The 55911-nt window shown below is 70.1% G+C and carries 54 protein-coding genes and 4 pseudogenes (1 of these 58 only partly in view); 35 read left to right on the top strand and 23 right to left on the bottom strand.

The features are described from left to right. Window positions 1-299 (bottom strand): annotated as a pseudogene (locus ACWCPW_RS34260) (hypothetical protein); the annotation flags it as partial. A gap of 10 nt (window positions 300-309) precedes the next feature. Next, window positions 310-903: a hypothetical protein gene (locus tag ACWCPW_RS34265; protein ID WP_449765467.1), complete on the bottom strand. Its 594-nt coding sequence runs from the start codon at window positions 901-903 to the stop codon at window positions 310-312. Between the two features lie 294 nt (window positions 904-1197). Between ACWCPW_RS34265 and ACWCPW_RS34270 the strand changes: the two genes are divergently transcribed. The 4 genes from ACWCPW_RS34270 to ACWCPW_RS34285 all read left to right on the top strand — a co-directional run bounded on the left by ACWCPW_RS34270 (window position 1198) and on the right by ACWCPW_RS34285 (window position 6212). Continuing rightward, a complete protein-coding gene (locus ACWCPW_RS34270) occupies window positions 1198-1353 on the top strand; it encodes a hypothetical protein (RefSeq protein ID WP_449765468.1) in 156 nt (51 codons plus the stop codon). Next, a complete protein-coding gene (locus ACWCPW_RS34275; RefSeq protein WP_449765469.1) occupies window positions 1350-2696 on the top strand; it encodes a HAMP domain-containing sensor histidine kinase in 1347 nt (448 codons plus the stop codon). Before ACWCPW_RS34270 ends, ACWCPW_RS34275 begins: the two co-directional genes overlap by 4 nt. Before the next feature lie 202 nt (window positions 2697-2898). After that, window positions 2899-4953, top strand: coding sequence for an alpha-galactosidase (locus tag ACWCPW_RS34280; RefSeq protein ID WP_449765470.1), 2055 nt, complete (start codon window positions 2899-2901; stop codon window positions 4951-4953). Next, the gene (locus ACWCPW_RS34285) at window positions 4950-6212 is read left to right on the top strand and encodes an MFS transporter (protein WP_449765471.1); all 1263 of its coding nucleotides are present in this window, start codon (window positions 4950-4952) and stop codon (window positions 6210-6212) included. The genes ACWCPW_RS34280 and ACWCPW_RS34285 overlap by 4 nt, the downstream gene beginning before the upstream one ends. 182 nt (window positions 6213-6394) lie before the next feature. Here ACWCPW_RS34285 and ACWCPW_RS34290 read toward each other — a convergent pair whose 3' ends face one another. Continuing rightward, window positions 6395-7033 (bottom strand): TetR family transcriptional regulator, encoded by a 639-nt coding sequence (locus ACWCPW_RS34290; RefSeq protein WP_449765472.1) that lies wholly within the window; start codon window positions 7031-7033, stop codon window positions 6395-6397. Between the two features lie 59 nt (window positions 7034-7092). On the opposite strand from ACWCPW_RS34290, the gene ACWCPW_RS34295 reads away from it, so the two are divergent. Further along, complete coding sequence (locus tag ACWCPW_RS34295) at window positions 7093-8427, top strand: GH1 family beta-glucosidase (protein WP_449765473.1); 1335 nt, start codon at window positions 7093-7095, stop codon at window positions 8425-8427. A gap of 880 nt (window positions 8428-9307) precedes the next feature. On the opposite strand, the gene ACWCPW_RS34300 is transcribed toward ACWCPW_RS34295, so the two are convergent. Beyond that, window positions 9308-9853, bottom strand: coding sequence for a ferredoxin (locus ACWCPW_RS34300; RefSeq protein WP_449765474.1), 546 nt, complete (start codon window positions 9851-9853; stop codon window positions 9308-9310). A 66-nt stretch (window positions 9854-9919) separates the two neighbouring features. On the opposite strand from ACWCPW_RS34300, the gene ACWCPW_RS34305 reads away from it, so the two are divergent. Together ACWCPW_RS34305 and ACWCPW_RS34310 are read left to right on the top strand one after the other, a co-directional pair. Then, the gene (locus ACWCPW_RS34305) at window positions 9920-10087 is read left to right on the top strand and encodes a hypothetical protein (protein ID WP_449765475.1); all 168 of its coding nucleotides are present in this window, start codon (window positions 9920-9922) and stop codon (window positions 10085-10087) included. Between the two features lie 10 nt (window positions 10088-10097). Then, entirely contained in the window at window positions 10098-10745 is a 648-nt protein-coding gene (locus ACWCPW_RS34310) for a TMEM175 family protein (RefSeq protein ID WP_449765476.1), read from the top strand. 256 nt (window positions 10746-11001) lie between these two features. Here ACWCPW_RS34310 and ACWCPW_RS34315 read toward each other — a convergent pair whose 3' ends face one another. Beyond that, window positions 11002-12060, bottom strand: a complete 1059-nt coding sequence (locus tag ACWCPW_RS34315) for an ArsR/SmtB family transcription factor (protein ID WP_449765477.1) — start codon at window positions 12058-12060, stop codon at window positions 11002-11004. Window positions 12061-12479: 419 nt separating this feature from the next. Here ACWCPW_RS34315 and ACWCPW_RS34320 point away from each other — a divergent pair, with 419 nt between their 5' ends. From ACWCPW_RS34320 to ACWCPW_RS34360, 9 genes are all read left to right on the top strand, one after another. Further along, on the top strand, window positions 12480-13427 hold the full coding sequence (locus ACWCPW_RS34320; protein WP_449765478.1) for an alpha/beta hydrolase: 948 nt from the start codon (window positions 12480-12482) through the stop codon (window positions 13425-13427). Further along, a complete protein-coding gene (locus ACWCPW_RS34325; protein ID WP_449765479.1) occupies window positions 13424-13990 on the top strand; it encodes a hypothetical protein in 567 nt (188 codons plus the stop codon). Before ACWCPW_RS34320 ends, ACWCPW_RS34325 begins: the two co-directional genes overlap by 4 nt. A 155-nt stretch (window positions 13991-14145) precedes the next feature. After that, window positions 14146-14343 carry a linaridin-like RiPP gene (locus tag ACWCPW_RS34330; RefSeq protein ID WP_449765480.1) on the top strand — a complete coding sequence of 66 codons (198 nt, stop codon included), beginning with the start codon at window positions 14146-14148 and terminating at the stop codon, window positions 14341-14343. 248 nt (window positions 14344-14591) lie between these two features. Then, window positions 14592-15473, top strand: coding sequence for a hypothetical protein (locus ACWCPW_RS34335; protein WP_449765481.1), 882 nt, complete (start codon window positions 14592-14594; stop codon window positions 15471-15473). 82 nt (window positions 15474-15555) lie between these two features. Next, entirely contained in the window at window positions 15556-16311 is a 756-nt protein-coding gene (locus ACWCPW_RS34340; RefSeq protein ID WP_449765482.1) for a class I SAM-dependent methyltransferase, read from the top strand. After that, complete coding sequence (locus ACWCPW_RS34345; protein WP_449765483.1) at window positions 16308-18041, top strand: ABC transporter ATP-binding protein; 1734 nt, start codon at window positions 16308-16310, stop codon at window positions 18039-18041. Before ACWCPW_RS34340 ends, ACWCPW_RS34345 begins: the two co-directional genes overlap by 4 nt. Continuing rightward, window positions 18038-19495: a phytoene desaturase family protein gene (locus ACWCPW_RS34350; protein WP_449765484.1), complete on the top strand. Its 1458-nt coding sequence runs from the start codon at window positions 18038-18040 to the stop codon at window positions 19493-19495. The genes ACWCPW_RS34345 and ACWCPW_RS34350 overlap by 4 nt, the downstream gene beginning before the upstream one ends. Before the next feature lie 645 nt (window positions 19496-20140). After that, entirely contained in the window at window positions 20141-20491 is a 351-nt protein-coding gene (locus tag ACWCPW_RS34355; protein WP_449765485.1) for a hypothetical protein, read from the top strand. Between the two features lie 466 nt (window positions 20492-20957). Then, on the top strand, window positions 20958-21824 hold the full coding sequence (locus ACWCPW_RS34360; RefSeq protein WP_449765486.1) for an RICIN domain-containing protein: 867 nt from the start codon (window positions 20958-20960) through the stop codon (window positions 21822-21824). A gap of 132 nt (window positions 21825-21956) precedes the next feature. On the opposite strand, the gene ACWCPW_RS34365 is transcribed toward ACWCPW_RS34360, so the two are convergent. After that, window positions 21957-22187 carry a hypothetical protein gene (locus ACWCPW_RS34365; RefSeq protein ID WP_449765487.1) on the bottom strand — a complete coding sequence of 77 codons (231 nt, stop codon included), beginning with the start codon at window positions 22185-22187 and terminating at the stop codon, window positions 21957-21959. A gap of 694 nt (window positions 22188-22881) precedes the next feature. Here ACWCPW_RS34365 and ACWCPW_RS34370 point away from each other — a divergent pair. The 5 genes from ACWCPW_RS34370 to ACWCPW_RS34390 all read left to right on the top strand — a co-directional run bounded on the left by ACWCPW_RS34370 (window position 22882) and on the right by ACWCPW_RS34390 (window position 25451). Continuing rightward, entirely contained in the window at window positions 22882-23328 is a 447-nt protein-coding gene (locus ACWCPW_RS34370) for a DUF6210 family protein (protein ID WP_449765488.1), read from the top strand. A 216-nt stretch (window positions 23329-23544) separates the two neighbouring features. After that, complete coding sequence (locus tag ACWCPW_RS34375; RefSeq protein ID WP_449765489.1) at window positions 23545-23844, top strand: hypothetical protein; 300 nt, start codon at window positions 23545-23547, stop codon at window positions 23842-23844. Then, entirely contained in the window at window positions 23835-24359 is a 525-nt protein-coding gene (locus ACWCPW_RS34380; RefSeq protein ID WP_449765490.1) for a hypothetical protein, read from the top strand. Before ACWCPW_RS34375 ends, ACWCPW_RS34380 begins: the two co-directional genes overlap by 10 nt. A 108-nt stretch (window positions 24360-24467) precedes the next feature. Then, entirely contained in the window at window positions 24468-24779 is a 312-nt protein-coding gene (locus ACWCPW_RS34385; protein WP_449765583.1) for a DUF4259 domain-containing protein, read from the top strand. A 90-nt stretch (window positions 24780-24869) separates the two neighbouring features. Next, window positions 24870-25451, top strand: coding sequence for a DUF4240 domain-containing protein (locus ACWCPW_RS34390; protein ID WP_449765491.1), 582 nt, complete (start codon window positions 24870-24872; stop codon window positions 25449-25451). A 628-nt stretch (window positions 25452-26079) separates the two neighbouring features. Here the strand turns inward: ACWCPW_RS34390 and ACWCPW_RS34395 are convergent. Beyond that, window positions 26080-26371, bottom strand: a pseudogene (locus ACWCPW_RS34395) (hypothetical protein); the annotation flags it as partial. A 270-nt stretch (window positions 26372-26641) separates the two neighbouring features. Here ACWCPW_RS34395 and ACWCPW_RS34400 point away from each other — a divergent pair. Further along, window positions 26642-27187, top strand: coding sequence for an AAA family ATPase (locus ACWCPW_RS34400; RefSeq protein WP_449765492.1), 546 nt, complete (start codon window positions 26642-26644; stop codon window positions 27185-27187). Between the two features lie 607 nt (window positions 27188-27794). On the opposite strand, the gene ACWCPW_RS34405 is transcribed toward ACWCPW_RS34400, so the two are convergent. Continuing rightward, on the bottom strand, window positions 27795-28055 hold the full coding sequence (locus tag ACWCPW_RS34405) for a hypothetical protein (protein WP_449765493.1): 261 nt from the start codon (window positions 28053-28055) through the stop codon (window positions 27795-27797). Between the two features lie 277 nt (window positions 28056-28332). Beyond that, complete coding sequence (locus tag ACWCPW_RS34410; protein ID WP_449765494.1) at window positions 28333-28515, bottom strand: hypothetical protein; 183 nt, start codon at window positions 28513-28515, stop codon at window positions 28333-28335. Between the two features lie 313 nt (window positions 28516-28828). Between ACWCPW_RS34410 and ACWCPW_RS34415 the strand changes: the two genes are divergently transcribed. Beyond that, entirely contained in the window at window positions 28829-30976 is a 2148-nt protein-coding gene (locus ACWCPW_RS34415; protein ID WP_449765495.1) for a hypothetical protein, read from the top strand. Window positions 30977-31404: 428 nt separating this feature from the next. Here ACWCPW_RS34415 and ACWCPW_RS34420 read toward each other — a convergent pair whose 3' ends face one another. Then, a complete protein-coding gene (locus ACWCPW_RS34420; protein ID WP_449765496.1) occupies window positions 31405-32511 on the bottom strand; it encodes a pyridoxal phosphate-dependent aminotransferase in 1107 nt (368 codons plus the stop codon). Between the two features lie 376 nt (window positions 32512-32887). On the opposite strand from ACWCPW_RS34420, the gene ACWCPW_RS34425 reads away from it, so the two are divergent. From ACWCPW_RS34425 to ACWCPW_RS34455, 7 genes are all read left to right on the top strand, one after another. Next, window positions 32888-33529 (top strand): helix-turn-helix domain-containing protein, encoded by a 642-nt coding sequence (locus ACWCPW_RS34425; RefSeq protein WP_449765497.1) that lies wholly within the window; start codon window positions 32888-32890, stop codon window positions 33527-33529. Between the two features lie 349 nt (window positions 33530-33878). After that, window positions 33879-35294, top strand: coding sequence for a trans-sulfuration enzyme family protein (locus ACWCPW_RS34430; protein WP_449765498.1), 1416 nt, complete (start codon window positions 33879-33881; stop codon window positions 35292-35294). 565 nt (window positions 35295-35859) lie between these two features. Beyond that, window positions 35860-36222 (top strand): hypothetical protein, encoded by a 363-nt coding sequence (locus tag ACWCPW_RS34435; RefSeq protein WP_402235663.1) that lies wholly within the window; start codon window positions 35860-35862, stop codon window positions 36220-36222. After that, the gene (locus ACWCPW_RS34440) at window positions 36219-37838 is read left to right on the top strand and encodes a multicopper oxidase family protein (protein WP_449765499.1); all 1620 of its coding nucleotides are present in this window, start codon (window positions 36219-36221) and stop codon (window positions 37836-37838) included. The genes ACWCPW_RS34435 and ACWCPW_RS34440 overlap by 4 nt, the downstream gene beginning before the upstream one ends. 47 nt (window positions 37839-37885) lie before the next feature. Further along, window positions 37886-38662, top strand: coding sequence for a glycosyltransferase family 2 protein (locus ACWCPW_RS34445; protein WP_449765500.1), 777 nt, complete (start codon window positions 37886-37888; stop codon window positions 38660-38662). A gap of 419 nt (window positions 38663-39081) precedes the next feature. Further along, window positions 39082-39534: a TetR/AcrR family transcriptional regulator gene (locus ACWCPW_RS34450; RefSeq protein WP_449765501.1), complete on the top strand. Its 453-nt coding sequence runs from the start codon at window positions 39082-39084 to the stop codon at window positions 39532-39534. Window positions 39535-39545: 11 nt separating this feature from the next. Then, the gene (locus ACWCPW_RS34455; RefSeq protein WP_449765502.1) at window positions 39546-39761 is read left to right on the top strand and encodes a hypothetical protein; all 216 of its coding nucleotides are present in this window, start codon (window positions 39546-39548) and stop codon (window positions 39759-39761) included. A 264-nt stretch (window positions 39762-40025) separates the two neighbouring features. Here ACWCPW_RS34455 and ACWCPW_RS34460 read toward each other — a convergent pair whose 3' ends face one another. The 3 genes from ACWCPW_RS34460 to ACWCPW_RS34470 are packed head-to-tail and all read right to left on the bottom strand — an operon-like array spanning window position 40026 to window position 41040. Beyond that, the gene (locus ACWCPW_RS34460) at window positions 40026-40367 is read right to left on the bottom strand and encodes a hypothetical protein (protein WP_449765503.1); all 342 of its coding nucleotides are present in this window, start codon (window positions 40365-40367) and stop codon (window positions 40026-40028) included. Between the two features lie 2 nt (window positions 40368-40369). Further along, on the bottom strand, window positions 40370-40903 hold the full coding sequence (locus ACWCPW_RS34465) for a DUF6232 family protein (RefSeq protein ID WP_449765504.1): 534 nt from the start codon (window positions 40901-40903) through the stop codon (window positions 40370-40372). Then, window positions 40900-41040 carry a hypothetical protein gene (locus ACWCPW_RS34470; protein WP_449765505.1) on the bottom strand — a complete coding sequence of 47 codons (141 nt, stop codon included), beginning with the start codon at window positions 41038-41040 and terminating at the stop codon, window positions 40900-40902. Before ACWCPW_RS34470 ends, ACWCPW_RS34465 begins: the two co-directional genes overlap by 4 nt. 135 nt (window positions 41041-41175) lie before the next feature. On the opposite strand from ACWCPW_RS34470, the gene ACWCPW_RS34475 reads away from it, so the two are divergent. Both ACWCPW_RS34475 and ACWCPW_RS34480 read left to right on the top strand, forming a co-directional pair. After that, window positions 41176-43557, top strand: a complete 2382-nt coding sequence (locus ACWCPW_RS34475; protein ID WP_449765506.1) for an ATP-binding protein — start codon at window positions 41176-41178, stop codon at window positions 43555-43557. Window positions 43558-44529: 972 nt separating this feature from the next. Continuing rightward, window positions 44530-45486, top strand: a complete 957-nt coding sequence (locus ACWCPW_RS34480; protein ID WP_449765507.1) for a CAP domain-containing protein — start codon at window positions 44530-44532, stop codon at window positions 45484-45486. A 504-nt stretch (window positions 45487-45990) separates the two neighbouring features. Here the strand turns inward: ACWCPW_RS34480 and ACWCPW_RS34485 are convergent. From ACWCPW_RS34485 to ACWCPW_RS34495, 3 genes and pseudogenes are all read right to left on the bottom strand, one after another. Next, a pseudogene (locus ACWCPW_RS34485) lies at window positions 45991-46389 on the bottom strand (alpha/beta hydrolase); the annotation flags it as partial. 94 nt (window positions 46390-46483) lie between these two features. After that, on the bottom strand, window positions 46484-47179 hold the full coding sequence (locus ACWCPW_RS34490; RefSeq protein WP_449765508.1) for a DUF899 family protein: 696 nt from the start codon (window positions 47177-47179) through the stop codon (window positions 46484-46486). A gap of 378 nt (window positions 47180-47557) precedes the next feature. Next, window positions 47558-47710, bottom strand: a pseudogene (locus tag ACWCPW_RS34495) (GP88 family protein); the annotation flags it as partial. A gap of 262 nt (window positions 47711-47972) precedes the next feature. Between ACWCPW_RS34495 and ACWCPW_RS34500 the strand changes: the two are divergent. Beyond that, window positions 47973-48125: a hypothetical protein gene (locus ACWCPW_RS34500; protein WP_449765509.1), complete on the top strand. Its 153-nt coding sequence runs from the start codon at window positions 47973-47975 to the stop codon at window positions 48123-48125. A 249-nt stretch (window positions 48126-48374) separates the two neighbouring features. Here the strand turns inward: ACWCPW_RS34500 and ACWCPW_RS34505 are convergent, their stop codons facing one another. Further along, a complete protein-coding gene (locus tag ACWCPW_RS34505; RefSeq protein ID WP_449765510.1) occupies window positions 48375-48626 on the bottom strand; it encodes a hypothetical protein in 252 nt (83 codons plus the stop codon). A gap of 67 nt (window positions 48627-48693) precedes the next feature. Further along, the gene (locus ACWCPW_RS34510) at window positions 48694-49599 is read right to left on the bottom strand and encodes an NADP-dependent oxidoreductase (RefSeq protein WP_449765584.1); all 906 of its coding nucleotides are present in this window, start codon (window positions 49597-49599) and stop codon (window positions 48694-48696) included. Window positions 49600-50026: 427 nt separating this feature from the next. Here ACWCPW_RS34510 and ACWCPW_RS34515 point away from each other — a divergent pair, with 427 nt between their 5' ends. Continuing rightward, window positions 50027-50383 (top strand): MerR family transcriptional regulator, encoded by a 357-nt coding sequence (locus tag ACWCPW_RS34515; protein WP_449765511.1) that lies wholly within the window; start codon window positions 50027-50029, stop codon window positions 50381-50383. A gap of 529 nt (window positions 50384-50912) precedes the next feature. Then, window positions 50913-51485 carry a GNAT family N-acetyltransferase gene (locus ACWCPW_RS34520; protein WP_449765512.1) on the top strand — a complete coding sequence of 191 codons (573 nt, stop codon included), beginning with the start codon at window positions 50913-50915 and terminating at the stop codon, window positions 51483-51485. A 555-nt stretch (window positions 51486-52040) separates the two neighbouring features. On the opposite strand, the gene ACWCPW_RS34525 is transcribed toward ACWCPW_RS34520, so the two are convergent. The 5 genes from ACWCPW_RS34525 to ACWCPW_RS34545 all read right to left on the bottom strand — a co-directional run. After that, window positions 52041-53192, bottom strand: a complete 1152-nt coding sequence (locus ACWCPW_RS34525) for a protein-L-isoaspartate O-methyltransferase family protein (protein WP_449765513.1) — start codon at window positions 53190-53192, stop codon at window positions 52041-52043. Then, window positions 53189-54169 (bottom strand): radical SAM protein, encoded by a 981-nt coding sequence (locus tag ACWCPW_RS34530; protein WP_449765514.1) that lies wholly within the window; start codon window positions 54167-54169, stop codon window positions 53189-53191. The genes ACWCPW_RS34525 and ACWCPW_RS34530 overlap by 4 nt, the downstream gene beginning before the upstream one ends. After that, window positions 54166-54672, bottom strand: a complete 507-nt coding sequence (locus tag ACWCPW_RS34535) for a hypothetical protein (RefSeq protein WP_449765515.1) — start codon at window positions 54670-54672, stop codon at window positions 54166-54168. The genes ACWCPW_RS34530 and ACWCPW_RS34535 overlap by 4 nt, the downstream gene beginning before the upstream one ends. Next, window positions 54669-55544, bottom strand: a complete 876-nt coding sequence (locus ACWCPW_RS34540; RefSeq protein ID WP_449765516.1) for a hypothetical protein — start codon at window positions 55542-55544, stop codon at window positions 54669-54671. Before ACWCPW_RS34540 ends, ACWCPW_RS34535 begins: the two co-directional genes overlap by 4 nt. Window positions 55545-55830: 286 nt before the next feature. Next, window positions 55831-55911: the 3' portion of an ATP-binding protein gene (locus ACWCPW_RS34545; protein ID WP_449765517.1), read on the bottom strand. It continues 384 nt past the right edge of the window; only the last 81 of its 465 coding nucleotides appear in the window; its start codon lies beyond the right edge, outside the window; the stop codon is at window positions 55831-55833.

Here is a 55911-nt window from a genome sequence, read left to right on the forward strand (position 1 = left end):
GCCGCGTTCACGGAGTACGTGCCCGCGTATCCGAGCTTGCCGTCCACGTTCTGCCGGTCGACCAGGTCCGCCCGGGTCACCGGGACCGCGTCCAGTTTCGTGCGGTTCGCGGAGGCGTCGGAGCCGTTGCCGCCGTCGGAGAGCAGGACGGCCGCGGCGCCGCCTGCGGACGTCAGCACCAGGGCGGCGGCGATGGCCCGTCCGCGACGGCGGCCCCGGCGCTTGCGCGGCTGCGCCGTGCGGTCCGGATCGGCCGGGGCCGGCGCGGACTCCTCCTCGTAATCGTAGATCGGAACCACGATGCGGCCCCTACTTCTTCTTCGTCGTCAGCGGCGGAACCTTCTTGTTGCACACTTCCATTGCCTTCTGCACCTTCTCGTCGCTCCCGTCGAGGGTGACCATCGCGCCGCCGGCGCCGGCGTCGCCCACGTTCACGCCGTTCTCGCGCAGGCAACTGGTGTGCTTGGCCTGCCACTCCTTGAACTTGGGGTCGTTGGGGTCGAAGTCGCTCTTCGGCTGGAACTTCTCGCACGCCTTCATGGCGTCCTCGGTCTTCGACGACCCCTCGTCCGCGGCCATTCCCCCGATGCGCATCGCGCCGCCCTCGCCGGGCTCGGGGTCGGGCATGTCGACGCCGTGCTCGCGCATGCAGCTCGCGAACTTGACCATCTGGTCGCGGCGCGAGGCGTCGTCGCCCTTGCCCGAGCCGGAACCGCCGCCGCTGGTCTCGGCCTTCACGCCGCCGCTGCCGCCGCCCGACGCCACCTTGCTCTTCGCCGAGCCGCCGCCGTCGTCACCGCACCCGGCCGTGGTCAAGGCGAGGCCACCGGCCACGATCACCCCGACCGCCAACCGCAGCGCCAGGGGCCGCCCGGATCCCGCGCGCGCGAACCTCGTCGTCATCGTCGCTCCCACCTGTAGTCCTCTCGTCGGTCCTGTCGCTGCCCTCGTCGTCACCGCCGTGACGGCGAGGGGTGCGACGACAGGTCTACGCGGCCGCGGGTTACCCGGCCGTTACCCGAAACGGTTATCCCGGGGTAACGCGAACTCGCGTATAAACAGGAGGTGTTGGCGGTCCAAAGTCCGCCAACCCGGACCATTCGCCGTTCGCCCCCACACCTTCCCGGCTCGCCCCCCACGCCTTCCCACTTCCCACTTCCCCCGACCCGACCCGACCCGAAGCGGAGCGACGAGACCTTGCGAGTCCTGGTGACCGAGGACGAGGAACTACCGGCCGACCTGGTCGCCCGCGGACTGCGCCGGGCGGCGATCGCGACCATGTCCAAGCTGCGCGCCAAGCTCGGTGACCATCGGGTCATCCGGACCGTGTCCGGCTCGGGATACGTGATATGAGCAGCCCGCGTGTACCCGGTGGAAACCGGCGTAGGAAAACCCGGACGAGCGACCCGGTCGAGAACGCGCGGTTGCTCTCCCGGGCATTGTTTCGTCGGCCGTCGGCGCGGGCCCGACTCGCGCTGATGTACGGCGGCGTGTCCCTCGTGGTCGGCACGGTCCTGCTGGGCATCGTGTACTGGTTCGTCGACCAGCGGCTGTCCCGGCAACTGCCGATTGCGATGGCCAAGACACTGGCGCTGGATACGTCCGTACCCACGTCCGCGAAAGTGTGTGACCCCCTATACGTGGGCCAGGCCCAGCCCGCCCAGCCGGCACCGGGTTCGCCGGCCCAGGGCACCACAGTCCCCTCGGAGGTGATCCGGCGGGCCACCGACGCCGGCCAGGACGTGACGATGAGTCAACTGCTGACCGTGCTCATCGCGGCACTGTTGCTGCTGGCCGTGACCTCGATCCTGGTCGGCTGGTGGATGTCCGGCCGAGTGCTGCGCCCGGTCCACAAGATCACCGCGACGGCACGCCGGCTGTCCGAACACAACCTGCACGAGCGGATCGCCATGCCGGGCCCGGACGACGAACTCAAGCGACTCGCCGACACCTTCGACGGGATGCTCGATCGTCTGGAGAAGTCCTTCGACAGCAGGCGGCTGTTCGTCGCCAACGCCTCACACGAGTTGCGCACTCCGCTCACGATCCAGCGCACGGCGATCGAGATCGGTCTGGCCGACCCGCACTCGCCACAGGACATCGTCGAGACGCGCGAACAGTTGCTGGCGCTGAATCGGCGCAACGAGCGCCTGATCGACGGGCTGCTGAACCTGGCGGTGAGCGAGCGCGGCAACGTCCAGGCAACAGCGGTCGCGCTGGACGAGTTGGCCGCCGACGTGCTCCGACAGACCGGGCCCGCGGCGGAGCAGGCCGGCGTCCGGATCGACGCGAACCTCGCCCCGGGCACGGTGTCCGGCGACCCGCTGCTGCTGCGCCAGTTGGTCACCAACCTGGTCGAGAACGCGGTCCGCCACAACCACGCGGGCGGCTTCGTCACGGTCGGCGTCTCGGCCGGCTCCCTCCGCGTCCGCAACACCGGCCCGGTCATCCCCGCCGACCGCATCCCCGAACTCTACGAGCCCTTCCGCCGCTTCCGCCCCAACCGCACAGGCTCCACCCAAGGCTCCGGCCTGGGCCTGTCCATCGTCCAGGCCATAGTCCACGCCCACGCGGCCCGGATCACCACCATCGCCAACCACCACGGCGGCCTCACGATAGCCATAGCCCTGCCGACGCTCGAGGCCAACCCGGGCGGGACAACCGACCCGAGGCGCCGAGCCGGGAGCAGATCCTGAACCGCTTCGGGTTCGTCGGCCTCGCGCTTTCCTGAAGCGAGGCGTCTGACCTTTCACTCGCCGACGCCGTGGCGAGACCGACACCGGCGACCTTCCCCGTTTCCCGACAACAGCCCCGTCAAGGGCTTGGCGTCGTGGGTGCGCGTACCTAACATATGAGCGAAACATGAGCGCGACTCATATTTAAGGGTTCCGTATGATCATGCATCACTCCGAAGCCCGCCTGTGGTTGCTGAGTACGCCCGGCACCTCGTACGCCTTCCGGTTGGACGCCGACGACGTCCCCCGGCACGTGCACTGGGGTCGGCCGCTGACCTTGGAGCAGGCCGTCGTGATAGCGGCCGACCTACCCGCCGAGGATCCCGGCGGCGACGACCCCGGCGGCGAGGAGTACGCGGTCGAGGGCGGCCTGCGCTTCGGGGCACCGTCGCTGACCGTCCGGTTCGCGGACGGCGTCCGCGGCTTCGCGTGGAGGTTCGTCTCACACACGGCCGAGGACGGTCGGCTCACGCTCTCCTTCACCGACCGCGTCCGCGACCTCCGTCTCGACCTGAACTACCGGATTCGGGACGGGGATGACCAGATCGAACGCTGGGCCGTCCTCACCGCGGACGAGGCCGTGGACGTCATGCGGTTCGACTCCGCCGCCTGGACGCTGCCCGCTCGCGACGACTACCGCGTCAGTCATGTGGTGGGGGAGTGGGGCAGGGAGTTCCAGCTCCGGCGCGACCGGGTGCCCGTCGGGGAGACCGTGCTCACCAGCCGCCTCGGCACCACGGGACAGCACGCCGGACCCTGGCTGATGCTCGACGCGCACGACGCCGCGGAGGAGCACGGCGAGGTCTGGAGCGCGGCCCTGGCCTGGAGCGGCAGCCGCCGGATCACGCTGCGCCGCGACCCCTACGGCCGCGCCTCCTGGACCGGCGGCTTCGGCCACGAGGGCCTGGTCTGGAAACTGGCTCCCGGCGAGAGCCTGGAGACCCCGGTCTTCACCGGCCTCTACGCCTGCGACGGTTTCGGCGGCACCAGCCGCCGCTGGCACGCCTACATAGAACGCCGGGTGCTGCCCGCCCGTCCGGCCGAACGCCCGCTGATCTTCAATTCGTGGGAGGCCACCGAGTTCGACATCTCCGAGAAGCAGCAGAGCGAACTGGCCGAGTCGGCCGCCGGTATCGGTGTCGAGGTCTTCGTGGTGGACGACGCCTGGTTCGGTGCCCGCACCAGCGACATGGCCGGGCTCGGCGACTGGTGGCCCAACCCGGACCGCTTCCCGAACGGTCTGCGCCCACTCGCCGACCACGTTCGTGCGCTGGGCATGGGCTTCGGCCTGTGGGTCGAGCCCGAGGCGGTCAACCCCGACAGCGACCTGTTCCGTGCGCATCCCGACTGGATCCTGTGCCAGGACGGCCGCGCCCGTACCCAGCGCCGCAACCAGCACGTACTGAACTTCGCCCGCCGCGACGTCCGTGAATGGGCGGTCGCATGGCTGGTCGGGATGGTCACGGAGCTGGACGTCGTCTTCCTCAAATGGGACATGAACCGGCCCTTCAGCGAGGCCGGGCAACCCGGGGCCGCCGATCCCGACCGGGTGTGGATCGAGCACACGCGCGGCGTCTACGAGGTGATGGACCGGCTGCGCGCCGCCCGCCCAGGCCTGTACCTGGAGTCGTGCGCGGGCGGCGGCGGCCGAGCCGACCTTGGCGTGCTGGCCCGCGCGGACCAGGTCTGGACGTCCGACAACACCGACGCCGCCGACCGGGTCGCGATCCAGCACGGACACTGTCAGATGCTTCCCGCCCGGACCATGGGCGCCTGGGTCACCGACAGCCCGAACAGCTTCACCGCCCGTGCGACCTCGATCCGGTACCGCTTCCACGTCTCGATGGCCGGAGCGATGGGCATCGGCGGCGACCTGCGGAACTGGAGCGAGGAGGACATGCTTTGGTCCCGGACGCTGGTCGAGCAGTACAAGCGGATCCGGCCCGTGGTGCACGGCGGCGTCCAGTACCGCCTGGGGCACCACGCCGTGCAGTACCTCACCCGGGACGAGGTCGTCGTCTTCCGGTTCCAGCCGTCCGCGCTGGATCGCTCGGTCGCCCGAACCCGGCTCAAGGGCCTGGATCCCGACGCTCGCTACCGGGACGAGGCCACCGGGGCCGTGCACGAAGGTGCCGTCCTGCTCGGTCACGGCCTCGCGCCGCTGCTGTCCTTCGACCGGACGAGCGAGCTCGTCCACCTCGGCAGAGTGCCCCGATGACCCTCGCCCCCGTACGGCCCGAAGCCCTCGCCGAGCCGACCCGCAGGGTCGGTCCCGGCTGGGTCGTCCTGTACGTCCTGGCCAATGCCGGGATGTACGTCCCGATGCTGGTATCGACCACGTTCCTGATGCCCGAGCAGATCGCCAGGATCGACCCGGACGGAAAGGTCGGCAGCTACGCCTGGGTCAGCGCGATGGGCGCGATCTCGGGAATCGTCGTCGCGCCGCTGGCCGGCGCGCTCTGCGACCGCACCACCGGTCGGTTCGGTCGCCGCCGGCCGTGGATGATCGCGGGCTCGCTGGTCTGCATGGCGGCGCTGGTCTGCACCGGTGTTCAGACGACGGTCGTCGGGGTCGCACTCGGTTCTCTCGTACTGTCGGCAGGCTTCATGATCATCGGTGCCGGGCTCGCCCCGGTGGTGCCCGACCGGGTCCCGGTCGGGCAGCGCGGCGTGGTGCTGGGCTGGGCCACGGTCCCGCAGGCGGGCGGCCTGATCGTGGGCGGGCTGCTGATCGGTCTCGTCGCCGGGTTCTTTGCGCAGTACGTGCTGATGGCCGCCTTCCCGCTGCTGATCGTGGTGTTCGCGGTCGTCTCGAAGGACCCGCCGCTGCCCGGCAGCCACCGCGAGCCGTTCTCGCTGCGCGGCTTCCTGGACGGCTACCGGATCAGCCCTCGCGAACACCCGGACTTCGTCTGGGCGATGGGCTCCCGGTTCGTGATGGGTCTGGGCTACGGGCTGGGCACGCTGTACATGCCGTATTTCCTGGACGACGTCCTGCACTACGAACAGCTCTTCCCCGGCCGGTCCACCGAGGACGGTCTGCTCATCGTGATCGGCGTCAACTGCCTGGCCACGATCTCGACGGTCGTCCTCAGCGGTTGGCTCTCCGACAGGCTGGGCAGGCGCCGCATGCCGGTGTTCCTCGGCGGCGTCACCATGGCCGTCGCCGCGGTCCCGCTCGCCCTGTCGCCCACGTGGACCATGACGCTGGTCGCGGCCGTGATTCTGGGTCTGGGCTACGGCGTGTACCTGGCCGTCGATACCGCTCTGGTCACCGAAGTGCTCCCGGCCTCGGCGAACCGGGGCAAGGACATGGCCCTGGCCAACCTGATGACCTCCCTGCCGTACGTGCTGGTTCCCCCGATCGCCTCGGTCGTGCTCGGCGAACTGGGGGGTTACCGCTCGTTGTTCCTCTGCTCCGCGGCCATGTCCGTGCTGGGCGCGGCACTGGTCTGGAAGGTCACGAGCGTTCGTTAGCGGTCCGCGCGCCCGCGGCACGGCCGGATCGCGCCGGACGGTCACCTCGGACGGTCACATCGGACGCGCCCGGCTCGGCGGCGGGCGGGGCGCCGCGTTCGCGCGGGCGGTCGCAGCGCCGCCGTCGGTGTGTTTCGCCGGCCGAGCGCGTCGTGCCACCAACAGCCGAGCGTGTCACGCCACTAACGTGTTGTCAGTGAACGGATTCGATCGTTCAGATAGCTGTTGAGGACTCGTTTGCACTCGGCGATCAGCCGGGGATCGCCCTGCGAATCGGTGAGGAAGGCCAGCTTCAGCAGGCTGTCCGCGCACTCCAGGGCAACTCGGACGACGATCTCCAGTTCGGCGTCGTCCCGAGCCCCGGTCAGGGCCGCGGTCAGTCCGCGCAGCCGTCCGGCGACCGCGGTGTTGTTGTCCAGGGCCGGATCGAGGGTGTGGTCCCGACCCTCCGCGCCGAAGTCGACCACGCCGAAGCCGGTGATCGTCCGACGCATGGTGACGAACTCGTCGACGGTCACCTCCACGATGCCCGAGACGTCTTCGGGCTGCTCGCTCTCCAGCCGGGCCGAGACCCGCTCGAGGAAGACGCCCAGGTTGCGGGCGGCGAGCGCGCCGATCAGCCCCTCCTTGTCGGAGAAGAACTGGTACAGCGTGCCGATGGGCACCTCGGCCCTGCGGGCCACATCCTTGGTGGTGAGCGCGACGTAGCCGACTTCGTCCAGGAGTTCGGCACAGGCGTCCAAGAGTCGTTCGAATCGTTCGGCGCTGCGCCTTTGCACGGGCCGCCGGCGCAGCGTCCCCGAGGTGCGATCTTGGTTCACGCTTCCATCATCCCATCGACCGCACTAACATGAGTACTACTCATGTTTGGGAGGTTGACGTGGCTCTGGACCACCTGCCCGCGGACTTCATCTGGGGCGCCTCGACGGCGTCGTACCAGATCGAGGGCGCCACCAAGGAGGACGGCCGCGGCCCGTCGGTGTGGGACACCTTCACCGCCCGCCCCGGCGCGATCCGCGACGGGCACACCGGTGACGTGGCCTGCGACCACTACCACCGGTACGAGGAGGACCTCGCGCTGATGGCCGAGGCGGGCCTCACCGGCTACCGCTTCTCGATCGCCTGGCCCCGAATCCAGCCGACGGGCCGGGGCGAGGTCAACCTCCGGGGCCTGGACTTCTACGACCGCTTGGTCGACGGTCTGCTCGCGCGTGGCGTGGAGCCCGTTCCGACCCTGTTCCACTGGGACCTCCCGCAGGGCCTCGAGGACGACGACGGCTGGCTCAACCGCGACACCGCGTACCGTTTCGCCGAGTACTGCGCCACGGTGGCCGACCGGCTGGGCGACCGCGTCCGGAAGTGGATCACGCTCAACGAACCGTTCATCCACATGGTCTGGGGCTACGGTCTCGGCACCCACGCGCCGGGCCGCACCCTGTTCCTCGATTGCCTGCCGGTCGCCCACCACCAGTTGCTCGGCCACGGTCTGGCGCTGAGGGAACTGCGCGAACGCGGCCTTCAGGTGATGATCGCCAACAACTGCACCCCGGTCTGGCCCGCCTCGGACGCCCCCGGCGACCGCGCCGCCGCGCAGGCCTACGACAACCTGCACAACCGCCTGTTCAACGACCCGATCCTCACCGGCGCCTACCCCGACCTGTCGGCCTACGGCGCGGACGACACCCTCGGCGGCTCCGTCCGGGACGGCGATCTCGAACTCATCTCGGCTCCGCTGGACGCGCTCGGCATCAACTACTACAACCCGACCCGGATCCAGGCTCCGACGTCCGAGGGCCTGCCATTCGAAGAGGCCCCCATCGAGGGCTACCGCCGCACCGCCTTCGGCTGGCCCGTCGTCCCCGACGGCCTGCGTGAACTGCTCGTCGGCCTCAAGGAGCGCTACCCGACACTCCCGCCGGTCTACATCACGGAGAACGGCTGTTCCGTCGACGACGTCGTCACCGCGGACGGCACCGTCCCCGACCTCGACCGTATCGACTACCTGGACACCCATCTCCGGGCCGTCGACGCCGCTGTGGCCCAAGGTGTGGACGTGCGTGGCTACTTCGCCTGGACCCTGCTGGACAACTTCGAATGGGCCGAGGGATTCCACCAGCGCTTCGGCCTCGTCCACGTCGACCACGACACCCAGATCCGCACCCCGAAGGCGTCCTTCCGCTGGTATCGCGACCTCATCCGGGCGCGGCGCGGCTGAACACCCCGCCGAGCTCGCGCGTACAGCGTGGTTCAGGGGCGTTCGGTGCGTGGGCCCGGTACGTGGGTGGAGCCGCCGGCACCGGGTGGGCGTGCGCGCTGCCCGGGATCGATGTTCGCGGGGACCGTGGGGGTGTCCCAGGGCAATTCGCGTCCAGCCGCGATCCATTCGTCCGACAGGGCGTCGAACACGGGAGTGTCGTCGTCCCCGTCGTCGGGTTGCGGGGGACCGGGTCGTGCGTGGAGGCCGCTCACGTGCGGTCCAACGAGCGTTCTCCGTCGCGGTTCGGCAGCATCTCGCCCGGATCGCCCGAATGCGGGGCAAGGGGCGCCGGCGGCGGCCCGGGGAACGTCCATCCCGATCCGGAGGAGGCCGCGGATCGGTGCACAGCCGCGCCTGGGCGAGCCTGGGCGACCAGGGTCAGCAAGGCGTCGGCGTTCGGGAGCGGATTGTTGTGCCTCATGCGTGTGCACGGCGTTGCGCGGCATGCTTTGGTCCGCGCCGGACCGTGGTGGGACGACTTCGGGTCTCGCGTCCGTCTCGTGCCGCCTCCCTGTCCGAGGCCCGATGTTCGCTGATCGAGCCAACCTTGACGGCACGGAGAAAAGCCCGGCTCGACCGCGGACCCACCGGCCGGCCCCGCCAGAGACGGTCTTGGGGGGATGACGACGTCCCGGTCGAGCCGATCGAGCGTTACCTGCCCTCTCCGACGGACGTCGACGGATCACCGAACGCGGTACCGCGACCGAAGCGATCATCCCGCCACCCGCCGAGTTCTCACCACCGAGCGACACCACGACCGGGCCGGTAGCCTCCGGCGGCTCTCCATCCGGCGGATCCGGAACCCCGGACGCGGTCGCCAGGTCGGGCGCATGCCCGTCTACAGGTCGGGTAGCGAGTCCTTCGGCGTGGGGGAGCGGCGCTCCTGCAGCCAGTGGAGGTAGATCCGCAGGTCGGTCTCCAGGCATCCCGAGTCGGTGCCGCCGGTGATGTAGGCCGCGAAGTCCCTGGCGCCCTCCGCCGCCCGCTGTTCCGGGCACCACCGGTCGTAGCCTTCCCATTCGTGCGCCTGGTCCCTCAGGTATTCCAGGACGCGGCCCCGGTCACGCCACCACTCCCGGACCAGTTCCGGCGTCCACCTCAGGTCGCCGTCGCAGCCGTAGCCGCCGAAGGGATCTGCCTCGATGGCGCCGAGTACGGATCGGACCTCGTCCGGGGTGCGCGGTTGGCGGTAGACGTACTCGCCGAAGTACTCGCCGCCGTAGTGGATGTGACGCGGGGCCTCGAGTCGGCCGGTCGCGCAGTTGTCGGTTTCACCGCCGTACGCGGGCCCCGGCACGTTGAGCCACAGACGGTCCTCCCAACGGCCGTCGTAGCTCGGGTGCGCATCGAACAGCTCTGCCGCCGCATCGAAGTAGAGCGTCATGGGGGCAGCGTACGTTCACCCGCTGAAGGCAAACGCGCGGGCCCGTGCCGGGGGCACGGTCAGAGCGTGGTGTTCGTGGTGGTCGATATGGGCGCGGAACGCCGCTTCCGCGTTCGGGGTGACGGTCGCCGGCGCGACGGCGGCCACGATGACAGCGACGGCGCCACCGCGTTCTGGGCCGACCGGGCGATCGCGTGGCGCGTGCGGCGGGGGCCGGCGGGCGGGCGGCCGTAGGGTCGGGCGTATGGCGCAGACCGGTGGATTCGGTGACGAGCACGGTCCCGAGCGGCTTGTCGCGTTGTCCGACGGTGTCTTCGCGATCGCGATGACGCTGCTGGTCCTGGACATCTCGATTCCGCCGGATCTGGGGGCCGCGGGGTTCCGCCACGCGTTGGGCGAACTCCCGCCCAAGGTCGCCGCGTACGCCCTCAGCTTCCTCATCATCGGGGCCTTCTGGCTCGACCACCGGCGCGTCCTGCTGGGCATGCGCTCGGTCGACCTCCGGTTCACCGCGGTCACTCTGGCCGGGCTCGGTGTGACCGCGTTCGTGCCCTTCCCGACCTCGCTGCTGTCCGAATACGGCGCCATGCCGGCGTCGATCGCCATCTACGCCGCCACCATCGCGGCCATGGACCTCACCCAGATCGCCCTGGTCCTGCTCCGGGCCCGCCATCCCGAACGCGACCGGACGCCGCTTCCTCCCGCCCTCGCCAGGGCGTGGATCACCGACCTCGCTGCCACGGTCGTGGTCTTCCTGGGGACGATCCCGCTCGCGTGGCCCCTCGGCGGAGATGCCATGTGGATCTGGCTGGCACTGATTCCGCTCAAGAGCACCACCGGCCGCTCGCGTACCGCGGCGGCCCGGAAGGTCCCGGAAACCGACGGTCGTTGAGCCCCTCAGGGGTCCCCGACTCGGGCACCCCGCACAAGTCCACCAACGCCTGCCGTCCCGCCGCGTCGAGGACCACCTGGGGTGGGCGCTGCGCCGGCGGCTGCCCGACGCCTTGTTCGACACCACCGTCGACACGGACGGCGTCCACTTTGGCAGGTCGAACGACCGTTAATGGGTGGGGTTTCGGCTCCGTCGGGCAACTCGCCGTATAACCGGCCTCCCCTTCGAACACCCGCATCTCCGCGAGGACGCCCGGCTATGCGGTGTGGCGTCCGTTGGGTGGTTGGGGTGTCGGCTGCCGAAAGTGGTGGCCGTTGAGCAGTGCGTTTCCCAGGGGGGTGAGCGTGTGCAGTACCGCGCTGCCGTGTCGCGTGGTGGTGACGAGACCGGCCCGGCGGAGCACGGTGGCCTGCTCGCTGGCGGTGGGCAGGGACGCGGAGATTCGCTCGGCGAGTTGTCCGGTGGTGCAGGGGCCGTCGCCGATGGCGTCGAGGGTGTGGGCGCGGGTGCGGCCCAGGAGGGCGGACAGGGCTTCGTCCAGTCCGCCTTCCCGTGTCGTCAGCAGGGTGGCGGCGTCGGTGACGCTGCGGATGACGGGTATGAACAGCAGGACGGGTGCCTGGTCGTCGGTGGGGCTGGTGTAGGTGATGGGCCTGGTCCGGCAGAAGGCGGAGGGGACCAGCAGCAGGCCTCGGCCGGCCGGTTCGACGGTGCCGATGAGTGCTCCGCGGCCGATCTCCAGCGTTGGGCGCTGCCAGCGGAATCCGGGTGGCAGCCCGGCGAGCATCGCCTCCACTCCGTGTTCCGCGAGGGTGCGGGCATGACCGGCCTGCTCGGCCCGTAATCGTGACAGGATGCGCGGCCAGTACGGGGCCACGGCAGCGCGGTGGGCGTCCTGGAGGTAGGCCACCAGCTCCTTGCGGTCCGCGCGGTCGTGCGCGATGTCTCCCCACGCGGTGCCCGCCCACGGTCCCGTGGCGCGCGAGTAGTGGACGCGGGCCTTGACAGCTCCGGCGAGTTCGGTGTGCAGGTGGTCCGCTCGGGCCGCACGCACCGCGTCGAGGCCTTCCTCTATCGAGGTCGAGGCTCCCGTCACGGTGAACAGATCCAGGAGCGCCTCGTGGAAGAGGGCGGAAGCCGGATGTGTTCGAGCGGCCGACTCGGCGTTCACTCTCCGGCGCCACTCACCGAACAGAGCTTCCCCCTGGGGCTGTTGCAGGGTCGCCAGGGAGAAGAACGTCTCGCCGAGCGGGCCCCACGTGGCGGCGATCCGCGTTCTGACCAAGTCTTCCGACGTGAGCTTGATGCGCAGCACGCGATGTCCTCCCGGGGTGGCGTGAAGGTCATCCTTTCCGCCTGTCTCAGACCGCGCCAAGGCGCTTTTGCGACAGGCACTTCGGCGACGGCCGAAAGGCTTTCCGCCCCGGAGGGCGTCGCTGTCAGGATCTGTTGCGAGGCGAACAGCACGGCCCGGACGGCCGATCCCTCCGGCCTCGCGCGGCCGTCCGCCTACGAGCGGTGGGCTGCCGATCGGCTCGGGTGCCGGGCCTGTTCGGGAGGCGTTCCGGATCGTCCCGGACATGTCCGGGACATGTCCGGGACGGTGATGTCACTTGCCCGCTCGACACCCGGCGGCTCAGGTTCGAAGGGCGCACCAAGGCACGGACGATGCGCCTTCCGGGGCCGTCCGGCCGGGATGAGGACCGGCTTCGAAAACACATGGGAGGAGAGAAGATGGGCGTGCCGACAGCGGGAATGATGTCCATGGAGCGGAAGGTGGCCGTCGGGGTGGCGGCGCTGTGTGTCGGCAGCTGGGTGGCCGGTGCGCGGACGCGGTTTCTCGGTACTCGGCGGCGGAGAGCGGTGTTCTCCACGATGGCTCGCGCCGACGGCCGCGTGGTCGAGGTCGACCACCGGCGCCCGTCGGGTGCCGAATTCGGCGTGATCTTCTTCAACGGCCTCGGCCTTCCGCACGAACAGTGGGCCTGGGTACGCGAGCACCTGCCCGAGAACGCGGCCTGCGTGGGCTACAACCGGCCCGGCCACGGGCTCAGCAGCCCGCTGCCCGGAGCCGGCTTGGAGGATCAGCTCCGGATCGTCGACGAACTGCGCGAGCGCTACCTCGACGGCCTGCCGATGGTCCTGGCGGGACACTCGATCGGCGGCTATCTGGCCGCCGCGTACGCCGCTTCGCGGAGGGACGCGGGGTTGTCCCAGGTGGTGATGGTCGATCCCACGATCATCGCCGACCTGCAGGCCAGTCTCGGCCTGTTGCCCGACTGGTGGACGCAGCAGCGGCTGCTGATGGAATGTCTGTGGGCCGCTTCCGGGCTCAACGTCCTACGTCCGATGACGCCGGTTCGCGAGTTCTACTCCGAGGAAGTCAAGGAGAGTTTCACCGCGTATCACGCCCGGCCGCGGGTGTGGGCCACCGCGTATCGCGAGTACATGGCGGCGCGCACCTACCCGCCTGTCGGGAAGATGGCCGTTCCGTTGCATGTGGTGACAGCGCTGAAGGGCACGCGCGGTGTCGCACACCGCGCGTCGCAGGAACGGATGCTGGAGCTGTCGGATCTCTCCTCGCATCACGTGCGGGAGGACGCCGACCACATGGGGGTGGTCGCGGAGGAGACCCACGCGAAGACCATCGCCGAACTGATCGTCCCCGGGGGCAGGGCATGAACCGGCATCGCGTCGTCTACACGGCGGTATCCACCGGCCTCGCGGCGTGGCTGGTCAGCACCGTCGCCGGCCAGCTCCCCGACCAGCGGTTCGACCGTCTGCTGGCGAGGGGCCCCCTTCGCCTCCTCCCGGCGCCCAACTGGAGGTTCTTCGGCCCCAATCCCGGCGTTTCGGACGCGCATCTGCTCTACCGGGACATCACCGGAAGCACGGCGGCTCCCTGGAAGGAGATCGAGGTGACCCCGGACCGGCCCTGGTACGCCCTGGCCTGGAACGCGGGCAACCGCGCTCCCAAGGTCCTCCTCGACACGCTCCAGGTCATCATCAAGGTGTCCAACGATTCGTGCGCGGACATGGTCCGTATCACCTCCAGCCCCGGCTACCTGATCCTCCAGGGCTACCTGACCACCCGGATCCCGCACGACCCGGGCGCGGACCACACTCAGTTCATGCTGCTGCGGGGCCACCCCGAGCGCGGGCAACCGTACGCGGTGGAACCCTTGTTCGCCTCTCGGCACATCCCGCTGCGGCCCGAGTCGCCGGCAGCCGCGGCCGCGCGGTAGGCCGCCGCATCGGCCGGGAGTCTCGCCCTCACGCCAACGCACCCACATCCGCACGTGAGAGCGGGACCCCCAGCCGAGACGGGCATCCCGCCCCGCTGGGTAGCAGTCAGCGCGCCATCGGAGATCCGCCCAAGGATCACTATGAAAGGGACCAGATGTCTCCAGTAGCCCAGTTCGCCAACGCATCCTTGACCGACGTCTCCCCGGGGATGCTCTCGGGGATCGACGCCGCCCGTCTGGACAGCCCCGCCGACCCCGTGATGGCCACCCCGCTCATCGCGACGGTCTTCGCCATCGCAACGGACATGCTGGCGGATAACATCGCCAACTACGTCAACCGCAACGCCTACTGACGGTCGGCGCCAAACCCGGTGTCGCGGACGGGGAGCCGGCCGGGACAACCGGCGGCCGGTGACCGTACAGGGTGCGCTTCGCAGGCGCCCGACACACCGCCGGTGATCCCGACGCACCCGCGCGGCGCGCTGCTCGGCACGCGCCACGCGGTGTTCGGCGAACCGCCCGCGCCGCCCGACACCGTCACAGCCGGGGACAGGAGTCCTCCTGTCCCCGGCACCAACCAACCTCACCGGAAGGAGACTCCGTGTTCCGTCGCCTGACCCGGGTGGCCTCGTCCCTCGCCCCGCAGCACCCGCCTACCGCGGTACGCCGCCTCGCCTCCGCGGGCACGTTCGTGGCGGCGTTGGAGACACTCAGCCAACACAAGCGATTCGTACAGGGCGACCTGCTGGGAAGCCAGGTCGAGACCTTTCGTCCGAGACTCGCGAAGAGGTTCCCCCGCGTGAACCGCGCGCTGGCGTCCAGGGCGTTCCCCTACGCGCTCTACGGTACGCAGGCCGCCGTGTCGGCGGCCACCTTCCTGTGGCCCGGGAACCGGCCGCTGCGGATCGCGGGCGGCGTGACGCTGGCCGCCCTGCAGAGCGCGCAGTCCGCCTTCATTCCGTTCGGCCGGGACGGCGCCGACCAGTTGCAGCAGGTCATCAACGTCACGATGGCATCCACCGGGCTGATCAAAGACCTCGAACAGGCCGACGACCTGGCGATGCGGACGCTGGCGTTGGAGACCTCGCTCTCCTACGTCGCCTCCGGGGTGGTGAAGGCCGTCTCCCCGGTCTGGTTGAAGGGCGACGCCGTTGCCGGGGTGATGCGGACGAAGAGTTACGGAGACCCGCGCGCGCATCGCCTGATCACCCGCTACCCGGCCATCTCCACGGCGTTGTCCTGGGGCACGATCGCCATCGAGTGCGGCTTCCCGCTCATCTACGCGCTCCCCAAACCCGCCGCCCGCGCCTACCTCGCCACGATGTTGGCGTTCCACGTCGGCATCGGCGAGTTCATGGGACTCAACCGGTTCGTTCTCGCGTTCGGCGCCACGCATCCGGCGATCCACTACGTGCTGTCCCAGCGCCGCCGCGAATCGAGCGACCCGACCCGGCTCGCTTCCCCTCTCGCCTCCGCCGCATGAGCTCCCCGGACGAGTCGGCCGAGGAGCGATGCCGGCATGGCGGCATCCCGTGCCGAGCCCCTTCCATGGAAACGGAGAACTCATGACGATCGAGGACATCGGCTATGGCGGGCAGTTCCGCGGCTGGTACGACCGCATCTTCCCGAGCGGCGCCGCCACGCGGGCCACCGTCGACGCCGTGGCCCGATTCCACCCGGACCCGGCCTGGGGCACGCTGGAGTTCGGGGTCGGGACCGGCCGGATCGCGCTGCCGCTGTCTCACCGTGTCGGCCCGGTCGTCGGCGTGGACTCCTCGCAGGAGATGTTGGCAGCTCTCGAGAAGAAGGCCGGCGAGGGCGAGGTGACCGCCGAACTCGGCGACATCCGGACCTACCGCGGCGACCGCGAGTACGGCCTCGTCTACTGCGTCTGCTCCACGCTCTCGCTGATCCTCGACCCCCAGGGGCAGCGGGACGCCATCGCCCGCGCGGCCGAACACCTGCGGCCCGGTGGCAGGTTGCTGGTCGAGACGCACAACCGCCCCGGCATCGTGAACCTGCACCAGGGTCTGGCCCGCACCACCATCTTCGTGCCGTACCCGGAGCGGGACACCGGCCTTCAGTTGCACGCCACACTCCTGGCACACGACCGGATCTGGCAGGTGTCCACCATGTTGTTCGAGACCGACGGCACGCATCGCATCGGCACCGAGACCGCGCGCCTGCTCACGCCCGCCGAGGTCGACGCCTACGCCCGGGACTGCGGGCTGCGGCCCGAGGGCCACTACGGCAACTGGCAGCGGACCGCCTACGCGCCCGAGGCCGGCTTGTTCGTCGCTTCCTACCTCAAGCCGGCATGAACCTGCCGGAGATGGTCCGCCGCCACCGGGTCCTGCTGATCTCCGGTCTGGTCATGGGCCTGGCCGGTGCGGCGGCCAAGCTCGCTCAGCCCTGGATGTTGGGTCGGCTGATCGAGGCCGTGGCCCTGGACGAGTCGATCGCCTGGCCCATCGCGTTCATCGCGCTGTTCTTCCTCGTGGACGCGGGGCTGAGCGCCGGACACGCCTACGCGATCGGCCGGGCCGGCGAGAACTTCGTCTTCGACGCCCGGCGCATCCTCGGCGCCCGCCTGCTCCGCAGCCGGATCCCGCACTTCGCGCGCCTGGAGCACGGAGACGTCTTCGCGCGGACCGTGTCCGACACCTCCATCGCCTGCCTGACGATCGCTCAGGCGATGGCGCAGATGGTTACCTCCGTCTTCATGGTGGCCGGCGGAATCGTGCTGATGGCCCGGCTCGACTGGAGAATGCTGCTTGCCACGGTCGGCTGCCTCGGCCTGGCCGGCGGCGGCGCTCTGCTGCTGGCCCGCCAGGTGCGCATCGCCGCCCTGCGGAATCGGGAGAACATCGGCGCGTTCGGTTCGGGTCTGCAGCGGGTGCTCGGCGCGCTCACCACGGTCAAGGCGTCGCGCGCGGAGGAGCGCGAGACCGAGGAACTGACTCTTTTGGCGGCGCGGGCGCGGCGCAGCGGAATCCGGGTCAGCGGGTTCGGATCGCTACTGACTCCGGCGATCAATGTCGGCACTCAGCTCTCGCTCGCCGTCGTCGTCTGCTGGGGCATGGCCCGCGTCGCCACGGGGTCGCTGTCGGCCGCCGATCTCACGTCGTTCGTGATGTACCTGTTCTACCTGGTGACGCCGCTGGTGCTGCTGTTCATCTCGATCGGCCAGATCCAGCAGGGCCGGGCCGCGGTCCAGCGTGTGACGGAGCTGGGAGCGATTCCGCAGGAGGAGGAAGCGAACGCGGAACCCGGGGAGTCGCAGGAGCGCGAGCCCGTCACGGAGTGGACGTCCGCGATCCGCTTCGAGAGTGTCGGCTTCGCCTATCACGAGCATGCCCCGGTGTTGCGGGGCGTCTCCTTCACCCTGCCGCGCCGCGGCCTGACCGCGATCGTCGGTGCCTCCGGCGCCGGGAAGACGACGATGTTCCAGCTCATCGAACGTTTCTACCGGCCGGATTCCGGCACGATCCGGGTCGCCGGCCGCGACACCGCCGGTCTCAGGCTCGCCGAACTGCGGTCGTTGGTCGGCTATGTCGAGCAGGACACGCCGCTGCTGCGCGGTACGATCCGGGAGAATCTGACGTATGCGAACCCCGAGGCCGACCCGATCGCCATCGCCCGTGCGCTGCGGCTCGCCAGCCTGGAGGGCTTCGTCGCCGATCTGCCCGACGGGCTCGACACCGAGCTCGGCGAGCGCGGCGCCGGCCTGTCCGGCGGCCAGCGGCAGCGGCTCGCCATCGCCCGCACACTGTTGCAGCGGCCGGCGGTGATCCTGTTGGACGAGGTCACCGCGCACCTGGACAGCGACACCGAGGCCGCGCTGCGCGACGCGATGGCGGAAGCCGCTCGCGAGTGCGCCGTGCTGGCCATCGCCCACCGGCTGTCCACCATCGTGCAAGCCGACCGCATCATCGTCATGGAGGAGGGACGCGTGCGAGCGATCGGCACCCACCGGGAACTCATCGAGTCGGACCAGGTGTACCGGCGGCTCGCCGGCCTGCAGTTCGCCGGCGAGGAAGCGCCGGCATGACGCGCGTCGACGTCGCCGTCGTCGGCAGCGGCCCGAACGGCCTGGCCGCCGCGGTCACCATGGCGCGTGCCGGGCTGACCGTACACGTCCACGAACAGGCCACCACCGTCGGCGGCGGCCTCCGCGCCCAGGCGCTCTTCGACTCCGAGGTCCGGCACGACATCTGCGCGGCGGTGCACCCCATGGCAGCCGCGTCGGCCTTCTTCCGGGAGTTCGACCTCCCGGCCCGCGGCGTGGCGCTGCTGCAGCCGCCGATCGCCTACGCGCACCCCCTGGACGGCGGCGCCGCCGCGTTCGCCCACCACGACCTCACCACGACCTGCGACGGGCTGGGCCCGGACGGCCGCCGCTGGCGCCGGCTGATGGCGCCGCTGACCCGACACAGTACGGGCGTGACCGACTTCCTCTTGTCCGACCAGCGGTCCCTGCCGCCCGACTTCGCCGCACCGCTGCTGCTGGGCCCGCGCGTGCTCGGACACCTCCTGCGGACCAACGGGCTGCGTACCGAGGCCGGTCGGGCGCTGCTCACCGGGGTCGCGGCGCATGCGATGGGCCGACTGCCCAGCCTGCCCGCCGGCGCCATCGCACTGCTGCTCGGGCACCTGGCACACGCGACCGGCTGGCCGCTGCCGCAAGGGGGCAGCGTTCGCATCGCCGACGCCTTGACCGACGACCTGCGCGCGCACGGCGGTACGGTGCACACCGACCGCCGGATCACCGACCTCGCGGAACTCGACGCCCGGGTGATCATGTTGGACACCACACCGCGCGGCCTGATTGCGTTGGCCGGCGACCGGCTGCCGCCGCGCTACCGCCGCGCGTTGGAGCGCTACCACTACGGTCCGGGTGCGGCGAAGGCCGATTTCCTGGTCGGTGGGCCCATCCCGTGGACCGACCCGGAAGTGGGACGGGCCGGGACCGTGCACCTGGGAGGTACCCGCCTGGCGACACTCGCGACGGAGAACGCGGCGGTCCGGGGCGAGGCCGGCGAAGAACCGTTCGTACTCCTGGTCGACCCCGCCGTGACCGACCCCGACCGCGCCGTCGGCGGCCGCCGCCCGGTGTGGGCCTACGCCCACGTACCCAACGGCGACACCCGGGATCCGGTGCCGCTGATCACCCGACGCATCGAACGGTACGCACCCGGCTTCACCGACACGATCATCGCCTCGCGCGGGGTGTCGGCGGCCGAATACGAGAGCTACAACCCGAACTATCCCGGCGGCGACATCGGCGCGGGAGCCGTCACGCTCACCCAGTCCGTGTTCCGACCGGTAGCCGCCTGGAATCCGTACCGTACGCCCCTGCCCGGCGTGTACCTGTGCTCGGCGTCGACGCCCCCGGGCCCTGGCGTGCACGGCATGTGCGGCTACTTCGCCGCCCGGGCCGCCCTGCACAGGGAGTTCAACGCGACCACCGCCCCGCACCTGGGGCCCCGTGACCGAGTGGCGTAGCGAGGTGTCGGGTCGGCATTTCACGCCTTGACGTGATCTCGTCGAACTGCGGCCCGGGAAGGCGGGATGGACCAGGGTGCCGTCGAGTCCCGGCCCTCGCTTGGGGTGGCGGTAATCCGGGCGGCGGCGGGCATCCTGGGCGCGACTGCCCTGGGCGGTGGTCGCCAGGGATGGAACAGGCCGTGCGCGTCCCGACGGGCCATGACGGTGGCCACCGTGCCGCGAGGGCTGCGGCTCAGGGGCGTGCGGCACGGGGGCTTCGGGAGGGCGTTGACGATGGTGGCTTGGGTCGTTTCGCGGAACGGGTCCAGACGTCGCGGGCATTCGTCGAGGAGTTCCGCCCGGGCTCGTCGAGTTCCGCCCGGGCTCGGGGGATACGGAGGTGAGGACGCCGACGAGGGAGGCGACCTGCGCGCCATCCTCGGCGATCAGGGCGCGTGGCGCTGGAGCAGCACCAGTCGGTGGTTCGTGTGCGAGGGGGCGAGGAGGGTTCAGCGGAAGGAGCGTCCGCCGTCGGGGTGTCGACGGTCCCGGCGCCGATGAACCCCCGGAAGCCGTATCCGAGTCCCATGCGCCGGCCTTCTTTCCTGCGGGGCGGGCTCGCGTACGGCGGCGGTGGTCGGCCCTCGACCCGGACTCGTCGTCGTGGGCACGGCGGTGTTGGATGGCGGCATGGTGGAACGTGAGAAGGAGAAGAAGTGGCGCGTCGGGGGCGTTCCGAAGGGGATCGTCCTGTTGGCGACGCCGGATGGGTGGCGCACCAGCGTGCTCACCGGGGAGGGCGGAATGATCTGCGGGCGCCTGCGCGTGCCGGGCGACACCGATCCACGGGACGCGCGGGCCGCGGCGGCGGTGATGGTGGCGGAACTCGCGCGCGACTTCCATGGCGTCGAGGTCGAGGTGACCTGGGATCCGCCCCGGGAGCCCTCGTCGTGGACTGCCCGAATCACCGTGGCCGCGGGCGGCGAGACCCCTTCGCCGGCCACCGGTGGATGAACGACGAGCCGACGGGGAGGCGGTCCGGCGACGAATGCCGGCGTGGAGCGGCGCATCTTGCGTTCCCTGACGAGTCGTTCGCGTTCGGTGATCTGCGCCCGATATCCCGCCTGGCGACGGACGGCGCGTGCCGGCGACCGGTCGCGGGCGAGGTCGTCACTGGACCTCATCGTGCGGGGCGCGTGCCCTGAACTCGGGCCACAGATGCCCGTCTTGGGCTTCGCCGCCCACCCCGAGGGCGCGCGGCGAAGCGCCCCGATGGGGCCCTGTGCCTGCGGATCAGGAACGATGTCCGGCCTCGGGGGGCAACGGAACCGTGGTTAGCGGTAGCACCGTTCCGTGGATCTCTCACAAACGGGGACGGTTGAGTCCATGTTGCACCACCCGCGTGACAGTGCTGCACTGGAATTGTAGTGGCTCCGCCATCCGGGCGAACTTTCCGACCCGATGTATGCAGGAGAACCTCATGACTGAGATTCCGATCTTCACGCCCGCCGGCGACGAGCACCAGAAGGCTCTAACGCCTGAAGGTGGTATAGACGGAACCGGCGTGGTCGTCGTAAGAAATTTCATCGGGGCGCCGGGCCAGCGGTGGATTACAGAAGTCTTGAATGACGGGACCTTCCACATAGTGCATGCCCCCTCCGGCAGGGTCTTGGATGTCGCCGGGGCCTCACAGAACAAGGGGGCGGAGGTACTCTGCTGGCCCCGGCACGGCGGGCCCAATCAACGCTTCCGTATCATCGACAACAATATAATTGCCGTGCATTCCGGGCAGTATCTGCAAGTAAGGGGAACCGCCCCCCACTACAACGCTGATGGCGAGATTGTGCACTGGCCGGAGCCCGCCCTGGACGAGACGCCTCTGGAGCAATGGGACAACAGTAATCCCGGAAGGAGGACATTTCGAGTCTTCTCGGGTCCGATACTGTCAGCGGATACCTGGAAGGTCATGGATGTAACCCAGGCCTCGATGGACGACGGAGAGCGCGTCATCATCTGGGGCAGGACCGGTGGAGCAAATCAAAGTTTCCAAATCGAACGAGTCCCGCCCACCGGGTTGTATCGCATCATAGCCAGCCATTCAGGCAAGGTGCTCGACGTCGAAGGCGCCTCCATGGAAAAGGGGGCTCATGTGATCCAGTGGAGTTGGCACGGCGGCATGAACCAACTCTTCGCCATAGGCCCGTCACCTCATGAAAGCGGCGGATACTTGATAAGGGCCGCCCACTCCAATAGGTGTCTCCGACTCGCGAGCGCGTCGAACACCGCCGGGAACCAGATCGTGCAGGGTGCTGATTTCGATCAGGCATACCAGACGTGGCTCTTCTGACGGTGTGCTTCTTTTGACGGTGTGCTTCTTTCTGACGGTGTGCTTCTTCGACATGGCGCCGCTCGTCTCCGGGCATCGCGGCGAGCTTTGGTGCGGATGCCGACGACGACGGACTGATAGGAGTCGATTCGGTCAGTACTGTTGCGGTCTGACGAACTCGGCGGCCCGCATGGCCTGAGCGGTCGCCCAGTCCGTCTTGAGCGCGCGGATGCGGTCGCGGATGTGGTCTTCGACGGCTGGGAGGAACAAGGGGCCGGGGCGGTTGAAGCCACAGCCGGAACATGGGAACCGGATCGGGCAACTCCCGCCGCCGGCCTTCACGTTCGACGGCTCGCAGCAGTTGCATGACGGCATGAGTTGCATGACGGCATGGCTACCGAGTGCGCTGTGGCTCTCGCGCCCGCGTCGATCCCCCACTCGATGATCAGCCCGGCGCGGGAAGATGCTCGACCCGGCCGCGGCGATGGCCCGCGATCCTGCGGGGAGCCTTGGCCCGGCCGTGTTCCTGCCCGACGTGACACTCGGGTCGGCGGCGTCGGTGCTTGGACCGGCTGGGCTCGGTGTCCGAGCGCGATCGAGGGTAGAAGGTCGGCGACGTAGTGCAGGCCGCGGCGGCGGCGAGGCGCAGTTCGCCGCGATCGACAGTGGCCCGGGCTTCCGTTCGTGGTCGAAGCAGCCGAACCGCCCGCCCGCCCGCGCGGGCGAGCGCCGCCGTACCGGGCAGCCTGTGCACCGGGCTGAGGCCGCAGTGGGAGGAGCGGCTCGTCGGGCTGTGACCGGCTTTCGGGCAGGGCGAACTCAGGATGACCGATTTCGAGGCACGCCTGATGGAGATCGTCACGGCCCTGGAGGAGTGGCCGACCGTCCCCTGAGCACCCCCGAGGTCCCGCGGCCGGGAAGGTCACCGGCAGAGTCGAACTCACGGGGGCGGGCGCACCATCACGCCGTACGGGGATGGCTGGCGACGACCGCCGTGCCGACAACGCCACGCGTGGGAGGAGGCGTAGCCACGGGAAAATGCGGCGACAGCGCGGGCGTGGGGGTGCAGCATGCGGTGATGGAACAACGCCGTGTGCTGCGTGTCGATCTCGGTTACTTCGATCTCCTCGAACACGATTGGTTGTTCGTGGTGCTGGAGGCTCCCACCGGGACGGTCTACCACCTCCAGACGTGCGGGACCTCGTGCGTGCAGAGCGAAGTCGAGGGCCATCTGGTGCCCTTGCAGGCCCCCGACTCGTATGCGGCCCTGAACGACTTGTTCGTGCGGGAGTTCGCGGGGACCGGGGGCCCCAGGACCTGGACCCCGGTCCACCTCTCCGCGCTCCGCGCGGCCGTGGCCCCGATCAGGCTTCCCCTCGGCACCGCCCCGACCTTCTTCGACCTCGGCTACCCCGGTACTCCCGTCCACGTCGACGAATCCCGCCTGTCCGAGGCGACGGAGGCGTGGATCCCCGTGACCACCGAGTTCGGAAACGGCATCCTTGTGTGGCCCAACTCCGACTGACCGACTGTCGGCGTGCACGTCCAGGCTCCGTTCGTCCCGATCGCGGTTGCGCGACCGGTGAACCGACGGACGACGAGCGACGACGCCGCGCGCGTGATCGCAGATGAGGGAGCGTTGTGGTGTCCGAAGGCGGGACCGTGGCCGAGGATCGTCGGCCCGGCCGGCCGCAGGCGTGCGTGGGCACCGAGTGCGACGTGCGCAAACGCCATGGGCGCGATGTCGCAGGAGGGTAAGGACGGGTTCCACAACGACGTGCTCCGGTGGCACCGATTCCCGCACTTCATCGGGGACGGTCTCACGCGGTTGTGCCTGGGTGACGACCCCGTCCCCGACGAGCTCCGCGCCCTCCTCGGCGACCTCCGCACCGAGCAACACGACGACCTGTTCCGGCAGGTGCCATGGCTCCGATCGGTCGACCCGCACCACGGACCGCTCGGTCGCATCCACGACACGCTGACGCCGAACTTTCTTTGGACGACCTGGACTTCGCGGTCGGGGGAGTCGCGGTGGGTGTGAACTTCTTCTGGCGGCGGTTGCCCGGGCAGATGGTTGCCGGCGGGTCCGCGCGGGAGTTGGAGGAGATGGTGCCGTACCGGCACGACCGGGAGTTCGCTCCGCTTCGGGACGCGGGCATGGTGCTGGGGGTCGAGCGCATCGGCGACCTGATGCACGCGGTGCTCACGTTCGACGAGCGGGAGGAAGGGGTCTGCGAACTCCCCGTCTACGGAGGCGAGGTACGCGAGGAGGGAGAGGAACACCCGGAATACGGGTTCCTCGGCTCCGTGGTGTGGGTGCTCGAGCCTTCGCAGGTTCGCGAGGCCGCCCGGTTCCTGCGCGGCGTCGACGTCGCGCAGCGCGTTCGGGAGGTGGAACCGGTGTTCACCGACGACGAGGACTCGTGGCTGGACCTCCTGATGCCGTGGGACGACGATGTGAGGCAGGCATTGCACGAGGGGCTCGTTGGCCTGGTGACGTTCTTCGTCGCCGCTGCGGCTGCGGGTGATGCCGTGGTCAAACGCCAGTCGGCATGAACCCGTCCGTCGCCGGTCCGGAGCGCGGAGCGACCGCGCACGCATCGTGCCGGACCTGTCGGTGCCCGATGTCGTGATCACCGCTTCGGACACGAAAGGAGTCACGCCCTGGGTACGTGGGACATCGGGCCTTTCGAGAACGACATGGCCGCGGACTTCGCGTTCGGCGTTGTCAGCGCTCCTCGACCCCGCAGCATCCGTCGGGGCCGGGCAAGGCCGTCGCCGCCCCCTGCGCACCCGCGCGATGGCTACGGCCGCCGTCTCGCGCTGAGCCCCGCCTCGATGCGAAGCGCCGCAAGCCACGCGCCGGTGATGCGCCGCATCACCGTCTCGCGCTCCAGCCGCGTGGTTCATCCGAGGCCGATCGGGATCGTCAGAGAGTCCCTGAATGTCTGGTCTCGCCGCCATTCCCGGCTGTAGGAGGAGGTGGCGGATGGATCGACCACCGAGGACAGAGACGTCTCCACTCTCGGCAGGCCCGTGTCCTACCCGTGTGCGAAAGTCCCCACCGTGGAGACCAACGAGTTTTGGCAGGTAATAGACACCGTTCGGTCCGTCGGCACCGACAACCAGCCTTTCGCCGAGAGGCTGGTCGACGCCCTGGCTGCGCGGACCCCCAGCGACGTGTTCGCCTACGAGCGGCGCTTCACCGAGCTGCACGACGCCGCATATCGCTGGGACCTGTGGGCCGCCGCCTACCTCATCGCCGGCGGCTGCTCGGACGACAGCTTCATCGACTTCCGCGCCGGCCTCATCGCACAAGGACAGGACTGGTACGAGAAGGCCTTGGCCAACCCTGACAACCTTGCCGAACACCCGGTGCTCGCATCCCCGGAGGGCACGGACGCCGAGGAAGTGCTGTTCTACGAAGAGGTCACCTACGCGGCTCCCCACGCCTTCGCCCGCATCGTCGGCGCCGGCGAGGACTTCCACGCCGCGTACGACGCGTGGAAGCAGGCAGTAGCGCCGACTGCCGATTCCGGGCCCGGCCCGCGGGACATGGGCGAGGACTTCGACTTCGACGACGACGGCGAGATGCACCGCCGCCTGCCGCGACTGGCCGCGCTCTACCTCGACGGAGCCGACAACTGAGCCGTTCCGGCCGTACCCGGTCACGGAAACACGGAGGAGGCCGGGATGACGCGGATGAACCAGGAGCGCGCGGGAATCGCACGTCTCCCTACCATCGCGAAGGTCAGCACGGCGCCAACGCAAAGACTGTCATCGCACCGGCGGCATTGACGTCGATCACCAGCGCCCGGTCGGAGGTAACGCCATAGGGGAGAAATCCGTCCCGGCCCAACGTCCTGACCCGGCCCGGGTCGGATGCGCGATCGCGATTCCCTCCGACTCGCCGCGCCGCCCGTAGAGCGTGCCATTCGCGAAGTTCGTGGGGTATACAGGCCCGGGACCAAGCGGCCGGTTCCGCTTTTCAGATCCAGGACCAGCGGGCCGAGCGCTGCGATCGGGCCTCCGTCCCATCGCCAGTCCGCGTCGGCGATCTCGCGCGCGGGGGCATCGACGGCCAGGACGACCGCGCCGGCGGTCGCGTCGTGCATCGCCAAGGTCGTGTCTCCGTCTCGCGCACCCGACCACAGAATCGTCACCCGGTCGTGTCCACCCGCGCGTACCTGCCGCACCGCAGCGCCGGGGCGCGGAGGTACAAACGTGACCTCCACGGCGGGCGTGCCCGCTCGGGAGCGCCACCACGTGCCGGGTCCCGCCGGTGCAGCGGGATCAGGTCGATCAGCGGGGTCGAGGACAGGATGACCGCGGCGGCGTGCACACCGGTGCCGCGGGTCAGGCCCTCGATGCCGCGCGCGGTGTCGATCACCATCTTCACTTCGGGGTCGGACTCGTACAGCGCGCGGATCTCGCCGGCCTCGGTGCAGCGCGCGTGATCCTTGTCGAATATTCCCGGACAAGGGCATCGACTTGCCCATCACCTCCGGCGGGTACGCCTGCGTGATCCGGTCGCCGGTCACGAAGGGAATGCCCACGTGGCGGCCGGATCGCGGACCGGGATCGCCTCGAGCGGGGACCGACGCGTGAGCCCCACTGCTTGCTGCGGGCTCCGGGCAAAGGCGTCGGGCGCCACCTTCGCGCGCCTCGGAGTCCATGACGTCTACTCGGGGATGTCCTCGACGAGGGCATTGCACGGTAAGCGAACAACAAGGGCCGAATGCGACGCGATCAGGATCACCGTGGCTGGTGTACGGGTACTCATCGATCGCAATTGAACACCGCTCCGTCGCTTCTTCGGTCCTGGGTAGGGTGCCTCGATGATCGTGGGAAGCGAAGAGAGTCGCCTGGTGGTGATCCGGGGCAACTCGGCGTCGGGTAAGTCTTCTGTGGCCGCGGAGATTCGCAACCGGTTCGGCCGAGGTCTGGCTTTGGTGGGGCAGGACAATCTCCGCAGAGTCGTGCTTCGCGAGCGTGATCGGCCCGGAGCCGCCAACGTCGGGTTGATCTCCACGGTGGCACGGTATGCGCTCGATGCCGGCTATCACGTGGTTGTCGAGGGAATCCTGTACGCCGACCGCTACGGGGAAATGCTGGAGGCCCTCGTGCGCGAGCATCGCGGCACCTCCTGCTTCTACTACCTCGACGTGCCCCTCGCGGAGACCATGGTTCGGCATGCGACCAAACCCGACGCCGAGTACCTCACACACGTAACCGAGCAGGAGCTCACCGGCTGGTATCGCGCACGCGACGTGCTGCCCGATGGAGTCGAGACCGTCATCGGCGCCGACAGCTCGTTGAAGGAGACGGTCGACTACATCATGCGCGACACGGGCCTCGACAGGTTGCCTCCACAGGATCTCTGATCCTGCAGGACCGTCGTCGCGCCGGCCTCCGCTGTCTGTGGCACCCACGCTGCCGCGCAGGGAAAGCCTCAGCGTGCACGGAGCTCCCGGTGCTGGAAACACCCACCAGCATGTGGGCCAGGCGTGAGCGGCCGTACCCGGTGTCGGCGGCGTATTCGCACAACGCGGCGATTGCCTCGTCGAACCCGCACCGCGATCCCAACAGTCCGGCCAGGGAAGCCGTCGGCGGTGCTTCTGCGGTCGGCAGCGCCTGTGCACCTGCGCGGTGTGGGCCCGGGTTCAGGGGCACCGATGTCGACGACCGGTCGTCATGGTCGACGGAGATGCGGGATCAGGGCTCCAGGGGTCTCGGGCGACGCGCTCCGCCGGGACGGTGGGGTCGTTCGCGGTCTCACTGCTCCGCCGTCCCGATCGCGTCCGCGTCCTTCGTGCGGGACTCGCCGTCCATCGGGAACACACCGGATTCGATGTTCCTCGAGCGCCAAGGGGACCACGCGAGCTCGATCAGGTGAGGCGGGGCGGGCGACTCGTGCAGGAACCGCCCTCCGTGCATGCGTTCGCCGATGGCGACGCACTCGTCGTCCGCGTCGCGTGTGGTGGCGCCGAGTCATTCCAACAGTCTCACCAGCGTCGGGCGGCGCGGCGGCGCGGCGGCGTCGGGGTCGAAGTCGCCCGCTGTGAGGTGGGGTTGGTCGAGGATGGCCGCGACGTAGCGGGCAACGGGCACGGTGGCCTCGTAGATGGTGTTCTGGTGGGTCACCTCCCCAAGCGCGTCGGTCGCGGCGTCCGCCCTGACGGCCGGGGCGAGGTCGAGCAGGCGTGCCAATGCCTCCGGCGGGAACTCTCCCGTCCCACGCCCGGTGGTCAAGGAAGCCCAGTGCGTGCCGTCCAGGATCCGGCGGTGGTGTGGTGGCCCGTCGAGGGCGGGTTCTCCCGTCGGCTGCCGTTCTCGCTCACACTCGGAGGCTACGGCGTCGCCGGCATCGAGTTGCCCCGGGGCGTAGCGGCGGGCGTGTTCGATGGCCGGTGGGCGTGCCCATCAGGCGTTGTAGGGGATGCCGTTGACGGCCGGCCGTAGCTCGTGCAGGAGCACATCACGGTGAGCTTCCTGCGCGATTTTCGGTGGCCCCTGCGGAACCGCGCGGTCAGCCGATCGGATTGGGGTCGATACCCCGGCGATGGACGATCGGTCGGCGGCGGCTGTGGTCGACGAGGGTGACGTGCGGCGCGATCTCATCAAGCAGCAGAGCGAGTTGCGGCAGGTCGGGACACCGCCCCTGAACCATCACGCACATCTGTGCGGCGTCCCCGGCCACCAGACGTGCCACCCCGCGCAGCCAATTCGCCCACTGAGTCGGGTCCGCAACGGCGACGAGTCGCCATGGGACCGAACCGCCGCGCCCGGCCCGGAGGGCCGCTGCGACACCGTCGGCCGCGGTGGTGCGCCGGGCCCGGGCCGGGGCCGCCGGCCGAGGGGGTGCGCTCGTGTGGCCGGCGGGCCGATCGTGGCCGTCGGGTCGGTGGCGACCGAGAGCGTGCCACGTGGCCGCGGTGGGTGCGGGTGCCTGGGGATCGATTCCACTCGTATCCCGCCCGCGGGCCGCCGCCGTCCGCGTCGGAGGCCGCCGGCATGATCCCGCCATGACCATCGAACGCGTGCTCGCCGATGTCGACGCACACTCCTGGGGTGCCACGAGTCACGCCTACGGGCCGGCGAGTGATACCCCAGGGCTGCTCCGCCGAGTCGCCGACGATGACGAGGAGTTGGCGGACGCGGCGGTGGGCGAGTTGTACAGCTCGCTGCTGCACCAGGGCACCGTGTACGCGGCCTCGGCCGAGGCCGTTCCGTTTCTTGTCCGACTGGCCGCCGCCGGATGCCGGCCGGCGGGGTTGACGCGTCTCGTCGGTGGCATCGCCGCGAGCGGGGACGAACACGAGGTGGCGCCGGGGGCGTGCCGGTCCGCCGTTGCCGCGCAGGTTCCGCTCCTGCTGCCCCTGGTCGCCGACGCCGATGCGGATGTGCGGCAGTACGCGACGTGGGCGCTGGGCCACACGGGACGGGTCGATCCGCTCCTCACGGTGTTGCGCGAGCGGTGGGAGCACGAACGCGAAGCGGTGGTGCGGGCCGAGTTGCTGACGGCGATCGTGCGGTTGGATCCGGCGGGCGCGGAGAGGATCACGGCCGAGGGCCTGGCCGAGTCCCAGCCACCCCAGGTGCGCGTCGCCGCGGTGCTGGCCGTCGTCGACGCGGACCTCGCGTGGACGCGGGCGGTGCACGAGGCGACGCTCGCCGTGCTCCCGGCCGACGAGTACTTGGCCGAACGGCCGCACCTGGAGCAGGACGAGCCGCTGACCCACGTCGTGGCCGCCCTCCTGGAGCGCGATCGTGTCGGCGATCGCGAGGCCGCGTGCGCGCTCTTGGACGCGGGGCTGCACGATGTCCGCGCGGACGTGCGCGAAGCGGCCTTGTACGCGGCGCACACCGCGTGCGCGACCTCCCGCGGAGCGACGGTCGCCCTGTTGCCGGCGCTGGTGGCGCTGCTCGACGATCCGGAGTCGGCGACGAGCGCGCTGCAGATCCTGAGCGAGATCGCCACACACGTGACCCTGCCCGCGGCCGCCCCGGACGCACTCGCCGCGCTCGTCGAGCGGGCCGAGCACGCCGACGACGCCTTGGCCGGGGAGACGCACCGCGCCTTGGCGGTGCTCGCCGCCGCCACACCCCGGCGGGCTGCCGCGATGCTCACGCACGATCTCGAACACCGGCATCCCACGCTCGGATTGCTCGCCGACGCCCGGGTACCCGGCGGGGCGCCGTTCCCGTTCGACCCGGCGCTCCTGGACGCGATCCGCACGCGCCTGGGCCGCACCGACTTGGGCGAGAGCGAGGCCGGCCATCTCCTGTGGCTCCTCACCCACTGGGGCACCGACGCCGCCTCGGCTACGTCGCAACTGTGCGCCGTCCTGGAGCGGTTCCCGGCCGGCGCCGCGCGAGCGTTGGGCGCCGTGTGCCCGTCCGACCGGTGCGACGAGGTCGGCGAGCGACTGCGCGCGGCGTACGCCTTTGGCCCCGAGCCCGGTCGCGCCGAGGCGGCACGCGCGCTGTACGCACTGACCGGCTCGACCGCTCCACTGATGGCGACGCTCGGGGCCGAACTCGCCGCCCGCGACTACCGGGTGACCGCCGCCGTGACGGAAGCCGCCGCCCTCGGCCCGGCCGCCGCCGAACTCGTGCCGCTGCTGCGCGCCGCGTCCCCCTCGTCCGAACGCCGGCGCACGATCCCAGGCCTGCACCTCGAGATCACGATCGCCGATGCCCTGTGGCGGATCACCGGCGACGCCGACGCGGCGGTGCGCACGCTGGACGCGGTCCTGGCCGACGTCGAGGGCGAGATGTGGTTCGACTCGGTGCGCGCGCACGCCGCACGCACGGCGGCCGATCTGGGCCGGGCGGCACTGCCGCTGCTGCCACGTCTGACCACGCTCCTCGACGAGCCGCCCTCGGCGCCCTCGGCCGTACTGGCACTGCTCGCCCTCGATCCCGCGGCGAACCGTGCGGCGCTCGCGGACACCGCGTTGACCGCACTCGAAGCGGCCACCGATACCGACACCGCCTTCCGGGCCCTGGCGGCGGTCGGCACGCAGGTCCTGACCGCCGACCAGGTCGGCAGGCTCACCGCGCTGGCCGAACGCGACCTGCGCGTGGTGCGGTGGGGCGTGAGCACCCGGATCGTCGCCGCCGACGAGCACCTGCGCACGCAAGCCCGGAAGGCGGCCCGCCGCGGCTGACCGAGGCCGCCCGCGCCGCCCTGGACCTGGGGTTACACGTCAGCCTGCAGCCCCGCCTTATGGAAGCCGAGTCGGACGCGATGCCGGCACACCTCGCAGCCGCCGCCACGGCCGCCGAGGAACTGCGGCAGCGGTACGGCCGGGACGCCCTCGACGTGGGCTGCGAGCTGACGGTCTTCGGCTCCGGAACCATCCCCGGGGACACTTACGCGGACCGGTCCGCCAAGCCGGCCGACCCGCGGTGGTGGCCGCGCTTCCCCAGCGCGGCATCGACACCGGCGCCGGCGACCGACCTGGCAGCTATACCTGGATCCGAGGGCCCTGCACCGCCGGTCCCGGGCCGGCCGGTCTTGCCGGGTCGCCTCCCGGAGCGTTTCGGCCGCCCGCGACGGAGGCGGCGGTGAGCGCGCCGGCGACCAGGGCGCTCTTCAGGAGGTTTTGTGCTGCCACTCCGGCCAGGCTTGGGCGAGCGTGGCCATCCCCGCGGAGAACAGTTCCCTGCCCATGCCGAATCGCAGGTGCTGACCGGCATGCCCGAACATCACGTCAGGGGCCAACAGCACACCGTGATGATCGACCAGCCATGCGGAGAACGCCCGCGCCTCCGTCGCCGTCAGCCACGGGTAGGCGCAGGTCCCACCGACTGGGGGCACCCAGTCCCACCCGGGTGTGGACTCCACGAACGAGGCCAGCGCCTCCGCGTTGGCACGGACCAGACTGTTGGCGCGGCCCACAAGCGCGGGAGCCGCCTGCAGACCCGCGATGGCGAGGACCTCGCTCGGCGCGCTCGTGGCCAGAGTCGTCCAGTAGCGGTAGTCCAGCAGGCGCGCCGTTACCGCTGCGTTCCGAGTGACCGTCCAGCCGATTCGGACCCCGGCCATGCCCAATACCTTCGAAACCCCCGTGACAGAGATCGCGTTGGCGGTGATCGCCGCCGCGGACGGAAGTCGGCGTTGCGGCTCCGATTCGATGCCTCGGTAGATCTCGTCGCTCAGCAGGAGGGTCTCCGTGTCGTCCACCAGACCCAGAAGCTCCTCGAAGACAGACGCTTCCGGCAAGGCTCCAGTGGGGTTGTGGGGAAAGTTCGCCACGATCAGCCGAGTATTCGGCCGCAGGGCGCGCCTGACCTCGTCCACGTCCAATCGCCAACCATCCTCGCGCCGGAGGCGGATCTCGGACACCTCCGCCCCGATCGCACGTGGCACATCGAGCAGCAGTTGGTACGTGGGGCCGATGACCACCACGTGGTCCTTGGGGTCGAGGATGGCGTTGAGGAGTACGAACACTGCCTCGGTGGCGCCGGCGAAGACCTGCACCGCCGACCCCGACCGGAGACCGGAGGACTGGGCGGCCAGCTCCCGGAGCAGCGGGTGCCCCGGGGATTCGGTGTAGCCCAGCGTCAGGGACTCATACCACCGACGCGTCTCCGCGGGGGCGACCGCCCAGAGCGCGTCCAGCGACAGTCCTTCGGTGTCCGATCCGGTCAGGTTCACCCGGCACGTGAACTCATGCTTGGCGAACATGTGCTCGATCAAGAATGGAGGCAATTGCATGGCGCGATCCCGTCTACCGGGTAGGGCGTGTCCCGGAGCCGGGACCTGGTCCGTGTGCGCTGACGTGTACCGCCCACTCGGGCAGCGGGAGGTGATCGATCACCCGACGTCGGGGGTGGTTGGGTGCTGTGGCTGGGGTGTCATGAATGCGGTGAGACGGGTTCGTGGTTGTTCGGGCGGGTGTGGTGGGGCATCCGGCCTGGGGATCTCGCGGTTGCGTCGGCACGCGGCACGAGCCGACCGATGCCGGGACCGACCCCGATCGGCATCGTCGAGGCACCTTGGTCTTGGTTCGCGGGCGACTGCAAGTTGAGTGCACTATAATGCCCTGGGAGTGTCGGTTGGGGAGGCCCGGGAGATGGCGGAAGCGCCGAATGTGGCGGGAGCGATCGCCGCGCGAGTGCGTGATGGGCGCCTCGATCGGAGGTGGACACTCGACGAAATGGCGCAGCGCTGCGGAGTCAGCCGCCGCATGCTTGTGAATATCGAGCAGGGGTCCACGAACCCGAGCATCGCTACGCTCCTGCGCATTGCGGAAGCGCTTGGCGTGGGTTTGCCGTGGCTGGTCGATGTGGTCCGTCCGCCCGCGCTGTTGGTCACACGTGGCGGTACGGCCCCCACGCTGTGGGAGGGGTCGTCGGGCGGGCGGGGTGTGCTCGTGGCCGGGTCCGAGGGGCCTGACGTGATCGAGCTGTGGGACTGGACGCTCGCCCCGGGTGAACGACACGAGAGTACGGCGCACAGCGAAGGCACCCACGAACTCATCCTGGTTCTCGAAGGACGGGTGGAACTGACCGTGGGCACCTCCGCGGAGGTGTTGGCGACTGGTGATTCGGCCTCATTCGCGGGAGACCTTCCGCACGCGTACGCGCACGTTGAGCCGGCCGAAGGGTCGGCCCGCTTCGTCTTGACCGTGCTTCAGCCCAGGCATCGGTCGGTCCGGACGATGACCACCACTCGCGAACGCGGTCGCGGCTCGTCGGCAAGCTCCGCGTCCTGACGCATCTGCTCGGTTCGAGGAGACCGTCACGTGTCCGGGCGCGCCGCCGGAACAGGACCCGGCCGTCCGCCTCGACCCGGACGTGCCCTGCGAGGGGTACCGATCCGGTTGTGCGCTGTTGCCGACGGGCCTGCCGCTGCCGGATCGATGCGGCACCGAGGCGCGGGGCCGACCGAGAGTGGGTAGGCGCAGCGGCGGGCCGGGTGGGTCCCTCATGGGCGCGGCCCGGTTTTCGACCACAAGGTAGGGGGGTCGTTCGGCGCGAGGCGTTCGGTGGTCGCGGTGTCACCGCGGGGCGGCGGCACGACACTTGCGTCGTGGTCGGTCGGCAGGGGCCGCGTGACAACCCATGGGGCGGGTCGGCGTAGACGACGCGTTCGTTTCGGCCGACGGCGGCGGGTCGCGTGCCGAACCGGCGTGTGATGTCTGCGGCGTACGGCGTCCGCAGCCGGTTCTCGGCATGCGGCGATCGGCTGGGCCGGACCGGCGTTCCCGAAGGGCCGCGCTCCTTGATGGCGACGCCCTTCCCCTCTCAATCTTGCACTTTCAGAGCAATATAGTGCACTGTATCGAAGTCGATTCTACCGTGGGAGGAACCTTGTCGATCAAGGAAGACGTGCCCGGCGTGCGGGATACGACCCGGATGCAGACCCGGGTGATCACCGGAGGGCGCCCTGCGGGCGGCGGGCGACCGTTGAACGTTCCGATCGTCATGGCGTCCAACTTCCACAGCGCGGATCACGCAGCCGTAGACGGCGCCCGCGCATACGCCCGCGACGACGCCACCCCGGGCTGGGAGGCGTTGGAGTCGGTGGTCGGCGACCTCGAAGGGGGGTCGGCCGTCGCGTTCTCCTCCGGGATGGCCGCCGCCGCCGCGGTGCTGGACCTTCTACCGGCCGGGTCAAGGGTGATCGCGCCGACCGACTGCTACCTCGGCGTGGGCGCTCTTCTGGCCGACGGCGTGGACAGCGGACGTTGGGACGTCGAAAGGGTCGACGTCACCAACACCGAGGCGGCCCTGGCGGCATTGGCGGGCGATACGCCGGCCGATCTGCTGTGGCTCGAATCCCCGACCAACCCCCTCCTGGAGGTCGCGGATCTCCCCACACTGTGTGCCGCCGGCCGCGCGGCCGGCGGCATCGTTGTCGTCGACAACACGTTCGCCACGCCTCTTCGCCAACAACCCCTGTCTCTGGGTGCGCACATCGTCGTGCACAGTGCCACGAAATTCGTCGGCGGACACTCCGACCTGCTCATGGGTCTCGCCGTCGCGGCGGCGGCCCCTACGGCCGAGCACCTGCGTCATCGACGGGCACTGGCGGGCGCCACTCCCGGGGGACTGGAAACCTTTCTGGCGCTGCGCGGCATCCGAACCCTGGCGATTCGCCTCGAGCGAGGCGAGTGCAACGCCGGCGTCCTCGCCCGCCGCCTGGCCGAGCACCCGGCGGTGACCCGCGTTCGCTACCCCGGCCTGCCCGGCGATCCAGGGCACGCTCGGACAACCGCGCAGACGACCGGCTTCGGGGCGGTCCTCGCCTTCGAACTCGTCGACGCAGCGCACGCCGACGCCGTCTGTGCCGCGGTGCGCGTCGTCACTTCGGCCACCAGTCTCGGCGGCGTCGAGAGCACGATCGAGCGACGCGCCAAACTCCCCGGCCAGGAACACGTCCCGCTCGGCCTGCTTCGCCTCAGTGTCGGTTGCGAACACGTCGAAGACCTGTGGGACGACCTCACCACGGCCATCACCGTAACCCGTACGCGTTGACGCGGACACAAGGCTCGTAGACAGACGCCCCCGCTCGGGCGCCGCTCGCGCTCTCCGCGAGCCGGGCCCGTTGGGCCGGCGAGGAGAACGTACCCATCCCGAGACGGCCTCGGGGTGTTCGTACGGTCGGAGTTGTGAGCGCACGTGGTGCGTGTACCACCTCGGTTGTGGTCGGCGCAGCCGATCTACTCCGTCCGGTGCCGGCGCACTTCGTCCTTGCTCATGAGGGCATCACACGAGCCGTCGAACAAACTGATCTCAGTTCGAATCGCTCCGCAACCGAGTGGGTCGACCCACGAAACCACCCCGTTTCCACGGTGGTTCGAGGTCCTTCATGCCCACCGTCCCGGCGTCTTTTCGAAGGATGTCGCCTTCCCGACCATCCCTCCGGGGCGGGCGACATCCCCTCACCCATGCGATCCGGTTGCGCCGGAACGAGGAGATCGCGATGCATGTACCACCGGATCGATACGAAGCGCGGTTCTCCGCACTGAGAGGTAAACGTGGCCGGGGACGGGCGAGTTCGCGTCGATCGGATGTCAGACCGAGGACGTGGCCCGTCGTCGTGGTGCGCGTACTGGGCGTCCTGTTCGCGGTCGGGACTTTGACGCAGGCGATTGTGGCGGGCCGGTTCGTGACCGGTGATGTGGATCTGCTCCGGGTCCACGGGGCCGTGGGCGGGTCGCTGGTCTTGTTTCCCATGGTGCAGATGGTCGCGGCCGTGCTGCTGTGGTGGTTCGGGCGTGGCCCTGTCTGGTACCTCGCCTATCCGCCCGTGCTGTTCGTCCTGGTCGTCACGCAGATCGGCGCGGGCGGCGCGCGCAATCTGGCCCTGCACATCCCGCTCGGGACGGCCCTCGTGGGTGTCGCAGCCTGGAATCTGACCTGGTCGTTCGGGTTTCGTCGGCATCGGGAGCCGACGATATGAGCCGATACTTGTCGCGTCGGGGATTCCTGGGGTTGAGCGGGGGCGTGGCCCTGTCCGCGGCGGTCGGTTGTTCGACGACCACGACGAGCGGGGAGTTGTTGCGCAGCCGGGCGCGGTTGCCCAAACCGTTCACCGTGCCGTTGCCGATTCCCGCGCAGGCGGTTCCGGTGGTGGACGCGTCGGGGGCGTCACGGTTCGAGGTGGTGCAGCGGGCGGCCGAGGCGGAGATCCTGCCGGGGACGCGGACCACGGTGTGGGGCTACGACGGGACGTTTCCCGGCCCGACGTTTCGGGTGCGGTCGGGACACGAGGCGGTGGTACGGGTGCGGAACGAGTTGGTGGTGCCGACGTCCACGCACCTGCACGGCGGCGTGACCCCGCCCGAGTCCGACGGGTACCCCACCGATCTGGTGATTTCCAAGGGTGGGTACAGCCCGGCCGTGAACGCCGTCCACCAGGCAACGCAGAACGGCGGCCACGGCGGGCACGGCGGGCACGGCGGGCACGGGGCGATGGTGGTGCGCCCGAACCAGTGGACGACACACGCCCACACCAAGGACTACGTCTATCCGCTCGCCCAGCGGGCGGCGACGCTGTGGTACCACGACCATCGGATGGACTTCTCCGGGCCGCAGGTGTGGCGGGGCCTGGCGGGCTTCTTCCTGGTCACGGATGCGGAGGACGAGGCGCTGCCGCTGCCGTCCGGCGAGCGCGACGTCCCGCTGATGATCTGCGACCGCGCGTTCGAGGCCGGCGGGGAGTTTCGCTACCCGGCGTTGGACCCCACCCTGATCGGCAGACCCGGTGTCGAGGACGACTTCATGGAGGGGGTCCTGGGCGATGTCGTCCTGGTCAACGGGGCGCCGTGGCCGGTGCTGGAGGTCGAGGCGGCCAGATACCGGCTGCGCGTGCTCAACGCGTCCAACGCCCGCCGGTACGGGCTGCGGTTGCACCCCGAACCACCGGACGGGAGCCCGGCGTTCGTGCAGGTCGGCAGCGACGGCGGCCTGCTGGAGCGGCCGATGGGGCACGACCGGGTGCCGATCTCCCCGGCGGAGCGATTCGACCTGGTCGTCGACTTCGGTCGCTACCCCGTCGGCACCGAGGTGACGGTGCGCAACACGCTCGGCGAGACCGCCGGTACCCGCGAGGTGATGCGGTTCCGGGTGGTACGCCGGGCCCGTGACGAGTCCCGGATCCCCGAACGGCTTTCGGAGCCGAGGCTGCCGACACGAGGTGACGCGGTGCGGACCCGCACGTTCGACTTCCGACAGACCAAACGCGCAGGCGCACGGATGTGGACGATCAACGGCCGTGTGTTCGACCCCGACGAGCACCTCGCCGACCCGGCGCTGGGCACCGTCGAGTTGTGGCGCCTGTCCAGCGACTTCCACCACCCGGTCCACCTGCACCTGGCCCACTTCGCGGTCGTCGGTCGCGGTGCCGGCGCACCCGCCGCCACGGACGCGGGCTGGAAGGACACGGTGGATGCGCGCCCCTACGAGACCGTCGAAGTCCTCGCCCGCTTCGACGGGTTCAAGGGCCGGTACATGATGCACTGCCACAACCTCGAACACGAGGACATGGCCATGATGGCCAACTTCCGCGTCACGTAGCCATTCGTGCGCCCTGTGGACGTATTCGGATCGAGTGGAGGACGCAGGTGTCGGAGGAGGCAGTGCGGGGCGGCGGACGGGTTTCCGTGGTCACGGCCCTGCATCGCGAGGCGTTGTCGTATCTGCCCGCGGCGGCGGTGTCGCTGGGCAACCAGGGCGCGGCGGTGGATTGGATCGTCTGTTGGGACGGGGACGTCGTTCCGCCGGACGTGATCGAGTTCGTCGAACGGGAGTGCCGTGCGATCGTGCCCGGTGTGCGGCTGGTTCCGGCGGGCCGGGCGGCGGGGCCCTCGACAGCGCGTTCGGTGGCGCTGTCCCATGTGCGCACGGCGTGGACGGCGGTGTTGGACGCCGACGACGAGTGGCTGCCGGGCGGCTTGGACCGGCTCCTCGCGGCGGTCGTGGTGAGCGACGCGCCGTGGTGCGCCGGGCTCACCGTCGACTTTCACGACGACGGCCGACGCGTCGCCTTTCCCCATCATCTGGAGGAAGGGGTTCAGGAGCGTGGGGTGGTGTACGACGCGTTCCTGCGGCTGGGGTTCCTGCCCTTTCACGGGTGTGCGGTGCTGTGGCGGACGTCGGTGTTGTGGGACGTCGGCGGTTGGCCGGCGGTGCCGACGAGCGAGGACACCGCACTGGTGTTGGCAGCGAGTGAACGGCACCCCGGCTACTACCTCGGCGGGGGACCGGTGTATGGATACCGTCGCCATGCGGAACAGACCGTACGCGGCCCCGAGTACGACCGTCGACGCGCGATCGCGAACGCGTACCATCACAGCAGAATCCAGGCCATCCGCGCCACACGCCGAACCACAACGGCGTGAGAATTTCCCGGCGGGGACGATCACGACGACGTGGAAGGCCTGCCGGCGGGGCCCGGGTAACCGAGATCCCGGCGCCGCGGCCTTCGCACGCGGCCGCGTCCTCACCGCCGAGGCCGCCGTCACCGACGAAGCCGGCGCGGGGCCGGGATGAGGATTCGGCTCCGCCCCCACCGGGCAATCGGATCGACAACCGTCTTCGGCAGGCAGCCGGCATACCCGCATCCGCCGATCGGCCGACCCGCCGAGGAAAGCGAAGTGTATGCCGCCGCGTCGGTGCCCGGCGGGGCCGACGGGGAGGCGAGAGTGCCGTTCACCAGCGCCCGTTCACGCCGTGTGCCTCGGACGTCTTGACCGGAGTGAGTGCTCACTCCGATCCTTGCGCCATGGCGACAACCTCCGGTCGGCGAAGAGCACCGGCGATGGATCCCGACAGCCGCCGGGAGATGATCGTTCGTGCCGCGCTTCCTCTCGTGATCGAGCACGGCAGCGCGGTGACCACCCGCCAGGTCGCCCGGGCCGCAGGCATCGGGGAAGGCACCATCTTCCGCGTCTTCGCGGACAAGGAGGAACTCCTGGACGCGTGCGTGAGCGAGGCACTCAGCCCGGCCCACGCCCTCGCCGAACTCGCTTTGGTGCCCATGGAACAGCCGCTCGTCCACCGGTTGACCGAAGCCGCCGCGGCGCTGCACGCCCACTTGGACCGGATCGGCGCGGTGGTCGGTGCGCTCCATGCGACAGGCGGGCGGGGACGAACCGGCCGTTCCGGCGGCTCGGAAACGAGGCGGCGGCGCGCTTCTTCGCCTCCGTCATGGGACTGGACCATCAAGGTGCGGACCGGCATTTCGCACCCGTGCGGATCAACGATTCCCTGACACTGGACTTCATGTCCGTCGAGAATCCGGTCGGCCATCACCTGGCCTTCGACGTGGACCCGTCGTCCTTCGACGGGATCCTTGCCCGGCTTCGCGCCGCCGGGGTGCCCTATGGCAACGATCCCAGCGAGCCCGACAACGGTCGGATCGACCACCCGTTGTGCCCTCGTGGCCCGTACTTCACCGACGACGCCGGAAACCTCTACGAGGTCATGTCCCCCGGATAGCAGCCGTTCCCCGAGTACCGCGCCGACCCGCACCACCCCGCGCCCTGAGGGCGGCACCCACTCGTGCGTGCCGCCCTCGACACCGACACCCCCACCGGCGCTCCTGCCGGGGCCACTCCCGCAGGACGTGGACGACGACCACACCGCACACCACCTCGCCCACGCCCTGTGCGCACCGTTGCCCGGCGGCAGCCACCTCGTCCTCACCCACCTCACGGCGGCTGGCGCGGTGGCTGATGCTCCGTGTCCAGTCCCCGACCGTCCTCAGCTGGAAAAGGTGGCGAGGAGTGCCTGGACGGCGCTGATCACGGGGCCTCCGACGCCCCCGAGGAGGGCGGCGATGCCGGCGATCCGCGTGAGTGGGGCATTCAGCTCCGCTCCGGTCCTGTCCGGCCGGATCTCCAGGACTGCTTCGTCGAGTTCCGCGCGACGCGCGTCGTCCAAGTGTTGACGCAGTGCGTCGATCGCCGCGAGCAGTTTGTCGAGCTCGGATTTGGTATCGGCCGCGCCGACCGTCTTGCCTCCCGCCACGATGTCACCCGAACCCCAGTGGGCCGCCTTGCCGATGCTTCCCGCCCCGTATTGCCGAATCTGTTCGTTGCTCATCATCAACCTGCCGAAATATTGCCGGAACCGAAATGATTGGCCTTGCCGACGCTGTTCGCGCCCGACTGCTGGATGTAGTCGCCGGCGACGGCATGCTGTACGACATAGGTCAGCCGCCTCCCGTCGGGTTTGCCGATCGCCGTGGTGATCTCCTGGACGAGGTAGTCGATCTCATGCCTCGCGGTGCTCCAGACGGCGTCCCGCTGGGTTCCGGCGGTGTTGATGATCAACCCGTGCAATGCCGGGAGGTCCGGCAGATCCCGCAGGTTGGCCCTGCGCCGGTGCAGCAGTACGAGGATGACGGCTGTGGGAACGAGAGCGACGCCCACCGTGACGACGGTGAGGATGCCACCGACGATCGCGACCATCTTTATCTTTGACGTGAGCGCATCGCGGGCTGCGCTGCCATTCCTCCGCACGGGAGGCAGGCTGCGCTGACCCACGTGGGAGATGTTGCGCAGGGGGTACGCGTCACCGCCGACCCATAAAGCACCTGCTTCGATCCGTACCTGGACCGGTCTGTACGCGTCCGTCATCGCGCCGCCTTCGCGCCCGACGAGTCCTCCGGGATCCCGTGGATGGTGTCGCGGGCAAGGTCGGCGAAGGTGTCGACCTCACGCGGCAGCGGGGGCTCGTAGACGTCAGCGGACTCGATGCGCGGTTCTTCGTTCACGCGCGCCTCCTCGGACATGTGGTGGTGAACTCTCCAGCCAGGCCGAGGCTGCCACGCGGAGCGGATGTTCCCCACCCCGCGAGCGCGCGATAATCAATCGATGGTCAAATGAACAATTGCTTGCGGGGGGAGTGCATGTCGGCCAAGCGGGGCCGTCCCGAAAGGCACGTCGACGCGAACGCCGGCCCGACCGAGGCGTTCGCTCAGGGGCTGCGCGACCTGCGTGCCGAGGCGGGTCTGACATACGCGCAGATGGCGCGCCGGGCGCACTTCGGCGCCAGCACGCTTTCGCAGGCGGCAACCGGGATGCGCCTTCCCAGCCTCGACGTTGCCCTGGCCTACGTCCGTGCCTGCGGAGGTGACGAGAGCGCTTGGAAGACGCAGTGGGAGGATGCCCACGCCGCGACGGATCGTCCTGAGGAACCGAGTCGGGTGTCCGGCGGGGAGGACGGAAGCACGCCCGGTTGGCTCGCCGCCGAAACGACCAGCTTCATCGGGCGCGAGCCCGAACTGGAGACGGCCCTGACCCTCTTGCAGCAGGCCCGGCTGGTGACACTGACCGGCGCGGGCGGCGTCGGCAAGACCCGGCTCGCCATGCGGATCGCGCGCCAGGCGGCCGGTGCGTACCGCGACGGCGTGCGCGTCGTGGAGCTGGCCGACCTGAGCGATCCCGGCGTCCTCGCCGAAGTCGTGGCCTCCGCACTTGCCCTGGGGGACGATCCGGCGCGCGACGCGGCTACCGCGCTGGTCACCGAACTCGCCCCAATGAACCTGCTGTTGGTCCTCGACAACTGCGAGCACCTGCACGCGGCATGTGCCGCGCTCGCACAGACGTTGCTGCGGGCCGCGCCCGGCGTGACGATCCTGACGACGAGCCGACAGGCGCTCGCGGTGGGTGGGGAGCACGTGTTCGCGGTTGCGCCCCTGGTACTACCCGTGGACGGCCCCGCGCCCAGCGCGCACGAAGCGCAACGGTACGACGCGTTACGGCTGTTCGCCGACCGTGCCACGGCGGTCCAGCCGGGGTTCCGGCTGACCGATGACAACGTGGCCGTCGTCACCACCCTGTGTCGTCGCCTGGACGGACTGCCGCTGGCCATCGAACTCGCGGCACGATGGCTGCGTGTCCTCACAGTCGGCCAACTCCTGGCGCGACTGGACGAGACGTTCACGCTCGCGTCGATGGTCGATCCGACCGCGCACCCCCGGCATCGCACGATGCGCGCGCTGCTCGACTGGAGCCGCGATCTGTGCACCGACAACGAACGCGGAGCGTGGGCTCGGGCATCCCTGGCCGTCGGGACCATGCCCCTCGAACTGGTCGAGGAACTCGTCGCCGTTCCCCAGCCGCTGGCGGCCGTCTCCGGGATCGTCGACAAGTCCCTGCTGGTCCCGGTCTCGGACGGCGAGGTCACACGCTTCCAGATGCCGGAGACCATCAGGGCCTACGGTCTCACCCTGCTGGACGGCGAGCACGCCGCGGCAGCACGGCTCCGCCACCTGACCTGGTGCCGGCGGCTGGCGGAGGACGCGGAGAAGCAGTGGTACGGCCCGGCACAGGTGGCCGCCTTCGCACGTATCCGCAAGGAGCACCACCACGTGCGCATGGCCCTGTCGGCCCAGTCCGGGGCCGGGGCCGCCGACCGTATGCGCACCGCCGCGTCCCTGTGGCTGTACTGGATCGCCTGCGGGCACCTGAACGAGGGACGCCGGGCACTCGAAGCGGCGCTCGCGCAGAATCCGACCCCCGGCCCGCACCGTGCGTACGCGGTCTGGGCGTGCGGCTTCGTCGCGTTGGTGCAAGGTGACCTGTCCGCAGCGGCCCGCCATTGCGACGCGGCCGAGGCGTACGCCCGGCGCTCGGATCTCCGGGGCATCGAAGGCCGCGCGAAGATGGTTCGCGGCCTCATTCACCTGTTCAGCGACGAACTCGACGCGGCCGTCTCCGAGTCCCGCGCGGCATTGGCGGCGAGCGAGGCGGCTGCGGACTTGTTCTGCCGGCAATTGTCCCTCGCACAACTTGCTTTGACCCATACCTACAGGGGAGAGCTCGACGCAGCCTGGCGCCGGTACGCGGACGTGATCCCGATGGCGGAGGACATGGGCGAACAATGGCATCTGTCCTATGTGCGCTGGATCATGGGATTGACCCACCTGGAGACCGGCAATCCGGCCGCCGCGGTGCTGCCGATGCGGCAGTGCGTACAGACCAAACGCCGCTTCAACGACTGGGTCGGGGCCGCTGCGGCGGTGGAGGGGTTGGGATGGGCAGTCGCACAACTCGGTGACCCGGAGACGGCCGCGCACCTCGTCGGCGCTGCGGAGGCAATCCGACCGGCCGGAGCCGTGGGCTTGTTCGGTATGCATCGGCTGACGGCGGACAGCGCCCGCCACAACGCGCTGATCAGCGACGTTCTCGGCGAGCCCAGGTTCACCGCGGCCTACCGTGCGGGCGCCCTCCGGACGAAGCAGGAAGCCTTGGATTTCGCGCTCGCCTCGACCGAGACGGTGGGATGACGGCGGGTTCCCGCGTCGGGCCGCGGCGATGCCGCGCCCGGTGTTGCCTGGCCTGCCGATGAGTCAGGTGGGGCGGCCCGCCGGCAGACGCGATGCCATCCCCTCGCCTGTCACCGCCCCGGCCGGCGTCGACCGGCCGGGCGAGCGCTACGCCTGAGCTTGCTGAGACGCCACTGGTCGCGTCGACGTCCTGTGCCGCTTCGACGACGCGATGCCTGACACCCTCGCCAACCACCGCCCGCGTGAGCCGGAACTCGGCCTCGGGTCCGGCTCCGACCGGGGCAGGCGTTCCGCTGGTGGTCGGCGCGGTCGGCGGGGTCGGCTGGGCGGCCGGCTGTTTCGTCGGCGACCAGGTCGGGGCCTCGTCGGGTGCGGCCTCGGTGTCGGCGAGGATCAGGCCGCGGTGTTGCGCCGGACAGCGGGGGAAGGGAAGGCGGCCGCGTTCGAGCTGGGCGATCAGGTCGTCGACGGTGGCGGCCATGTTCCGCCGCCACGGAGTGTCGCCGTCCCCCGGAATGCGGCGCACGACGCCCACGGCACGGTCCGACCACTGCTGAAACAGTGACATGCGTCACGGGCGCGCGAGTGGCCACGGAAGCGTTACGCCTTCCGAACCTCGCCTACTTATCGTGCTTTGTCCGACTGGAGACGACCAATCCGCTTCTCGGTCGAATTGAGCATCCCGGTGAACGGGATCCCATGTGTCATTTTCGATGGCCATAGGCGTTTCCGATCGCCGATCACCAATTTCGCACCACCCGGTGACCACGCCACAGGCATGACTGTCCGCCTCGAGTCAAGTCTGCCGTCCGGCTCCGCACCGCACACGGGCGCCGGTACTTGCGAGCCCGTTCGCGGACTTCCAACAATGGCGGCCCGCCGGCGTCCGACGGCCCCGGTAACAGGACGCTACGCCGAAACCAAGTGAGGTCACGCATGCGGAAGCACCGTAGAACGCAATACAAAAAGAAGATGGCCATAGCCGCCGCCACCCTGGGCATCATCGGCGTACCCACCGCCGCCATGGCCTGCATAGCCTCCCAGGGCCCGGGCGCGACGAAGAACGCCGCGGGCGCGACGAGGAACGTCGGCAACCAGAGCACGCACCCGTTCTTCAGTCAGCCCCTCCCCGGCACACCGGTCCCCAGCCGGACGGACAGTGCGACGAACAGTGCGGCCGATCCGACCGGGGGAACCCAGCCGACCGCGAAGACCACTCACACTCCGCACAAGCGCAAGCCCACCGGGAAGGCCAAGGCCCCCACCTCGACGGCGCCGACACAGGCTGACCCGACCCGGCCGACGAACCCGGTCGGCAAGCCGACCACCGCGGCAAGCACACCCCCCATCGCGGCGGCATCGACACAGCCTGACCCGACCCGGCCGACGAACCCGGTCGACAAGCCGACCACCGCGGCAAGCACGCCCCCCACCTCGACGGAGCCGACCACCACACCCCCCACCTCGACGGAGCCGACCGCGCCCCCCGCCCCGACGAAGCCGACCGCGCCGGCCGACACGCAGAAGCCGACCACCCCGGCCGTTCCGTCCTCGGGCCCCGTCGCCGAGGTGGTGAGCCTCGTCAATCAGGAGCGCGCCAAGGCAGGATGTTCGGCACTCACCGTCAACGCGAAACTGACGGCCGCCGCCCTGCAGCACAGCCAGGACATGGCCGCCCACGCCAACATGTCGCACACCGGCTCCGACGGCTCCGACGCGGGCGAGCGCATCACCCGCGCCGGCTACACGTGGAAGACCTACGGCGAAAACATTGCCTACGGCTACAGCACGGCCCAGCAGGTCATGACCGGCTGGATGAACAGCCCCGGACACAGGCAGAACATCCTCAACTGCGCCTTCAAGGAGATCGGCGTCGGCCTCGCGGGCCCGAACTCCTACTGGACGCAGAACTTCGGCACGGCCCGCTGACAGCACCGGCCCGCCAGTACCGCCGGCCGGTTCCCAATATCCGCAACACCGGCCGGCGGATGCGGATCGCCCACGGCGCGCACCACGGCTCGCCGCACCTCCCCGGCGCCCCACCCCCGCCCGCACGCCGCTCCCGGACCTCGGGCCGGGAGCCGCAGAAGTGCCACGTCTGCCACGGCACGGCCCGGCCGGGGCGCTTGTTCACCGCGACCCCAACACGTCGCAGCGGACCGTCGCTTCGGGTGCGGTGCGTTGTGGTCAGCCGGTTCCCCAGTGGACGGTGCGCGGTCGATCAGGGGAGGCATGGCCCAGGCCGGCCGCCGCGAAGTCCCGTGTGCGGTCCACGTGACCAGGGCCCGGACGCGGGAGGGTCGGGGGAATCCCTACGCGGCAGCCGGCACCGACCGTCAACCGCTCGGCCGCCGGGTCCGTGCGGAACAACTCGTCCTCCCACTCGCGGGGAAGCCCGGTCACCGGCGAGGGCCCGGACCCGCGCGGCTCCCACACAGCGTCGAGCGGAATCCTCGCCGGTTCGTCCGGCCGGGAGAACATCGGCCAGTGGCCTGTGTCCATCCTGACCAACTCCCACTGCTCACCGGCGAGCAACCCGGCCACCTCGTGGCTCGGATCCGCGCCGTCGAGCAGGCACTTGACGTACGTCGTCGGAAACTCGTCCAGGGGACGGGTCAGCACGGCCGGCTCCGTCGGTGAGGCGCCCGGTGCGGGGTGGCGCCGTCGACGAACCGCGCGATCCGGTCGTCGGTGAGGCCCTGGCCGTCGAAGTCACCCGCGTTCGGCGGCACCCACACGCCCCCGTTCGCGGCGATCGCGGCCCGACCCGGTCGGCCCCTCCCACCGGGAGGACACGAACGACTCGCCGTCGACCGGGACATCGGCGTCGATGAGGAAGTGCGCCTGGTCCGAGAAGCCGGCGGACGCGGCGGCGTCCGCCTGGTGTCAGACCACCGGGGCGCCACCGGGACTGCTCCCGGCTGCCTCAGCGATCGCCCTCGCCGTACGCTGCCGCGATCTCCTGCGACGACGCCCAACGGCTGTAGGCCGGCGACCGGGGCCAGCCCTCGGGGAGGTCCTGCCAGTCCTCTTGGCGGCCGTAGGGCAGGAGATCGACCAGGCCGAACAGGTGGCTCAGTTGCTCGGTGCCGCGGCCGTCGGTGTGCCAGGTGCGGTAGACCGTGTCGCCGTGGCGCAGGAACACGTTGACCGCGAACCCGCCGTTCGGCGGGGCGCCGACATCGCTGCCGAACGTGCTGTTCGCGGTCGAGTACCACGTCATCGTGTTTCCGACCTTGCGCTTGTAGGCGAGGGCCTCGCCGATGGGGCCCTGGGTGACTATCACGAACCGGGCGGCGAACTTCTCCAGGGCGGCGAGCCGGGTGAACTGGGAGGTGAAGCCGGTGCAGCCTTGGCATTGCCACTCGGCGCCCTCGTGCCACATGTGGTTGTAGACGATCAGTTGGGGATGATCCCCGAAGACTTCGGCGAGCCGGACGGGGCCCGCCTCGCCCTCCAGCACGTAGTCGGGCATCTCCACCATCGGCAGCCGACGGCGCTGGGCCGCGATGGCGTCGAGCTCGCGGGTGGCGGCCTTCTCCCGCACGCGCAGAGCGGCCAGGCTCTTCTCCCAGGTGGAAGCGTCGACGACGGGTGGCAACGCGTTGCCATTGGTGGACATGGTGCCTCCAGGCGGTGGTCGGTTGTCTCTCTCCCGGTAACGACTCCGCGCCCGGTCGAAACTCATCGGTGACCCCCCGTCGGAGCGCCCCGCGCCCGTGAAGTCCCGGTGCGGCAGGGAGCAACCGTCGTTCTCCCAGCGCGGCGCGGCGCGGCGGGGTCAGGCCCGTCACGGTGATGCGGAACTGACGCTCCGTAACGTCACGGGCCGTCTCTGTCAAAGCCCGTCGTGGGCCGGCGGCCGCCGTACCGGAGCCAGGCCTCCTACCCGGACCGATGCCGTCCCCGACGCCGGCCAACTGCCCTGCCACACCGGTGTCGCACCGCACCTGCTCCGGGATCTCGACGCCGCGAGGGCAGGGCTCACCCTGGAATGGGGGACGAGCATGAGGTTGCGCGCGTGGGCCGTCAGGATGACAGGGACCCGGTACATCCCGGCGCGGGCGGGTTGCGCGCAGATCCCCGCGGACGGGCAGGTGTTGTAGGTGCGGCCGTCCGGGAGACGGCCCGCCCAGGCGGGGAGTGTCCGGTTCCGGGGCGGGGCGACGTCCGAGTCGTGCCGGGTGAACCCTCACGTCGGCCGTTCCGGACGGCGCCACGTCCGTGGCGGATGGGGGTGGGTGCTTCGGTTCGTGTCGTTGCGCTGTGAGCGGCGTCCTGTGACCGTGAGGGTCCGGCGACGCCGAACGCAGGCCTTGTTCCGAGGGTGCACGGAAGGGGCACGGAAGGGGCACGGAAGGGGCATACAGGGGTGATGACCTGCATGTACGCACCCTTCGTCGAAGCGTGGGCGCGTGCGGTCGCCGCCCTCGACGACACCGACACACCGGCACCGACAACCGGGCCTGGAAACATCCGGCACCCGGATCACCGGGATCAACCTCTTCCGCGACACCCGGCGGCTGTTCCCGCTCTTCGCCCTTCCGGACCGATTGGACCCCGCCTGACCGACGACGCGGTCCCACAGGGCCCCTGCGAAAAATGGGACGCCACGCTCCAACGCGGCGCGACGTCGAACACGCGTCGTGACCATCGAGGGGAACGCTCGGGGTGGTCAGGGCTGTTCAGCCCGGTCGGCAATGCAGAGCCACGAAGGCTGCCCGGTTCCGGCAATGGGACGATGCGCAACGGCACCGCACATCCCGCAGCACCGACAACGCACCGACCGGCGCCGATTCGCGCAACCACAGCACCGGTCACGGCGATCGCCGGCGGCCCGGCTCGGGAACCCACGGCCGCTCCAGGAACGTGTCGATCATCTTCAGCCGCGGCTCTCGTTCCTGGGGATTGCGCCCGCCGGCACGGGCTTCGACGTACCGCTCGACCGTCTTCGGGTGGTGTCTCGCCAAGGTCGCCGCCGACCGGACGGTCCCGGTCAGGTCATACGTCTCAAGGATTTCCACGATCTCTTTGTCGGACTTCGTCAGGGCGTCGTCGCGCGTGCACATGCACGGCACTTCACCGTATTTGCGAGTTACCCACCTCGTGGGCCCATTCGGATACGGATCGGCCTGTTCAGATGCAGATCACGATCTTTCCTCGGGTGCGTCCGCGCTCGGCGTGCGCGTGGGCCTCGGCGATCCGCTCCAGGGGGTAGGCCTGTTCGATACGGGGTGTGTAGCGGCCTTGCCCGCCCAGTTCCGCCGCCGCGGACAGGAGAGTGGAATCGTTCGCCGCGTTGACCACATACGTGCCCAGGCGCTGCCCGCCCGCGTGGTCGGCGACCGTCGCGACGCGCTTCGGGTCGCCTGTGATCGCGACGAGGTCGTCCAGGGAGCCGGAGGCCGCGGTGTCGAGCACGATGTCGACGCCGTGCGGAGCGAGGGTGGTGAGGCGCTGGGCGAGGCCGGGGCCGTAGGTGGTGGGAACGGCGCCGAGCGCGGTGAGGAACTCGTGGTTGCGTTCGCCGGCTGTCCCGATCACGGTGGCACCTCGCGCCACCGCGATCTCGACCGCCGCGCTGCCCACGCCTCCGGCGGCGCCCTCGACGAGAAGGGTGCGCCCCGCGAGGGAGCCGAGCGCGTTCAGTCCACCCATCGCGGTCACGGACGCGAGACCGGCGCCCGCGGCCTGCTCGCCGTTCCACGTATCGGGGGTGTGCGCCCAAGCCGAGAGGACGAGCAGCTCCGCGGTCGCCCCGGTGACACCGCCCAGCCCGAAGACCCGGTCGCCGATGCTCACCCCCCGCACCCCGTCGCCGATCTCGTCGACCACACCGGCGCCGTCGCGCCCGGGAATGGCGGGCAGCTCCAGGGGAATCAGCAGGTGCAGGGCGCCGGCGCGCAGCTTCCAGTCGATGGGATTGACGCCGGCCGCCGCGACGCGGACACGGATCTCACCGGGTCCGGGGTGGGGGTCGGGGGCCTGCTCGATCACCAGGTTCTCCGCTCCGCCGTATGTGTGGAACCGGGCTGCGCGCATAGTGATCTGCCTTAGTTCGACGGGCCGGAATGACGTGTTCATCCGACGCTCGTCACTCTAGAACCTGACGTTGACGTGAGGTGCAAGCCGCAACTGCCGCCCGGCCGGAGGAGGGCGGGCGCGGATGGGTGAGGTTGCCGAGCGGGCGGGGGTGGGCATGGGGGCCTGCGCCACTACGAGGGATCACGCCGCCCGTCACGGTCGACACCCATGCGCCCTCGGGCGGGTTCGACGATCCCGGCACGACGCGAGGACGGCCGTGCGTACGCGAACCCGCGTGAACGCCCTCGGGGCCGCCACCGAGTCATGATCAATCTCGGCGCTGAAAACGGTTCGCTCGGCCCCCGGAGCTGCCGCCGGAGCCGGCATTGCTAGCCTGAACCTGACGTCGACGTGAGGTACGAGCAGGAAGGGAGTGACCTGCGTCATGCGCATCGGACAGCTCGCCAGGCAGTCGGGGGTCAGCGTGCGGGCCCTGCGCTACTACGAGGAACAGCGGCTCCTGGAATCGACGCGGACGCCCGGTGGACAGCGTGACTATCCCGACGAAGCCCTGGAGCGGGTCCAGCTCATCCAGGACCTCTTCGCGGCCGGCCTCTCCAGCCGTACCGTCGTCGAACTCCTGCCGTGCGTGAGCACCGGCGTCGCGACGCCCGCCATGCTCGACCAGCTCATCATCGAACGCGACCGCATCGCCGCACGCATCCAGAACCTGACCCGGGCCCAGATCAAACTCGGCCGCGTGATCGAGAATGTGACCGCGGCGAACGTGGCGCAGGACTGATCAACCCGTCGCGAGGGGTGGGCCCCGACCTGTCCGGCATCCACCGGGCACTGGCCGGCCACGGGAAGCCCCAGGCGTATCCGGAGGCCGTCGAACCAGCATTCGTCGCCCCCGCTACCCCGGACACACGTTGGGCAGCGGCGGGCGGGGCAGGCCGCGGCCGACCACGGTGCCGGCACACCGCAGGACCGGTCAGCCGCAACCTCTCCAACCGGACAACGCCCACGAGCGGATAGCAACGGTCCGGGCGGCCTGCGGCTGGATCGACCACGCCATCGATACCGGAGCGAGACCGTGCCGAGCTGCGGAGCTTGCGTCGCGGGCTGCCGCGTCCTTGCGACGGGAAGTCGGCTGATCGGTGGAACTATGACCCGCCGTCGAAGCCGGCCCACCGGCCGTGAACCGGGAACGGTTCGCCCCCGGGAGGGCGTTGAGGCCACTTCCGGTGGGTGGTGCCTTGGTCGTGAGGACGGGCCGAGGTCGGATATTCGGTGTTCTGCCCGGCCGGTGAGGACGCACGATGGTGCGCATGACTTTGGCCACTCCCTTGCTGCACACCGCGCGCCTGCGACTGCGACCCTTCACCGACGCCGATGCGGACCCCCTCTTCGCGTTGCACAGCAGCACCCTCGTGATGCGCTTCTGGGATTCCGCGCCGTGGGTCGAACGGGCCCGCGCCGACCGCTTCATCGCGATGTGCCGGAAGATGGCGGACGAAGGCGCCGGGGCGCGGGTGGCCATCGACCGTGCTTCTGACGGGGCCTTCGTCGGCTGGTGCGGTCTGACCGACTGGGATCCGGACTTCCGCAGCGCGTCGTTGGGGTACTGCCTAGACGATGCCGTGTGGGGCCACGGCTACGCGACGGAAGCCGCGTATGCCTTGCTGCGGTGGGCATTCGACACACTGGACCTGAATCGGGTTCAGGCCGAGACCGATACGCGCAACGTGGCATCCGCCCGGGTCCTGGAGAAGATCGGATTCGTGCGGGAAGGGACGCTGCGGGAAGAATGCATCGTGAACGGCGAGGTATCCGACACGTGGGTGTTCGGGTTGATCAGGCGAGAGTGGCGGCCGCCGACCGTGCCGATACCAGCCCGCTGAGAGGCCGTTACATCCGTCTCCGGTACAGGCCGCCGCGTCCGCGGCTGGGTGAGGACGTCTCGGCGGGAGAGACGGACGAGGCGGGCGCGACGGCCGAGGCGGGAGCGGGTGATGTTCACCGTGGCCTCGTCGGTGGGCAGGCCGAGGAGCCTGTGGAGTTCGCGGGCGCGGATCGGTTTCGCGGGGTGCTCGTTGAACACTGCCAGGGATTTGCTGGTAAGTATCGGCGGTCGGTTCGGGCGGCGGTTCGCTCCCAGGGGGAGTGGGAGTGGGAGTCAGGCTCTCAACGATCTTCCGGGTGGTGGTCGGTTCGGCGAGTCGGCCCGCTTGCTCGGTGAGGGTCGCCGTCGGCTCGGGGTGAGTTGCCGACGCAGGCCGCAACCCGCTCCTCGTCGATGACACGGGCGGGCGTGGCACGGGAGCGTCCTCCAACTGTCGGTAGGGAAAAGGGAGGCGACGTGTCCTTCGGTCGCCGACGTGGTTGCCGGGACGATCGAGGTGGTCGTTCGGCGACTCGTCGACGTTGCCGCCTCCCCTTTCCCGAACAGGACCCGGCTACAGGGCCGTTGCGTTCCGTGGGGCCGGTGGAATCGTCGTGCTCCACTGACCGCGAGTGATGTTCATGGTGCCGTCGGGGTCGATGGTCACGCCGGCCCCGTATTCCGGGAGTCCTCCGTCGGAGAGCCAGCGGTGGCGGATCTCGTCCAGGGCGTCCCACAGTCGTCGTGGGCCGGCCTGGTGGACCGTGGGGGCCTCGCCGCGCCGGCCGGTGGCTCGTGCCCACGAGCCGTCCTCGTGGACCATGATCGCGGTGCGTACGCCGTCGGTGTCCTCGTCGTAGCCGTGTGCGATGCCGGGGGCCGCGAGTGCGAGGGCGGATCGCAGTTCCCAGGACTCGTCGACGCGGACGACGGGGTATCGGCCGGTGGTGACGTCGTCGGCGTCGGCGGTCCAGGCGGGGCCGGTGTCGGGTGGGGGCGGGTAGTCGTCTCCGGTGCGCGTCGCCATGAAGCCCGCGCGGTCGGGGAGGACTTGGCCCTTCGCCCCTCCGTCGGGGGTCTTGTCGGCGGCGACGACCAGACCTGTCCCGGCCAGGTTGGTGACCAGACGGCCGCCCTCCTTGAGGTTGGCGAGCCAACTCGGGGGGACGCCGGGGAGGCCGACGGTGGACACGATGCGGTCGTGGCGGCCGGGCAGGGGCCCGGTGATGTCGCACACGAGCATCGTGGGGGCGGCTCCCGCAGAGGCGAGTCGACCCCGGGCTGCGTCGACCAGGTGCGGATCCACGTCGATGCTCGTGACGTGACTCTCGCCCAGGCGTCGGGTGAGCAGGGCGGTGCCGTAGCCGGTGCCGGTCACGCACAGGACGTCGTTGTCGTCATCGATCAGGGCGTGGCGGTACATCGCCACGACCAGGGTCGGCAGCGTGGACGAAGACGTGGGCAATCCGGTGGGGTGGTCGTCCTCGGCGGCGTGGTCGGCGTGCAGGGAGCCGATGCGCGTGACGAACGTGCGGTCCTCGTACAGGCGCGGCCACAGGTCGGGGTGTGCGGCACCGTCGCGCAGGGTCCATCCCTGGTCGGGGACGTACTGCCACCAGCGAGGCGCGAACACGTGGCGGGGTGTGGTGGCGATCGGCTCGTGCCAGCGCGAGGACGGGCGCGTCACCCGATCGGCCAGTGTCGCGGCGTGGGGTCGCCAGTTCATGGGGTCTTCTTTCGACGCGACGGACCGAACGGGTCGATGCCGGGCGAGGGTTGGCAGGAGTCTTCGTTGGGCGTGCACGACTGGGGCACGCACGCTTCGCGGCCCGGGGCGTCGAACGGGTCGATACCGGGCGAGGGTTGGCAGGAGTCCTCCCTCGGCGTGCACGTCTCGGGCGCGCAGGCATTCGCGCGCGGCGGCGGAACGCGTGAGGCGATCGCCTGCCAGGGCTCGCTGTGGACGATCGTGGCGAGGGCCGAGGTGTGTACGTTGCCGCCGTTGCCGAGCCCGGCGGACATGGTGCAGCCTGCGACGGTTCCGTCGGGCAGGACCGCGGCTCGGCCCCGGGTGCAGTGTCCGCACAGTTCGGCCGCGACGTTTGTGTCGCTTTCGGCGGCGCGGCCGATGGCACGTCGGCGGTCGATGCCGATGCTGTGGACGCCCATGGCGCGCAGCATCGCCTCGGCCTGGGCGATGCGCTGGTCGTCGCGGGTCTTGATGATGCCCACGCGCAGGGGGATGGCGAAGCGGAGGGCCTTCGCGATGTTGTCGACGATCTTTCCGTGGGATCCGTGGTGGGTGATCGCCCGGTGTTCGGCGGGGTCGTCGCTGTAGAAACTCGTCGCCAGGGTCACGCCGGGCCGGCGGAGCACGGGCCACATCCGTTTACGGACGTGGATGAGGTTGCTGAAGACTTCGATCGTCAGGCCCAGGTCGAGGGCGTGGTCCACCAGTTCGGGCAGGTCGGAGTGGAGCAGCGGTTCGCCGCCGATCAGTTGGATCTGCTTCACACCCATGTCGGCGGCCTGGTCCAGGACGTTCAGCCAGTCCTCGCGGGTCATGTCGCCCGAGGTTCCGCCCGGTCCGGACCAGTTGTAGCAGTGGTCGCAGCCGGCCTGACATTGGCGGGTGATGTCGAGCCAGAGGAAGCGGAGCTCGTGTTCGTGCGTGCGGGTCGGGCGTGCCACAGCGGTTGTCATGGTGCGGTTCTGCCTTTCGAGGGTGATTGGTTCGATGACCGATGCCCCGGGTTCAGACTCTCGCTTCGGGGACCGGTTCGTAGTGGTTTCGGCGAGCGGGGGGCGGCAGCCGGGGGCATGCCGAGCGTGGAGGCCATGGCCTCCCGTAAGCGGCGACTGCTCCCGGGCGGCACGAGCCTGGCCGCGACGTTCACCGCGTGGATGGCGGCTTGGATCAGTTCGTCGGCGTCGAGAGGCGTCGTGTCCGGTGTGTCGGGGAGTTGGGCCAGGTATTCGGCGGTGACCCGGCCGGCGGCGGCGAGCGGAAACTCGCACAGCAGGCCGAGTACGGCCGCCTCGGCTTCCGCCGGGTTCAGGCTCAGCACCTCGGTGAGGCCGTGCACGGATCCGCGGCCGGTCGGAACCGACACGTGGTACTGCTCGGCATCGCCGGCGTGACACCTGCCGTGCCTGGGATACTTGGAGATCCGCACGTCGGGTTCGACGGCGTTCGGGTGGCTCACGACGGGTCTCCGGGCGCAGGCAGGTTCGTCAGGCCCAGACGGACGAGCACGTCGAATCCGTCCGGTCGCACGGCGGCCCACCTCTCCGACTCGCAGGCGTCGGAGCCGACCGGGCCGGTCGCGGCCATCTCCAGCAGCACTGCGAACCTGCCCTCGGTCAGGTGCGGCGCGCCGTCACCGACAACGGCGGTCAGTCCCTTGTTGTAGTGCCGCACGGCCTCGCGCAGCGCGTCGCAGGTGAGTGCGTGGCGCCCGAGGAGAGTGACGACATCGGCCAGGTTCGCCCCGAACGGCCCGTAGGCAGGGGTCATTCCGCATCCCAGCAGCCATGGGAGCCCCGACTCCTCGACACGCACGTCCATGGGCCCCATCGACCACACCACCGTTTCGGCGGGCAGGGCCAAGGCGGCCTCGACGCTGCCCGGGGGAATCAACGACCGATCGGGGTGGTCGGCGGGCAGACTGGCGGCACACGCGAGGCCGACGCGGCGCTGATCGGCGAAAACCGCGAGCTCCAACGCGAGTTCGCGCGAACGAGCAAGGAGCGCCGTGCCGTCGTTGATCGATGCGATCGTGAGGGCGAGGTGAAATGCCCCGTCGAGGCGACCGATCCCCTCGGCGCCCGGGTTCAGGGTGGTCGCGCCCACCATCACGGTGGGCGTCGCGGTGCTCCACTCGAACGGTGCCAGGTTGCCCAACCAGTCCTCACCGAACACGGACGACACCTGCGCCACGCGCGCATCGGACAAGGCGCCGCCCTCGGCCCATGCACGCAGGCGGGGGAGCAGGGCGAGGGTCGTGGCCAGGGGGGACCTCCTCGCCGCCCGGACATTCCTTCGGCCGGACTTCTCCGGCGGGTCGAACTCGGTCATGACACTCCAGACGCGGATTTCACGGTGCCGCCGTACATCCCGACCGGGAGGCCGGTGGATGGCCGCCGGGAACGCTTGGGCTCATCCCCGGCGGCCGGGTCGTGTCGCGCGCCCCTCAGAAGAACGCGCGACACGGGAACGGGCCGGTACCGCCCGGGGGGCGGGCGGTACCGGCGGTCGCACCGGATCAGGCCGCGACCGCCTTGGTAGTACTCGATGACCGACTCATAGTCGGGGGGACTTGAGACCGTCGGTCGCTTCGGCCGCCGGCTCACGACTCGCCGGCCTAGGCCGCCTGCGCGAGGCAGCAATCGTTCCCCGTTTCCGGGCAATCGAAGGCGACGCGAATGATCTTTTGCGGGGCGAC

Source organism: Embleya sp. NPDC001921 (assembly GCF_053594475.1).

What these genes read in the sequence shown, in the direction of transcription:
- ACWCPW_RS34265 (WP_449765467.1), bottom strand. Translation starts at nt 903, where the DNA reads ATGACGACGAGGTTCGCGCGCGCGGGATCCGGGCGGCCCCTGGCGCTG.
- ACWCPW_RS34275 (WP_449765469.1), top strand. Translation starts at nt 1,350, where the DNA reads ATGAGCAGCCCGCGTGTACCCGGTGGAAACCGGCGTAGGAAAACCCGG.
- ACWCPW_RS34280 (WP_449765470.1), top strand. Translation starts at nt 2,899, where the DNA reads ATGCATCACTCCGAAGCCCGCCTGTGGTTGCTGAGTACGCCCGGCACC.
- ACWCPW_RS34285 (WP_449765471.1), top strand. Translation starts at nt 4,950, where the DNA reads ATGACCCTCGCCCCCGTACGGCCCGAAGCCCTCGCCGAGCCGACCCGC.
- ACWCPW_RS34300 (WP_449765474.1), bottom strand. Translation starts at nt 9,853, where the DNA reads ATGACGCTCTACTTCGATGCGGCGGCAGAGCTGTTCGATGCGCACCCG.
- ACWCPW_RS34310 (WP_449765476.1), top strand. Translation starts at nt 10,098, where the DNA reads ATGGCGCAGACCGGTGGATTCGGTGACGAGCACGGTCCCGAGCGGCTT.
- ACWCPW_RS34320 (WP_449765478.1), top strand. Translation starts at nt 12,480, where the DNA reads ATGGGCGTGCCGACAGCGGGAATGATGTCCATGGAGCGGAAGGTGGCC.
- ACWCPW_RS34325 (WP_449765479.1), top strand. Translation starts at nt 13,424, where the DNA reads ATGAACCGGCATCGCGTCGTCTACACGGCGGTATCCACCGGCCTCGCG.
- ACWCPW_RS34330 (WP_449765480.1), top strand. Translation starts at nt 14,146, where the DNA reads ATGTCTCCAGTAGCCCAGTTCGCCAACGCATCCTTGACCGACGTCTCC.
- ACWCPW_RS34340 (WP_449765482.1), top strand. Translation starts at nt 15,556, where the DNA reads ATGACGATCGAGGACATCGGCTATGGCGGGCAGTTCCGCGGCTGGTAC.
- ACWCPW_RS34345 (WP_449765483.1), top strand. Translation starts at nt 16,308, where the DNA reads ATGAACCTGCCGGAGATGGTCCGCCGCCACCGGGTCCTGCTGATCTCC.
- ACWCPW_RS34350 (WP_449765484.1), top strand. Translation starts at nt 18,038, where the DNA reads ATGACGCGCGTCGACGTCGCCGTCGTCGGCAGCGGCCCGAACGGCCTG.
- ACWCPW_RS34360 (WP_449765486.1), top strand. Translation starts at nt 20,958, where the DNA reads ATGACTGAGATTCCGATCTTCACGCCCGCCGGCGACGAGCACCAGAAG.
- ACWCPW_RS34365 (WP_449765487.1), bottom strand. Translation starts at nt 22,187, where the DNA reads ATGCAACTCATGCCGTCATGCAACTGCTGCGAGCCGTCGAACGTGAAG.
- ACWCPW_RS34370 (WP_449765488.1), top strand. Translation starts at nt 22,882, where the DNA reads ATGGAACAACGCCGTGTGCTGCGTGTCGATCTCGGTTACTTCGATCTC.
- ACWCPW_RS34375 (WP_449765489.1), top strand. Translation starts at nt 23,545, where the DNA reads ATGTCGCAGGAGGGTAAGGACGGGTTCCACAACGACGTGCTCCGGTGG.
- ACWCPW_RS34400 (WP_449765492.1), top strand. Translation starts at nt 26,642, where the DNA reads ATGATCGTGGGAAGCGAAGAGAGTCGCCTGGTGGTGATCCGGGGCAAC.
- ACWCPW_RS34415 (WP_449765495.1), top strand. Translation starts at nt 28,829, where the DNA reads ATGACCATCGAACGCGTGCTCGCCGATGTCGACGCACACTCCTGGGGT.
- ACWCPW_RS34425 (WP_449765497.1), top strand. Translation starts at nt 32,888, where the DNA reads ATGGCGGAAGCGCCGAATGTGGCGGGAGCGATCGCCGCGCGAGTGCGT.
- ACWCPW_RS34430 (WP_449765498.1), top strand. Translation starts at nt 33,879, where the DNA reads ATGGGGCGGGTCGGCGTAGACGACGCGTTCGTTTCGGCCGACGGCGGC.
- ACWCPW_RS34440 (WP_449765499.1), top strand. Translation starts at nt 36,219, where the DNA reads ATGAGCCGATACTTGTCGCGTCGGGGATTCCTGGGGTTGAGCGGGGGC.
- ACWCPW_RS34450 (WP_449765501.1), top strand. Translation starts at nt 39,082, where the DNA reads ATGGATCCCGACAGCCGCCGGGAGATGATCGTTCGTGCCGCGCTTCCT.
- ACWCPW_RS34455 (WP_449765502.1), top strand. Translation starts at nt 39,546, where the DNA reads ATGTCCGTCGAGAATCCGGTCGGCCATCACCTGGCCTTCGACGTGGAC.
- ACWCPW_RS34460 (WP_449765503.1), bottom strand. Translation starts at nt 40,367, where the DNA reads ATGAGCAACGAACAGATTCGGCAATACGGGGCGGGAAGCATCGGCAAG.
- ACWCPW_RS34465 (WP_449765504.1), bottom strand. Translation starts at nt 40,903, where the DNA reads ATGACGGACGCGTACAGACCGGTCCAGGTACGGATCGAAGCAGGTGCT.
- ACWCPW_RS34475 (WP_449765506.1), top strand. Translation starts at nt 41,176, where the DNA reads ATGTCGGCCAAGCGGGGCCGTCCCGAAAGGCACGTCGACGCGAACGCC.
- ACWCPW_RS34480 (WP_449765507.1), top strand. Translation starts at nt 44,530, where the DNA reads ATGGCCATAGCCGCCGCCACCCTGGGCATCATCGGCGTACCCACCGCC.
- ACWCPW_RS34490 (WP_449765508.1), bottom strand. Translation starts at nt 47,179, where the DNA reads ATGTCCACCAATGGCAACGCGTTGCCACCCGTCGTCGACGCTTCCACC.
- ACWCPW_RS34505 (WP_449765510.1), bottom strand. Translation starts at nt 48,626, where the DNA reads ATGTGCACGCGCGACGACGCCCTGACGAAGTCCGACAAAGAGATCGTG.
- ACWCPW_RS34510 (WP_449765584.1), bottom strand. Translation starts at nt 49,599, where the DNA reads ATGCGCGCAGCCCGGTTCCACACATACGGCGGAGCGGAGAACCTGGTG.
- ACWCPW_RS34515 (WP_449765511.1), top strand. Translation starts at nt 50,027, where the DNA reads ATGCGCATCGGACAGCTCGCCAGGCAGTCGGGGGTCAGCGTGCGGGCC.
- ACWCPW_RS34520 (WP_449765512.1), top strand. Translation starts at nt 50,913, where the DNA reads ATGACTTTGGCCACTCCCTTGCTGCACACCGCGCGCCTGCGACTGCGA.
- ACWCPW_RS34525 (WP_449765513.1), bottom strand. Translation starts at nt 53,192, where the DNA reads ATGAACTGGCGACCCCACGCCGCGACACTGGCCGATCGGGTGACGCGC.
- ACWCPW_RS34530 (WP_449765514.1), bottom strand. Translation starts at nt 54,169, where the DNA reads ATGACAACCGCTGTGGCACGCCCGACCCGCACGCACGAACACGAGCTC.
- ACWCPW_RS34540 (WP_449765516.1), bottom strand. Translation starts at nt 55,544, where the DNA reads ATGACCGAGTTCGACCCGCCGGAGAAGTCCGGCCGAAGGAATGTCCGG.